The following is a 57,671-nucleotide window of genomic DNA, read 5'->3' as shown; positions in this document are numbered from 1 at the left end:
CCAACCAGGTGCCGATGTGAAGAACGTGTTCTCGCCAAACGGTGATGGAATCAACGAAACCTGGGTGATTGAAGACCTGCTGGACAATCCGTTCAACCAAGTAAAGATCTTTGCACAAGGAGGAAAACTCATCTACAGTAAAGTGAATTACACCAACGATTGGGCCGGAACATTCAAAGACAATCCGGTACCGGATGGTACCTACTATTACGAGATACTCATCTTTGAAAACGAGCAGTCTACAAGCCCGGCCAGAACCATTAAAGGCTTCTTAACCATCATTAGAAACAGATAAACATCAAAGTCATGCATAAGCAAATGAAAAACATCAGAAACAAATTCATCCTTGCCTTCACTATGGCTTTGATTGCAGTAGGGGCCAAGGCACAGCAAGTACCTTTGTACAATCAGTACTTCAATGCAGGCACATTGGCCTACCCTTCCGGGGCAGTCTTTCAGGAGCACCGTTACATAAGTTTAGTGTACCGCGACCAGTTTGGGGGGCTGGTCGGTGCTCCAAAAAACTTCGCCCTGGCCTATAACTCCACCTTTAGAAATAAACTGGCCTTTACCGGTAACCTGACCACAGCCGATATAGGCTTCACCAGCCAGGTAAAACTTTCAGGAGGAGTAGGTTATAAGCTGTTTGGCGAAGGAAACGATGGACTGAGCATAGGTAGCCAGATTGGTCTTTCCTTCTTCAGTCTGAACGAAGAAAGAGTGAACCCGGAAAACCCATCGGACAATGTGCTGGTAGACCTACTGGGCAATAACGGAAGCTCCTTGAGTGTAGACTTATCGGCCAGCTACAGACGTGGCAGATTAGGCGTAGACGTGGCCGTTCCGACCGTAATCAACCAAAGCCTTTCAGACGATGCCTATATCCGCATTAACGATGACAACGTGCCTGACTTTATAGGAGGCGTGCGTTACAGCTTTACCATTAATCCGGATCTGAGCCTCACACCCTATTTGGGCATGCGGATGAGAGAAACCATAGGTGCCGAACTAGACCTGATGGCCCAGGCCAATTTCAAGGAAAAATTCAGTGCCTCATTAGGCTATCGTGATAACTATGGCCCATCCATAGGCTTTGGTGCCCAGGTGTTGCCAAAACTGTTGTTTAACTACAACTATGACTTCGGACAGAAAGATGCCCCGTTCCTGGCCGATGGCTTCAATGAATTTGGTGTTCACTATCAACTCAATACCCCGGAAGAAAAGGCCAATGTCTGTGAAGAAGAAGGGCTTGCCGTAGTGAACAGAATCATAGACCAGCGCATTTTCGATGAGAACCTGGTGAATCCGGAAGACAAGGAAAAGGCCCTGTGCTACTTGAAGAGCCTGGAAGAAGGCAAAAAGAAAGAGAAGAACCAAAGAGCCGAAGAAGCCTACAAAGCACTGTTTGAGAAGATAGAGCAAGAAGAGCTGGCCAAGGTAGAAGCCGCACGACTAGAAGCCCTAAGAGCTGAAAAAGCAAGACAAGACTCTATCAAGAATGCAGAAGCTGAAAGAGAGAGAAAGCGTATTGAGGCTATAGAACTGGCAAGAATGAAAGAGTTGGAGAGACTGGCATTAGAAAGGGAGCAAGAAATAAAAAGAGCCCTGAGCCTGGCTACAGAATCAGTTGCCTTTAATTCCGGTAGCGCCAACCTGAAAGAAGAGTCGCACGATGCGCTCAATCAGGTGGCCGAGTTAATGACTGCCAACCCAGAGTTGAGACTCAAGCTATCGGGCTATACAGACAATAGCGGTAATGCCCAGTCTAATCTGGAACTGTCCAAACGCAGGGCAGAGGCAGTTAAGGCCTACCTGATGAGCAAGGGAATTGAGGCCGACAGGTTAGAGGCAGAAGGCTATGGCATAGCCAATCCAAGGGCTGATAACAATACTGCAGAAGGCCGGGCCCTTAACAGAAGGGTAGAAATGGAAATCATTAAAAAATAAGTTGATGGGCTATTGAAGGTTGAGGTTAATAGCCAAAATAAAAAGCCACCGTACGGGTGGCTTTTTATGGTTAGGTCAAAACGGATAATCTTAGTATTTTCACTGAATAATTAAAAACCCTATACAATGAAAAGAATATTCGCCTCTCTGTTTACGGTTTTTTTGTTGAGCTTTTTTGCAGGCCAGGTTATGGCACAAGACAAAGTAGATGACAAAAAAAACTACCTTATTGTGGTTGCCAATTCGGCCGATAAAGCGGCCAATGAGCAAGTATTGGAGCAAATGAAGAAGAAATTCAAAGATGCCGGTTTGCACTACGATGCCAAGGAGAAGAAGTATTATGTATACATCGAAAAGTATTACAGTAAGTCTGGTGCCGATTATGCCGTTTGGTGGCATAAAAAAGAAAATCCAGACCTACCCAAAGTGTGGGCCAAGGCAGTGCCGGTAGAAACCAGTAACTAACCTTAGAGACTGTCTGAAAATTCAGTCTAGCGTCATCGAGAACCTGTCGCTGTCTACAGCCGGTCTTGTTTCAGGAGCTTTAGGAATTTAATTTCAGTACTAAGGATTCTGACCCTGAGGCTTGGGAGTAGAAGGACGGGTTTTGTGGTTTTTGAGGCATCCTTCTTTACACCTAAAAACTATTTAATACCTTTTCTTCCTAAGAGATACTAACTTCGCCTAACTTCGTGTATTTATATCATTTTGTTGAGATTGTATCGTAAGTCAGTTATTCTTGTAAGTCTCTTTCTGGCCGTAGGGCTTACGGTTGGGCAGGGTTTTTTTGCCTATAAAACGGCTCATCTGCATGGCTTGGTTACTGACGGACAAGGTGAGACCATTCAATCGATTCATTCTCCTCTTTTTATCCCCGGATCCTTAGTAAAGTCTGTAGCAACCGGTTTTACTCAGTACTCCGGTGATCCAACGTCTTCCGACCTGCAGAAAGAGAATGCCAAAGCTATGAAGGCTCTTGATACAGCTCATAGGCTGGCATTTTTTGCGGAGAAACGGGTTTTCTACGAGGCTCTTATTTTAGAAAAACTCGTAGCCAGGCTCTATCCAAAGCATTTCTTTTTATAGCCCCTTTTTATAGGATAGCTTACTTAAGCCGTTAACATCAGACTTCTGTGGTTTGTCTCCATTGATGTCTTGGGAAAGGAGTGTTTCAGATGCTGTGAAAACACCACCTGAGACGGCTCTGCTGTACGGTTTAATGGCTAGTCTATTTTGAAGGTATTCCCTTCGTATCGTTCCAAACAGTTTAAGACAGAAGTCATTTCTGTTATCAATTAATTATTAATCAAATGGAGTTTAGAACAACACTATTTGGGCTGGCAATTTTAGCCCTATGCATATACATATTTGTTCTTTTAAAAAGAAGTAGAAAGAACAAAGAGAAAATACTAATCAATCAGTTACAGGTGCTTGCCACAGGCCAGGCTGCCCAAGTTGAGGCGCATGAGTTGGGACTTGATTTTGGGTTGGGTATCGATGAAACAAACCGATACCTCTTTTATACAAGAGATCAAAAGATTGGCTTTACGAATAAGGTCATAGACTTGGTTGCGGTGAAGAATTGTACGGTAGCAATCCAAAAAAGGCAAGTAGGAAAAGAAGCCTACATGGATAAGGTTTCACTGATTTTTCATCCAGAACCCGGTAAGGCACAAGAGAGGATAATTCTTTTCGATTCGGAGTCAACAGCCCTACCAAATGGAGAACCACTAATGGCCAAAAGGTGGGCCGAAAGAGTCAATGAGCTTTTGAAAGATGCAAAGTCCGGTTCTACTTTTCGGGTAGCAGGTTGATTATAATAAGAAGGCGATCTCAAAAGTCAACTATAATGGTCATGCTCAACTTTATTGGGAATGACATTCAGCTTTTGAGACCGCCTCTTTTTCTTTTGGAGAAGCACTTATTGTTTCAAGGCTTCTGTAATGGTCTTTTGGAAGGATTCGTTAAGTAGTCCGTAATCATAGAAGGCCATACCATTGGCTTTGGTGTCTTTTACAAGCTTTACGGCTTCTGCCACTTCCTTATCATTCTTGTCGGCCAGGTAGAAGGCTGTGTACAATGGTTTGCTTCCGTTTAAATCGTTCAGACCTTCTTCGGTTGCTCTTTTCATAAAGCCTATATCTTCGGCATAAAACTTATAGTAGACCATGGGGAACACAAAGTCGAGGTTCCATTTGTCCCAGTCTTGTCTTACCATTTTACGGGCGAGCGATGGGGTGGCAAATACGGAGGCTGATATTTGCTTTTTTCTTTGATGAACACCTTCGGCAATTTTATTTACCAAATGAGTGATGGAATCATATCTGAATTGTCTCCATTGGCTGTCAGTGCTTGGATCATCCAGGTCGAGCGGATCGTATCCTTGTTCAGCTTTGAACTTGTTTCGGCAATCTTCGCAATAACAAAAGTCGAACTCGGGCATTTCATGGTCTTGCACAAGATCATACTTTTCCCATAGTCCTCGGGGAAGAATTACATCGCAGTACCGCACATAGTCGAGCTGAATACCATCTAATCCTTCTATTTCACACACCTCCATCATGCCATTAAAGACAAACTCCTGAACCTCAGGTTTGGTAGGGCAAAGCCACTGGTAATAGTCTACATAAGGCCGTACATCAAAGCTGGAGTTGCCTTCTCGGCTTACTGCATACCATTCGGGGTGTTGCTGGGCGGTTGGGTCGCCCGGCCTGTTCATGGTCCATAGCCAGGCATGTATTTGCAGTCCGTGTTTTTTTGCGGCAGGAATAGCTTTTTCCAGTACGGGTTTTCCACCACCTACTAAAACACCATAGAAACCCAGGTTCTTAAGGCCTTCCAGCTCTTTATCCCAATCGGCTTCTGTTTTATTGCCTCCACCTGTCCAAATCCAGAGTTTAAAGTCGCTGATGGTGTCTTTAGGTTGGCATGAATGAAATAGCAGGGGGCTTCCCACTATGGCCGCTGTTCCAAGGCCTAGTTGTTTAATAAACTGTCTTTTATCCATTACTTAAATTCTTTCCATAGTCTTCCTGTTTCGTCTATATGCCACACGATGCCTGCATTGAATGGGTGTGGCATAATGGCATGGTAGCGGTATTTATCGGCCTGTAACTGCCATACAATAGGTTTGCCTACATGAAACGTTTTGGCTTCCAGCAATTGATCTTTTGCCGCAGTGTATGAGCCGGTTTTTTTCTTGCTCTGCTGTTGGTTTCGGTGTATATGAGCCAGCAGTTGTCTCACTTCTTCAGAGCCAAAATCAGATACATACTGGTCAGGTTGATCCACCGTTTTGGCCGAAAAGACTACCTGCCCCCAATACTCGGGTTCGTGCATGGCTATAATGCGCTGAGGAGACCACACCCAGTTATGTTCAACCGGTCGTTTGGCTTTGGGGTCAACCATCTTTTCATATCCACCATTTACAATTTTGGTATCCCACTGAACCCGGGAAAAGTTAACGCGCCAAACGTCTCGGGCTTTAGGTTTTTTTCCTTTAAAAGCCGCTTCTTCCAAAGCATTCCAGGGCATGGCTACTTCAACCGACCAGTATTTATCCGTGTCGGAGGGGTTGTTGAGGCTCCCTTCAATGTGAACAGCCGAACGAATTCCGTTAATATTCCAGTGATCTATGGCCTGGCCATTGTCTCTATAGGCTCTTGTAAGCATAAGATCCCAGATGGTGTTGAAGGCATTCACTTCATATTCATAATAATGGTGAGTGTCACCGTCAGGGTCTATGAATATTTCGAAGTCGTTGTCGTAAAAAATCACCGTATCGCGCTGTTTTAGTTTGGCCCATATGTGGGGTTCTTCCAATTCAGCATAGAAGTAAAAGTAGTTTTCGTCCCAGAGCATTTTTACCCTGGTACGCAAATGGGGCTTAGGTTTTTTATGCCCTTCAATATCTACAAAATCGTCCGTCCACTGAGCATTTTTCCATGATTGTTCGTCAGCTTTTCCGTCAATCATCAGTGGGTCTATGGGCTGCTTGCATATATAGGCCCGGGTTTCAATGAGGGGGTATTGTGCATAGGCTGATAGGCCTGTGAGTAACCCCAGAAGTAAAGTCAGTTTTAGTTTGAGCATAAAAAAATCCTCTCTTTTCAGGGAGAGGATTCAATATCTGAAATTCGTGTAAGCTTTAAAAAAGGTTTACGCCAAAGTATGTTTTTAACACTGTAATTATAAAGATAAATGCCAGAATGGTTGGTGCTAAATAGCTAATGGCAAAGTGTAAGTATTTCTGAACAAATGAGCCTTTATAGTTCGGAGATCCGTTGGCAAGTTCTTCGTCCAAATTGTGCTTCTTCCAAACATGAGCGGCAAAGAATACAATTAAACAGCCGCCCAGCGGAAGGAAGGAATCATTGGCCACATTGGCAATAAAGCTCAGGAAGTCAGTGGCACTTTCTGCACCGGGGTAGGTAATGAAATTAGAGAAGAAGTCTGAGTAGCCATTGCCAAGTAGTGATGGTATACCAATGAGGTAAATAAGCCCCGCCACCAGCCAAACAGCTCTTTTTCTTTTAACCTTTTTCTCGTCTACCACATAGGCTACCGGTACTTCTAGCAGAGATACGGTAGAGGTGAGGGCCGCAAAACACAGAAGTACAAAAAACACGGTGCCGGCTATGGCTCCTAAGGTACCGCCAATGGTACCAAAAATTTGAGGTAAGGTAACGAATATTAGGGCCGGGCCACTACCTACGCCTTCCATGGTACCGCCACTCATAAAGCCTATTAATGGAAAGATCATCATACCGGCAATCACGGCTATACCCACATCGGCCAGCGTAATGAAGGCCGCGGCAGAGACAATGTTTTCCTTTTTATTTACATAAGAGCCGTAAGTAATTAGTGCGCCCATTCCCAAAGAAAGAGAGAAGAAGGCCTGGCCAAGAGCGTTGGTTACTACTTCGGCATTTATTTCAGAAAAATCAGGTATAAGGTAGAATTTCAATCCTTCTACGGCATTAGGCAGGGTTAAGGAATATACCACAAGGGCTAGAATCATTACAATGAGTGTAGGCATCAGAAACTTAGCTGCCTTCTCTATTCCTCCTGAAACTCCTTTGGAAACCACATAGGCCGTAGTAGCCATAAAGAGCAGGCCATAGGCTCCAACTTTAAAAATATCTTTAACAAACTCTCCAAACTGCTCGGCTATACCAAAGTTGCCCGAAGCCATTTCGAAAATATAGCCAAAGGCCCAACCGGCAATTACATTGTAAAATGAAAGAATAAGAAAGCCACTGAGAATGCCGAGTTTTCCAACAAAACTCCATTTTTTAAAGCCCAGTGCATTGAAAGCACCTACCGGGTTTTTCTCCGTTTTACGACCTATGGCAATTTCGGTAACCATTACCGGATAGCAGAGTATAAAGCAGAAAATCAGGTACATTACCACAAAGGCTGCACCACCTCCTTGTCCAACTTCATAGGGAAAACCCCATATGTTTCCTAATCCAACTGCCGATCCTGCTGCGGCAGCAATAAATCCAAGTCTGCTTGAAAATCCTCCTCTATTAGCCATTGATAAAAATTTAAAATCCGAATATATGGGATTCTAAAGAGTATTTGGGTGCGAACCTTATAAAAATCTTAAATGAAGGATGAACGGTGCTTCAGAACAGGAGCCTTGAGGTTTTGACCATAAAAACAGCGGTTCAACTAATGAAAAATTCCTATACTTGGAGCCTAACCAAAAAAACAGCCATGCCGGTGTTTACCAACGATGCCATTGTTCTTGGACTACTCATAATGGTGGTAGCCTGTGTATTCTATACTTCAAGTTCGGGAAAGCCCTTTTGGAAGAAATTCTACACCATAGTGCCCAGTATTTTGCTCTGTTATTTTTTGCCCGCACTACTCAACTGGCCGCTGGGGCTTATAGACGGAGAACAGTCTAACTTATACTATGTGGCTTCGCGCTATTTATTGCCGGCTTCGTTGGTTTTACTTTGTTTGAGCATAGACCTCAAAGGGATAATGAACCTTGGGCCTAAGGCTATTATAATGTTTTTAGCTGCAACAGTAGGTATTGTCTTGGGCGGGCCCTTGGCTATATTACTTATTTCTTCTATTGCGCCCGGTGTGCTGGATGTAGGTGAGGGTCAGGAGGTTTGGCGCGGACTTTCTACAGTGGCCGGTAGCTGGATTGGTGGAGGTGCTAACCAAGCCTCTATGAAGGAAATTTTTAAAGTTGGCGAAGACCTTTTCGCTACCATGATTGTGGTTGATGTGATTTGTGCTAACATCTGGACCGGTTTTCTGCTTTATGGAGCCAATATTAGTAAAAAGGTAGACGCTTGGCTTAAGTCTGATACCAGTGCTATAGATGATTTAAAGAGAAGGGTGGAAGAATATCAGGCCGGTATAGCTAAGATTCCCACCCTGGCCGATACTTATATGATTCTGGCAATTGCATTTGGAGGAACTGCTCTTGCTCATTGGGGATCTGATTTGATTTCGCCAATGCTGGCTGCTCGTATGGAATGGCTCAAGCGTTTTTCGTTAGAGTCACTAGCTTCAGGTTTCTTCTGGATTGTGGTAATTGCTACCACAGTAGGTGTTGGGTTATCATTTACTCGCTTGCGGAAATATGAGGGAGCGGGTGCCTCGCGGTTGGGTAGCGTATTTATTTTCATTTTGGTAGCCACCATTGGTATGAAAATGAACATCCGTGAGGTGTTTGATAACTTGGGACTATTCTCCATAGGCATTACCTGGATGCTCTTTCATGTACTCATTATGGTGGTGGTAGCCAAGTTGATTAAAGCACCATTCTTCTTTGTGGCTGTGGGAAGCCAGGCCAATGTGGGAGGAGCGGCTTCTGCACCAGTTGTAGCTTCTGCTTTTAGCCCTGCATTAGCACCAGTGGGGGTTTTATTGGCTGTTTTAGGTTATGCTCTGGGCACTTATGGAGCACTTATTTGTGCTTTCCTGATGGAAAGAGCCTCAGCTTTTTGAGCGGTTCTCCAGTTCAAGCTGAATTTTGGTTTTGACACCTCCAAATGCCAGGTAAGGGTAACCTATTCCTACAATGAGAAAAATAGGAGCCATTTTGTATCCTTGTGGAGCATTCCTTAAATAAGAAACTATGACTATTACCACCGCTGCTAAAATTGCAGCAATGGTAATAGCTTTCTGAAGCCTTTTGAACTTGTTCAATTTAGCGTTAAGCTCCTCTTTGCTGTATTCGGAATATTCGTTGGTGCCATTCATGGAGATACAATCGTTATTTCAGACCAATTGTTTAATAGGTCTCTAAAATTTGAAACAGGGCATCTAGCTTTGGAGTGAGTATTATCTCAGTGCGTCTGTTCAAAGCTTTGTTTTCTGGAGTGTTATTAATGGCAATAGGGGAGTATTCGCCCCGGCCAGAGGCTGTAATCGTCTCAGGGTTTACTCCATTGTTTACAAGGATTCTGACAATGGATGTGGCACGCATCACACTCAGGTCCCAGTTATCATTCATATACTGAGATGTACGTGAGATAGGTACATTATCGGTGTGGCCTTCTACCATAATGTTGATCTCGTTATTTCCTTTGAGCGCATTGGCCAATTGTTTAAGTGCTTCAATCCCTTTGGCATCAACCTTGGTGCTTCCAGAACCAAAAAGCAGCTTTTCAGCCAAGGAAACGTACACTTTGCCATTTTTTACCTCAACCGTTAGTTCGCCTTCATCAAAGTTCAATAGTGCATCTGTAACTCGCTTTTTCAGTTGCTCAACGGCCTTTTCTTTATCTGCAATTAGTTTTTCCAATTCGGCCACACGCGCTTCTCTTTTGGCCAGGTCCTCGGCCAGTTCCTGGTTTTTCTTTCGTTCAATTTCGAGGTCATCTTCAATGGCCAGTAGCCGTTGTTGCTGTTGGGCCAGATCTGAATTTAATTGACTGCTGTTGCTTAGCAGGTTGTCATAAAGTTGTTTTACTCTGTCGTAATCGGCTTTTACGGTATTGTATTCTTTGGTAAGTAGTTCAAGGTCGCTTTGCAAGGCGGCAGTTTTGCCTTTGTACTCTTCCACCTGCACTTCCAGCCTGCTTATCTTTTCTTCAGCAATTTCCAACTGCTCTTTCAGGTTGGCATTTTCATTTTCGAGGCCTGTTTTTTCATTAAAGAGGGCATCGAATTCTTTTTTGGCCACGCAAGAACTTAAAACTGTGGTGGCTGCAACAAGGAGAATAAGGTGAGTTTTTAGACGGCTCATAGGTTTTTTGACTTATAGGCAAATATGCTCATTTCGTTCGAGATTTAATGAAATGACAGCCAATTTGAAATTTAGTTTTGGGTGTTCAAAATGTTATGCATGCAGAGAATTATTCGATAACTTAACAACGAACCTAAAAACGTAAGAGTTACTCATGAGAACAGATGGAATGTTAAAAGACGATGCACTAAAAGGTAAAGCCATAATTGTAACCGGTGGAGGCACAGGCCTTGGGAGGTCTATGGGTAAGTACTTTTTAGAGCTTGGGGCAAACCTTGTAATTACCAGCCGTAAGATGGAAGTGCTCGAAAAAACAGCCGCAGCACTTGAGGAAGAAACAGGTGGCAAGGTACTACCTATTGCTTGCGATGTAAGGGAATATGACCAGGTAGAAGCTGTTCTTAAACAAACTGAGGATCATTTTGGGGCTATTCACGGACTCTTAAACAATGCGGCAGGTAATTTTGTGAGCCCTACGGAGCGCTTGTCGCACCGGGCATTTAATACCATTATAGACATTGTTTTAAAAGGTACGACCAACTTTACCCTTGCCCTTGGGAAACGATGGATTGATAAGAAACAAGCAGGAACAGTGCTAAATATTGTAACCACTTATGCCTGGACAGGATCGGGCTATGTGGTGCCATCGGCTTGTGCCAAAGCGGGCGTTTTGGCTATGACACGTTCACTGGCGGTGGAATGGGCTAAATACAACATTCGTATGAATGCCATTGCACCAGGGCCATTTCCTACAGAAGGGGCCTGGAGTCGATTACTTCCAGGAGATTTGGTGAAGAAATTCGATCCGGCCAAGCTTGTGCCCGTAGGCAGAGTGGGGGAACACCAGGAACTTGCCAATCTTGCAGCATACCTCATGTCTGATTTTTCTTCATTTGTCAATGGAGAGGTAGTTACTATTGATGGAGGTGAATGGTTAATGGGAGCCGGAGAGTTTAGTCATCTGGAAAAAATACCTCAGGAAATGTGGGATATGCTTGAAGCTTCTCGCGGAAAAAAGGCATAAGCCCCAAATTACTTTGGGGCTACTGGAAGGCGAAGCGTAAGCTTAGGAATATTGAGTTATAGAGGAGTTTTTATCTATTGATATTCAGGATAGTTAACCGGTTTCGAAATGGAGATTTTTTTTTGTTTTAGCCTAAAAAAAACTCTTTTAAATCTTGTTCTTTCTATCAATATTCGCACAAAATTACCTATATGCGCAAGTGTATTTTTGTGTTTGGTTGGCTTTCAATCACTACTGTAAATCTCCTTTCACAGCAATACCAAAAGTTTTATGAATTACTAGTGCCATCGCTAAGTATAATAGCTATAAATCATGCCGATTTAGACAATGATGGATTCAAAGAAATTATTGTTAGTGGATTGGAGGATGGAGAAAGTCTTTCTGTAGTACTGAAGTACAACGGGAACACCTTTGAACGTCTAGATAATGTTTTTCCCAATGCCCCGATTGGTGAGGCTGTTTTTGTTCATATCGATGGTGATAATCTAATAGATGTTGTTTTCACTCAGGAAACAGATATCGGAAACAATGCGGCAGTTTATTTAAATCAGGGAGGGCTTGTGTTTTCCAGAATTAATGGGCTGGAAGAAAATGTTGTTCTAAGAGGTGTAAATGCGGTAGATATTGAAAATGACGGTGTGATCGAATTAATTGATCGGGGAGGGACTCTTTACACACTTGTACAGGCCAATGATGTTAAACGCTATATACCAACTAGTGATATAGCAACAGATATTCACCTCTACGAACAGAGCAACTGGGTTGAAGCAGACCTCAATGCGGATGGTTTTAAAGACTTAGTACTCTTTAGGCCATCTGGCAAGGAATTTAATACGGTATTTATAAATAAGTCTGGTTCGTTGGAGCCAAACAACTTTCAAAACGAGATAGTCAGTGGTATGCATTTTAATACCGCAGATATTGATGCCGATGGACTGCCCGAGATTGTTTATGTGGATTACATAGATAACAAAGCCACACTTAACTTCTTAAAGTGGATGGGTGGGGAAATTTCGCAGTTGGTCGACATGCAAATAACTCTGGTCAACGTGCCAAATGAATTAAAAATCGAAGACTACGACTTAGATGGTGATTTAGATATTCTGTTATTGAACTTATTTGAGAATGAGCAACTCATTAATAAAGTACTGATCAATAATAATGGTGTGTTCGATGAGTCAACCACCTTATTTATTGACAACAGTGTGGCCAAAACAGATTGGTTGGACTTTGATAATGATGGAGATTTGGATGTGGTGTTTTTTACTTACCCCAGTGTAGAAAACACCGGAATTGTTATTTCGAGAAACCAGTTAGTAGAAGGCTCCAGTCTTGTTAATCAAAGACCGACACCCCCCGTTCAGACTACGGCAGAGGTTTCTGAAACGGGTGTCAAGCTTAGCTGGACTAAGGCATCAGACAATGAGTCAGAACAAGCTGCTCTTTTATACAATGTAGTGGTTGAGCAGATGGATGGAACGGTAGTATTTCATTCAATGTCTTCTGATAATGATTTGAAAACCAACACCAGAGGGCAGACATCTTCCCTGAGTCTTCCTTTAACCTGTATGCCAAATGGTCAATACAAGTGGAAGGTACAGGCAGTAGATCAGACTCGTTTGGTTTCCCCATTTTCTGACTTTGGTACCTTTACAATCGACAGAAATGCTCCTACAGCTCCTTCAAGTCCTCAGGTAATAGAAGCTTCAAGTAATTCTGTTTCAATTCAATGGCTCGGAGGACAGCATGTTACGCAGTATAGGATTTTTAGAAAGCTTTCTTCTGAAAATGCATACCCTTTACTGCCGCTTGCTTCAGTGGATGCTGAGACTCTCGTTTTTACAGATAGTAACTTGGAGTCTAACCTGGAATATGACTATAAAATTGAGGGCTATAGCTGTGGTTTTGAAGCACCATATGTAGAGCTTTCTGTAACAACTTCTAAGCTCGATTTTAATTTGTTGCCTATTGAGGTTATTGGTAACATTGAAGACCTGTTTGCAGCGAATTTGGCCGATTTTAACAATGACGGCCGAGTCGATATTTTTATTTCTGCCCTACTTAAGAATGGACACGTAGTGTTTTCCATATACGAGCAGAAGTCAGATGGCAGTTATCTCGAGCATCAAATCACAAGAAATTCGCTAAGAGAAGAGGTTGTTGTGGTTGTAACAGACTACAATAACGATGGGCTTATGGATTTGGCTCAGCTTCAGGGTTCACTTGAGCTATTCTTGAACAAAGGAGACTTTAACCTTGAGCTTATGGAGGCAGAATCTATTGGCTTTCCCGGCTCCAACGGTATTGGATTCTTTGATATAAATAATGATTTAAAGCTGGAATATCCGACTCCGAAAGTATCTGAATGGAAATGGCTTTATTATGATATTCTCAAACCTCAATCAGAACCCATTTTCATTCAAAAGGTAATGGCCACTACCCAACAATTGAATAAACCAGCAGAGAATGTTGAGTTGATTGATGTTAACCGAGATGGTAAAAAGGATTTACTGTTCGTCTACTATGATCGATTGGTATTGCTCACAAATACGAATAGTGGTTATGATGAGAGTACGTATTTTAAAATAGGAGAGGGAGGTATTTTAGACGTTATAAGTGGCGACTTTAATTCAGGAAACGAATTTCAAATCTTGGTTCAGGGAACTAACGAATCGCAATTTAGCTTGGCGGTTTGCACCATGGCAGATGGGCAATTGAAAGAACAACTTGTCTTAACAGAGAATCTTGTAGGTAACCCTTTGGTGGCCGATTTTAATAATGATGGTTTAAGTGATATTGTGTATAACGAATACGTACTGAATGGAACTTCTATTGTAGGAAAAAGAACCATTATAGCCTACAGTGAAAAAGATTCGAATAGCTATACTTTTCAGAGGCTACCAGATTACGGAGTAGACCTCTTGGCTCTGGCCGACAAAGATAATGATGGCGACCTCGACATCTTGGTTTCTCAGTATCATTCCAGCCTTAGATATACTACAATGAATTGGTTGGATAACTATCTGGACGAGTTGGATATGACAAAGCTCAATAGTTCGCCCAGTAAAGTGAAGAATTTAACGCTAAGCCCTAATCATGCTTTAAATACCGTAAGAATACAGTGGGAGAGTGCCGAAGACAATGAATCGGAAAGTAATAAGCTGCACTACGAAATATCTATCAAAGACTCAGAAGGAAATTATCTAATTGCTCCTTGGTCTACAGCAAATGGATTGCGACTAACTACAGAGAGGAGGAATTTTGTTTCTACTCTTGAAACCACAATCAACTGTATTCCCAATGGTGTGTATACTGTATCTGTACAAGCTATTGACAATGGGTTCAGAGCATCGGAACTAGATTATACTGCAACATTCGAAATGAATGGTACTGCACCTGTTGCACCAATTGTGAGATATACTCATATTTCAGATACCAAAGTACTTCTGGAGTGGACTGATCGTTCAGTTTCTGAACAATCCTATAGGATTTATCCATTTGAATTAAATGGAGAGACACTCTTTTCGAACGAAATCCCTGCCAACTCTACATCATACCTTTTGGAAAACTTATTGGCCGATACCGAGTACTCGTTTAAGGTGGTACCCTATCATTGTGCGTTCGAAGAGGCGGCAACAATAGTTACTTTTAAAACCTATCCCTTACTTTATACAGAAACCAATGTTCTCGATGGATCTCCCTTTAATGACTTTAAAAGGGGAGATTTTGATAATGATGGTACAATGGAAATTGTTTACCTGTCTGGAGATGAAGGCAATGAGCTGAATATCTTAAAATATGTAGACGGAAATTGGGTTAGTTCGCGTGCTCAGGTAGACCAAAAAGGACCTGTAGCAGGTCTTCTCACAACCATCGATTTTGATGGAGATGGATTGCTGGATGTAGCGCACTTTGGAAATACTGAAGAGGGACCGAAACTGAGTGTCTTTTTAAATAAGGGGAATTTTCGTTTTGAGATAAAGAACCTCATATTGTCAATGGCAAGTGGCTTTGGAATAAGAGGTGCTCCAATTTGGGTAGACTTCGATCACGATGGTGATATAGATGTGGTATGTAACGTTACGAACCAAACAGGTTTTAAAGAAAGCACGGTCTTCTTAAGCAATGAAGGTGACTTTTTTAAAGAAAGACTTATGCTTGAAGGGTTCAGTATTGGCGGTGAAGCTTTTGTCGACCTGGATAATGATGGGGATAAAGATTTGTTTGGTCATTTATTACGTGAGCCAGTGCTTTTGTATAATGATGGCAAGGGGAACTTTAAGTTGTCTGAAGCAGTGCCTCTGGTGGGAGCACCAACTTTGAGATACTATGAGAGTCATTTCCAATCTGTGTGGAGCGATTTTGATCGTAATGGCTATTTGGACTTAATGTATGTAGGTGATTTAAGCTCAAACCCGAGTATCGTCTACTTTACTCAGGAGGATGGTCAGTTTAGTTTAAGGTCAGACTTTCAAGGCATTACTTTGGAGATAAACCATCTTAATGTAGCAGATATTGATCATGATGGTGATCTGGATGTGATATTGATGTCTTACTACCCCTTCTTCTATGTCAATTCAGGCGATGGTAGTTTTGAGAGAATGCGTAGGGGTGAATTTGTGAATTATGTTAAATATGGCATGGCTACCGCGTCTATTGTCGAGGATTTCAATGGCGATGGTTCTGTAGATATTTTTATGAAAAGAGGTAAAAGGCTAGATTATTACCTTTCCAGTGCCTCTACGGGTTGGGGAAGAACAAATAACCCACCAGCCAAACCCAATAATCTTTGGGCATATAATGTAACCAGCGGTGTACTAATTACTTGGGATGATGCGGTTGATGACCTCACTCCCAAAGAGAATATGCGATATCATGTTCACTTAAAGTATGAAGATGACGGCACAATTCTTAATCCAAGGTATGACAATAATCAACTGAATAAGACAAAGAACGATCTTCTTTTTACCAAGGACAATCAGCTTTTTATAAAGAGAGATATTTCGGGTAGAGTCATGTCTGCCTCTATTCAGGCAATCGATGCGAATGGTCTTGCTTCCGCTTTCTCCTACACTCTTCCTTTCGATTTGGTTACAGGACTTAATGAAGGTTCTAGTCAAGTAAAGATGAATATCTCACCTAACCCGACTAGCGAGATCATAAATATTACTTATGAAGGAGGCTATATCGGCAATGTGACGCTTGATATAGTGAATGTGGAAGGTAGGATAGTGAAGCAAGTTGAGACTCATAAGAGCAGTGCTATTTTCCAAGAATCGCTGAGGATAGAAAACCTTAAGCCAGGTATTTATACCTTGAGGGTTAGAGAAAAGAAAGAGACGAAAACAGCCAGATTTATTAAACTAGACTAAACCTTGCATTTTAAACTTCACACAAACTTTAAATTGCCTAACCCTTAAGCTAACATTCGGGCTGTAGCTTACCTGAGTGTTTCGGAAGGCTGTACTAGGATTAATTATTCTTGGGCAATCTGCGTTGATTTGGGCGCAGATTAGGAGCAATAATGTACTTATTTCTACCTCCTCCAATTCGGCCAATACACTCTCCGTGCAGCTTAGGTCATTGAATGGTCTGGGCAATTTTTATACCTCTACCGATCCGGATTCTGCCTTTTACTATGCCAAACGTGCATTGGATGAAGCGCTTGAATCAGGCAACCTTCACCAGCAGGCACAAGCGCAACGCACCATAGGGCAGGTCTTCTATCTACAAGGGGCTTATGACAATGCTATTGCCTACCTCACCGATGCACTCGCCAAGTTTAGTCAGCTAGAAATGAAACCCGAAACAGGCCAAACCCTGCTTTCTCTAGGCGCGGCTTATCAGTTTCATAACTTATGGGCCGAAGCGATTAAAGAGTATAAGAGGGCTCGTAGCATTTTTGAACAGCTGGCCGATTCTACAGGAATGGCAGAAACCTATGGCGTTATTGGGCATTATTTTGAAAAAACTGCCCAGGCCGATTCTGCTTTTTACTATCAATACAAAGCATTGCGGCTCTACGAGGCTTTAGACGACCCCAGAGGAAAAGCCATTATTTATGATAATATAGGTAGTGTTTATGAAGACCTGGGGCAGTTCGATAATGCATTCGAATACTTCTTACTATCGGCTCATTACGACTCCCTGTGTAATAACTTGCCTGCTTTGGTGAATACTCTCAATAATCTGGGAGATACCTTTAGAAAGCGAGGCAAAGTGGCCGAAGCTGTTGCCTATACCAACCTAGCGCTGCACTTGGCCGATTCGCTGCAACTCAACTACGAAGTTCTCAGTGCCTATCACGACATGGCCAAAGTTTACCGGTCGAACGGGCAGTTGAGTCTGGCACTTAGTTATTACGACAGTGCCTATGAGTTTTCGCAAGAGCTCTTCAACTCACAGATTGCCGGCCAAATAGCCAATTTTCAAACCCTCTATGAAACACAAGAAAAAGAGCAAGCCATAGCCCGCCTGGAGGCTGGGAAGAGAATTGATCGGCAGGCGAAAAATTCACTCGTAATAGGTGGTTTAGGACTGGTGTTTTTTACAGCACTCGTGGCCATACAAGAAAGAAAACGGAGAAACCAGGCTACTGAGGCTCTAAAGGCTCAAAAAGCATTGAGCGATGAGCGAATACGCAATATTGAGCTGGAGCAGCAGGCCCTTCAGGCACAACTGGAAAATAAACGACTCAAAGAGGAACAGTTCTATTTGGAATTGGAAGCCCGAAGCCAGGACCTTACGGCTAAGACATTGCACATTATTCAAAAAAACAGGCTGCTCAAAGATATCCGGGAGCAAATCGATCAGCTGGAAAAAGAGTCTAAAATGAAAGCCGAAGTGCTGGAAGGGCTAAGTAACAGCATCGATAAGGGCTTTCGGTTCGATACGGAGTGGGAACACTTTCAAGACACCTTCAATCAGGTACACGATGACTTTACCCTCCGCATTCGAAGCCAGTACCCAGAACTCACCGATTCTGATATTAGGCTGTGCTCACTAATCCGCATGGGTATAAGCTCAAAAGATATTTCAACCCTGCTGGGAATAAATACCGATAGTCTCAGAGTAGCTCGATATAGGCTAAAGAAGAAGCTTCATCTGAGGCATGGTCTCAAACTCAAAGAATTTCTAGCCGAGTATTAAGTAAAGCTTGTTAACATTTTATGTGTTTATAAGTTTTTGATTTTCAGTAGGTAATGGTTCTCTGTATATGTTTTGTTAACGTTTTTGAGTAGCAATTTATCACTTGCTTAACCTCCGGTTCATCAAGCCTTATTAGGTCATTTTCATATTTGACCCATTCAATTTCACGAACAAAAACAACTATGAAAAGACTATTACTAACCATTGCAATCATTGGCCTTATAGCCACCCCTGCGTTTAGCCAAGGGGTAGTTAAAGGCAGGGTGTTGGATGAGCTAGGCCTGCCTTTGCCTGGGGCAACTGTGCTGTTGCCGGGTTTAGAGAAAGGAATGCCAACCGATGCCAACGGCTACTATACTATAGTTGAAGTGCCGGCCGGTGAGCACAACATCACCGTTACTTTTGTAGGCTACAAAAAGATAGAGCAGCAAATAACCGTTTTAGACAACACCACTACCACACAAAACTTTTCTATGGAGCCCGGATACACCACAGGGGGCGAAGTGATAATAGTGGGCGATCGTTTGAAAGGGCAGGCCAAAGCGCTCAACCAACAACGAACCAACGCTAACATTACCAATGTGGTAGCTGCCGACCAGATAGGTAGGTTCCCCGATGCTAACATTGGCGATGCCCTAAAACGAATACCGGGTATTACCATCCAGAACGATCAGGGAGAAGCCAGAAACATTATTGTGAGAGGCTTGGCTCCGCAGCTCAATTCAGTAACGCTCAATGGTGAACGAATCCCCTCGGCAGAAGGAGATAATAGGAATATTCAACTAGATCTTATTCCGGCCGATCTGATTCAAACCATTCAGGTAAATAAAGCCGTTTTGCCCGATATGGATGCCGATGCCATTGGTGGTTCTGTGAATCTTGTAACCCGCTCGGCTCCTGCAGGAAGAAGGCTGTCCGGCACCCTTGCCTCAGGGTATAACTTCCTGTCCGAAAAGCCCATATGGACCGGTACACTCATTGCTTCCGATCGTTTTGCCAACGGCAAACTTGGAGCGGTCTTTTCGGCCAGCTACAATAATCATGACTTTGGCTCAGACAATGTGGAGGCCGTGTGGTATGAAGGAGACAATGGCGAAGCACTTATCGAAGAATTCGACATTAGAGAATACCAGGTGCAGCGGGTACGAAGAAGCTTTAACCTCGCTCTCGACTACGAAATCAATGCCAATCACAAACTCTATCTATCCGGAGTATATAACTGGCGAGACGATTGGGAAAATAGGTTTAGAATGCGCGTGTCACAGATTGATGATGCTTTTGATGATGGCGATGCCATTTCTACAGGCACGCGCACCTGGAATTTGCCGGCTAGGGTAGAATACCAAACCAAAGGCGGCCTTGACAGTGATAGAGTTAGAAAGAGAAGGCTGGAGGATCAGCGCAACAGAAATATTACCCTAAAAGGAGAACACTTGTTTAACAGCCTGAAAATGACCTGGTCTGCTACCTATGCCAAAGCATCTGAAGATCGCCCCAACGAGCGATATATCTCGTATCGCCAGAGTAACCAGAATGTGTTTGTAGACCTACGCGACCCGGGTTTCCCTTTGGCCAACCTCATTAACCCTGCCGACAACCTGAACATTGGCTTAAATGAGATTTCTGAAAACCATGACTACACAGAAGATGAGGATTTCAATGCAAGAGTAGACTTTCAGAAGCCATTGACCAGCAAGGCACTCCTTAAATTTGGAGGAAGAGTAAGAACCAAAAACAAACTAAGAGACAACTCTTTCTTCTCATACGAACCTGTCGATGAAGATGCCTTTGGCGCAAGGTTGGGCAATGTACCCAACAGCAGCTACACCAACCCTAACTATCTGGCCGGTAGCAAGTACAAAGTAGGTCGCTTTGCTACTCCGGGATTCTTAGGAGGATTAGACCTTAAGAATCCTGCCCTTTTTGACGAAACCGATGAGTTAGGCGAGTATGCGGCCAGCAACTATAGTGCAACGGAGAATATTTATGCCACATACGCCATGGCCGATATACAATTCAATGAAAAACTCTCAGGCATAGTAGGTCTACGCTATGAAGCCACATCCATTGATTATACCGGTAATATTTTCGATGTAGATAACGATGTGGTCACCGGAACTTCAGACGATCAGAACTATGGCAATTTTATGCCCGGACTACACCTCAATTATAACTTTAGCGATTATTCTATTTTACGCTTTGCCTGGACAAACACTATTGCCCGACCCAATTATTTCGATTTAGTGCCCTATGCAGAGTTTAGCCCGGACGATCAGGAGCTGGTACGTGGTAACCCTGCCCTGGAAGCCACAACCTCTATGAACTTCGATCTGATGTTCGAAAACTACTTTGAAAACATTGGTATCATTTCGGGCAGTGTGTTTTACAAAGATGTAGACCACTTTATTTATGAGCGGGTTATTGAAGGCTACAACGACCCTGAGTTTGGCAATGATTTGGAATATACCACCTTCGAAAACGGAGGTACGGCTGAAATATATGGAGTGGAAGTGGCTGTGCAGCGACAACTATGGAAAGGCCTTGGGCTTTACCTCAATTACACCTATACGCAATCTTCAACCACCGGTATTCAGGGCCGAGAAGAAGAAGATACTGAGTTGCCGGGAACAGCCAACAATATGTTCAATGCATCATTGAGCTACGAAACGCCCAAACTGGTGCTCAGAGCCTCGCTCAATTATGCCAGCGATTATATAGATGAATTGGGAGGCGATGCCTTTGAAGATCGTTTTTACGACAAACAGACCTTTATAGACCTGAATGGTTCTTACGCCTTTACACCACAATGGAGGTTTTTCTTTGAGGTGAATAACCTCACCAATCAGCCATTGCGCTATTATCAGGGAGTGAGCAGCCGCACCATGCAGGTAGAATACTACAACGTTAGGTTCAATGCCGGCTTAAAATTCGATTTGTTCAACGACTAGTTAGTTTACTATTAACAGATTTAAAGAAGGTGGCCTTAAGGCTACCTTCATTTTTGCTATGATAAAGAAAATTGATCTACTAATCCCTTTGGTTTGGCTTATGGCCATGGCTTGCAACAACCAACAGCCAACTATAAAACCTATACTGGTTACCGAAGCAGTAAAGCATGACTCTGACGATCCGGCCATTTGGATTAACCGCCAGGATCCTTCCAAAAGCCTTGTTATTGGCACGGATAAACACGAAGATGGGGCCTTGTATGTCTTCGATTTGCAGGGGAGAATTTTTCCGGAAAAAGTGGTGAGAGGACTAAAGCGCCCTAACAATGTAGACGTTGGTTATGATTTGGTACTAGGCAAAGACACAGTAGACTTTGCCGTAACCGGTGAAAGACTCACTTCCATGCTTCGGGTATACTCTGTCCCGGATATGAAGCCAATTGATGGAGGAGGTTTTCCTATGTTTGAGGGAGAAACGGCTCCGGAACATCGAGACCTTATGGGCATTGCCCTGTATCAACGCCCTGCCGATAAGAAGACCTTTGTAATTATGGGGCGAAAAACCGGGCCAAGCCAAGGCTATTTGTGGCAATACGCGTTAGAGGCAGACTCGCTGGGCCAACTGCAGGCCCGGTTGGTAAGAAAGTTTGGCAAGTTTAGCGGGGTAAAGGAAATTGAAGCTATTGTAGTAGACCATGAACTGGGGTATGTCTATTATTCCGATGAAAATGTGGGCATTCGAAAGTATTATGCCGATCCTGAGAAAGGTAATGAAGAGCTTGCTCTTTTTGGTACTGAAGGCTTTGCAGATGACCACGAGGGAATTTCAATCTATACTACAGAAAATGGACGGGGCTTTATTCTGGTTTCCGATCAGCAAGCTAATAGCTTCAGAATTTTTCCCAGAGAAGGAGAAGCACAAGACCCTCATTCACACCAGTTGTTAAAGGTGGTCAGGCTATCGACTAAAGAGAGTGATGGTTCTGAAATAACCAGCTTGCCATTGAACGATATGTTTAAAAAAGGGCTCTTTGTAGCCATGTCAGACGATCGCACCTTTCAATACTACCGCCCGGAAGACCTGCTCGATAGCCTTTTAAAGAAGTAGCAGCTTACCTTTCGGGCAAGTACTGTAAACTAGAAAACCATAGTTCTTTTCTAGGCAGGCCTGAGGGAAACAAATTCCTCAGGCCTGTCTTCCACAAACAGCTCTGCCAATTTTGTTCTTTGCATGGTTCGTGGCTTTCTCTTAGTTTAGGAGTTCTTCATTCCGATTGTATGAAAAAGACCTCTCTATTCGCGCTGGGAGTTTTGGTCGCTATGGGCTGTAGCCCTACTTCTCAGAACTCGATTTTCGATGAACTCCTTTCTTCCACAGAATACATTGATGGCACTACTGAATACCTGGCCTCGCCTTATGTAACGGCAGGAGACCGGTTATACATGGTGGGGCATCAGGACGGAACTTTTCCGGACCTTGGCTGGCATGTGACTGGTGAAATGGGGGGTATTTGGGATCACCCCATAAAGTTAATGGATGGCTTTAGCATCTCACTCAATAGCAATGGGCAGAGCGTTTGCCTGGAAGAGGCTGAAAAGTTCAGAAATTACCCTTTTGCCAATAAGCACTTCTATAAACTCAACCAGTTGGGCCTGGAGGCCGAGCGAACTCAGTTTGTGCCTGACGGTGAAGAGGCTGTATATGTGGAGCTCAAGTTGAAAAACCTGGGTGGTGAAACAAAAACTGTCGACCTGACCTTCTCTGGTATGGTCGATTTGAGGCCTGTTTGGCTGGGCGAACGAACCCAGATGAATGATGGACAGGACAAAGCCCAATATGAAAAAGCAATAGATGGAATAGTGGGCAAAGATGCCGATAACGAATGGTATGTGGCTTTTGCCTCCAATACGCCTTCAGCCGGCAACTCTGTGGGTATGGTGCCTTGCGATTATGAGCGAAAAGGAAAAGGAGTAAATGCTTCGCTGACGTATGCGTTGAAGGTGAAACCCGGAAAAACGGAGACCATTGCTTTCGTAATTGCGGGCTCCCATCAATCCAGAGAAAAAGCTTTGAACACACTCAGTCGGGTGAGGGAAGAGGCCATAGATATGCTACAAACTAAGGCCAAAAGGTACCAAACCATTGCCCAAACGGCCGAGTTGCATATTCCTGACCAACGCCTTGAGCAAGCCTTTCGCTGGGTAAAATATAATACAGACTGGCTGGTGCGCGATGTAGAAGGCCTTGGAAGAGGCATTACTGCCGGAATTCCTGACTATCCGTGGTACTTTGGAGCCGATAGTGAATATGCCCTGCAAGGGGCGGTAGCCATAGGCATGCAAGATGTCTCTGAAAAGACCATTGCCCTTATCGACAGTGTATCAAACGCTATTAATAAGGGTAGTGGTAAAATTATCCATGAAATGTCTACCAATGGTGCGGTCTTTAATCCCGGCAATCTCAACGAAACTCCTCAATATACCAGCCTTATATGGGAGGTGTTCAAGTGGACAGGCGATATGGATTTTCTTAAAAAGCACTATGCTACGGCTATAGCCGGTTTAGATTGGCTCTTAAAAGAGCATGATGAAGATGGTAATTTGTTGGCCGATGGTTATGGCATGATGGAAATTCATGGACTGGAGTCTGAGATGATCGATGTGGCAGCGTATACCTATAAAGCCTTCATTGATGCTGCTCAGATGGCCCGGGTATTGGGTGAAGAAGAGCGGGCTGCCGACTTTAGTGCTAAGGCCGAGCAACTGGCAAATACAATTAATACCGATTTCTGGGTTGAAGAGTTTGACTCCTATGCCGATTTTATTGGCACGGCTAAAGAGGCCTTGCATTTAATTGATGGAGCCATCGTAAGGGCCGATACTCTGAATAAGCCCTGGGCTGTTTTGGAACTTAAGAATACTCAAAAGAAAATAAGGAGCTATGCTCCAAATAAAAAACAAGGCTTTGTGTTATACCACAACTGGGTGGTAAACACACCCATGGAGGTGGGGGTGGCCAAAGAGCAGTATGCCCTCAGGGCCCTGAAAACAGGTAGTAAATATGTGAATCCGTTTGGCGTATTCGTAACAGGCATCGACAGGGACGAATCGGCCGGAACAGATGATGGTGGCTTTGCCAAGAAGATGAAGATTTTTAGCTATACCGGTGCTGTTATGACTTTACCGACCGGAGTTCAGGCTATTGCAGAAAATAATTATGGCAGACCGGATGAAGCATTGGATTACTTGCAGCGAATGACCAACTCATTTAGCTATGCCCTGCCGGGGTCTATGTATGAAGTGAGTCCCGATTTTGGGATGATTGTTCAGGCCTGGAATATTTATTCCTACGCTTTCCCTATTGTACGTCAGTTTTTTGGAATAAACCCTATGGCTCATCGCTCGGAAGTAATGATTAGCCCTTTAATGCCTTCGACCTGGAATGAGGCCGCTATAAACAACCTAAAGGTAGGGGAGCATTTGCTTTCGGTGGCGTACAAGCGTTTGGATAATGGAGAAGAGCTAACTATAAGCCAGCCTGATGATGCCCTGAGTATGGTGTTCGATGAAGAGCGTTATGAAGTAACTGTGGTTAGGGGTGAGCAGCTAAGAAACAACGGCCCCCAAATAAGACTAAAAGGAAAAGAAATTGTAGTGATTCTCCGACCAAGATAGTTTGAATGGCTTTGGAGAAAGTTTCTTTCTCCTGGTCGCATAAGAAAAAAGGAGAAGTTCTGTCAAAGAAACCGGTTTGGTCTTTGATAGTACTCAAAACTTCTCCTTTAGGTTCTATACTTCAGTGGCACCTGGGCCTTTCCTAAACATTTTCTTTACGGCCTGCTCCAGTTCTTCAGCCGCTTTTCTTAAGTGGAATTTAGCCTCTTCGAACTTAGGCCCATTTTTGGTTTTAAAGTCCTGTAGCTTGTCTTCCAGCTTATCGCGTTGTTTCTTCAGGTCTTCTATCACATCTTCCATTTCTTCGCGAGCCTCGGCTCCGGCCTCTTTGGCCTTTTCTACCAGCTCATCTATTTTCTCTCTGATTTCTTTCAGTAACTTCTCTGTGTCCATTAGTTTGTAGGTCTTGTTTTAATGGTGGTTGAAACATTAATCCAGCAGCCCACTTTAATAGGATCTCCCTCATTTTTGTTGGCTGTGAATACATCAGAAACTGTGGGAAACTGTGCTCTGGCCTGGGCCATTCCTTCCTTATTACCCGCTTTCTGGTATAAATCGTATGCTGCCATATAAATGGCTCTATCATCGATTTGGCTTTGTTGCTTAGCACATTCGTTGAAGCTATTCATGTACATATTAGCTACCAAAGTAAGTGCCTGGGCTTCATAAGACTTGTGTGTTTCTGCAGCCTGGAAGGCTATTTTTCGGGCCTCTTGCTTGTTGCCCTGGGCTATGTATACCGAAGTGAGCCCCAGTAAAAGATCTGCCTTTTTCTCAGGGTCTTTAGACAAGCTCACAGCTTGCTGATAGAATTTTACTGCCTTATCATATTCTTTAGTGGAATAGGCTCTTTGAGCAATTACTTTGGCCATTCCTTCAGTAGGTTCCAGTTTTTGAATAATCTCGGCCGATTTCAGGAAGTATGTACTTTCGGTACAGCCCTGATTGAGTAGCAATCCGAAAATCTTTTTGGCCAGCTTTAGGTCGTTGGTATTGTTATTCAGGGGAGGGGCCAGATTGGTATTAATGAAGTCACAATTGAGGTCATCACCAATAATCTGTGTGAGCAAACCATTTACAGCCGCACGGTACCGGTCTAGTTTGTCAGAATCTTCACCTTGTTGTTCTTTGCGGTCAATAACATCCAGCACTTTGCCATAAACATCCAAAACCTGATCGTTCGAAATGGAGTTGCCATAGGCCTTGTAGCGTCTCACCACATCCATGTAAGAAACAATGTTGTTGTTAATAACCTCTTCTGGTTTTTTGTAGGCTTCGTGGTATGCCTCTAGTGCTTCACCTATTTTTTCACGATTCGATTTCCAGTATTTATAGTAGCGATAGGCCTTATTGTTTACTTCCAGGTCGCTTAGACCAAAGTATTTCTCTTTTAAGTTGAAGGCAATAAACATCGAGTCGAGCAACACATTCTGTTTGGTCTCGTCCGTTTCGGCTTCTGCCAGGTTTTCGTAAGCTTTATATGCGTTTATGTACAGACCATCGTACAAATCAGGGGCATTTTTCATGAGCCAGCTAAGCGAATTGGCCGCTTGTCTATACCTATCGATAGACATGGCATCAACCGATAGAGCAAATCTTCTTTTTGCTTCTTCGGCAAGTACCGGATCATCAGGCAATTTTAGCTGACTTTCCTGGCTCATTCCCACTTGAGCAATACATAAGGTAAGTAGTACAAAGAATATCCTTTTCATAACAATGAGTTTTCTAACCAATCATTTAATCAAACATTTAGCCAAAAAGCTAAGGCCACGCGAAACTAACAGGTCTTAGAAAGTATGAATAAATGCATGGATTATCAAATTGTTGTTTTTAGCTCAAATATAACGGTCAATTGCTTACTCTTGTTCTCAATTTAGTGCTTAGCTGTATCCAGCAGTCTACGTCAATTTGGTCTCCATCGAACAAGTTATTTTCGAAAGCTTCTTCCCGCGTTGGGAATCTTTTAGCAGCTTCTTCCATACCCTTCTTGTCACCTGCTTTTTCGAAAGCGTCATAGGCTACCAGGTAAACGGCCTTGTCCTGAACCCGATCATGGCGTTCGGCACAATCGTTATAGCTGGAAAGATAAAGATTGCCAATGAACGAGTAGGCCACAGAGGTTTGGCCGGGGTCTGCTGCCACAGCCTCCAAGGCACTGGCTCTTGCCTTGGTTTTATCATTGTTTAAAAAATATATTTCGGCCAGACTCAGATATATCGCTGCGCGCTTATCGGCTACAGGTTCCAGCTCAATGGCTTTCACATAGTGGGTTGTGGCTAGGGCGTAATTCCCTTCTGCTGCAGCGTATTGAGCCAGTATTTTATGAAGTCCCGGACTTGGCTCGCTTCTGGAAAGTATATTGAGGGCTTTTAGGTAATGTTCCGATTTTCCACATTTAGAATCGAGGGTGAGCGATACAATTTTCTTGGCTAAATACACGCTGTCCGGGGCAGTCATGTGGGTAGCTATTTGCTTAATTGCCTGACAATGTTCATTGACATTCAGTGTTTTAAAAACCTGATCATCGGCATATTTGCTGTAGGTTTCGTACAGCTTGAGGTTTTTTGAGAAGTACCTTGAGGCAATTTGCCTGCTGGCCAGTTCATAGTTGGCCAATATTTCTGCCGTTGACAAAGGCTTTACCAGCTCATGGTATTTGTTGGTTATATACATAAAAGCTACCAGGTTGTTGTTTATTACCTCATCGGGACTTTCAAAGAGTTCATGGAAAAGAGGGTAGGCTTCTGCTACTTTTTCCTTGTTGTTCAGAAAATAATCGAAGTACCGAAAGGCCAGTTTGTTCTTTTCAATATCTGTCAGGCCAAAGTGCTTTTCTTTTAGGCGGAAGGCAATAATTAGCGAATCGAGAAGTACATTTTTCTTGGTTGTGTCTTCCACTTTACCGGCTGTTTCTTCCAGCGCTTTGAATGCCATGCTGTAGACACTGGAAGATGCCTTGGGAGCATTCTGAAGCAGCCAGTGAATAGATGGCAGAGCCTTCTCATAATAACCAAAGTGCATGTTGTCTCCGGCCAGCACTAATTTTTCATTAATCGCATGCTTAGAAGGAGTGTCTTGAGCATAGGTTAAACCCACCGTGAACACGGTGAGAAGCAGGAAAGTAAGTACTCTCATTTTGTTTAAGGTTTATTGAACCTAGAAGGTAGTGGAATAAATCCTTAAATCAAACTAACTTATTAGTTCAATTTCTAAACAAGTTGGTAAACGAGAAGCTTTCCCCATCGAACAGGCCTTTGTCGCTAAGTTTAAGTTTGGGAATCACAAGTAAGGCCATAAAGGAGAGGGTCATGAACGGAGAATTGAGTTTGCTACCGAGCTTCTTGGCCATGGCATCAATAGCCGTATATTTTTGAGCGACCACATACCCGTCTTCGGCCGACATGATTCCTGCTACAGGCAATGGTAAAACCATTTCGTTGTCAGAACCCACGGCACTTACTCCACCCTGCGATTCAATAATGAGGTTGATTGCTCTTGCCAAATCCTCATCGTTGGTGCCAACAGCTATAATGTTGTGGGAATCGTGCCCCACACAAGAGGCAATGGCACCTTCTTTTAGCTGAAAGTTTTTAATAAAGGCTATTGCCGGCCGGGCCTTATGATACCGATTTACCACCACCATTTTAAGAATGTCTTTCCGGGGATCCGAAACAGCCATTCCCTCAGCATTGATTGGGCAGGGAAGCCATAGGCTGTTTGTAATGAGCTGCCCATCCATGGCCTCAATTACCTGTACTTCCCGGCCGGTAGCTTTAAGAGCTATTTGCTTCGCTGATACAGGGGCACAATCGAAGCGATTAATTATTTCGTTGTCAACTCTCGGAATAAGGGTTTTGCCTCTTTCGGCAACAGCTTTGCCATTAATATAAGTGGCCAATACATTAAACTCCTGTAAGTTGTTAACTACAATAAAGTCAGCCAAATCGCCTGTTTGCAGGGTGCCCACGTCTAAGGAGTAGTGGTCTACAGGGGTAATACAGGCTGCAGTTAATACATCGAACAAATTGAAGCCTTTGGCGAGTGTACGTTTTACCAGTTGATCAATGTGCCCTTCCACAAGGTTATCAGGGTGTTTATCGTCAGAGCAGAACATGAGCATTTCTGGAGCTTCACCAAACAGCTCCACAAGGGCATCAAAGTTTTTGGCCGCAGAGCCTTCGCGAATGGCTATTTTCATACCATGCTTTAATTTATCTCGGGCTTCATCGGCAGTAAAACACTCGTGGTCAGTACTCATTCCCGCCTTCACATACTTTTCAGCTTGTTCTCCTCTAAGGCCCGGTGCATGGCCATCTATAGGTTTTCCGGCTTTTTGAGCACTTTCTATTTTCTGCCGTACCGTCTCATCGCCATACAATACTCCCGGCCAGTTCATCATTTCTGCCAGATACTTTACCTCAGGCTTTTGCAACAAATAGTCAACTTCTGCAGCACTAATTTCGGCCCCGGCTGTTTCAAAAGTAGTTGCTGGTACGCATGATGGAGCCCCAAAGTAAAACTTGAAATTTACCTTACGTCCGTTTTCAATCATGTATTCCACACCCTTAACTCCGAGCACGTTGCCTATTTCGTGCGGGTCGGAAACCGTGGCTACTGTGCCATGTACCACTGCCAACCGTGCAAATTCAGAGGGTACAAGCATGGAGCTCTCCACGTGCACATGAGCATCGACAAATCCGGGTAGTATGTATTGGTCGGCAACCTGGTTGGTTTCTTGTATTGAAACTATTTTGTTGCCCTCCATACGGATTTCACCATCAAATATCCTCCGGTTTCTGACATCGACAATATGGCCTGATATTTTCATGCTACAATGTTAAAGAATTGCCCCATGGAATTCCAGCCGGTGGAGAGCCTTACAGCGAAAAGTAGCTATAGTTTAGGCTAAGTATAGGAGGCTTAGTGCCTGGCTTGTGGGTTTCTTTATTAAAAAATGGAAGATAAGCCTTTGAATCCTACCTTTGCGCAAACTTCTGAAATGACCAAGATTAATATTGCCATAGACGGACTCTCGGGCTGTGGAAAGAGCAGCACGGCCAAAGCCGTAGCCAAGGCACTGGGCTATAAATTCATAGACACCGGAGCCATGTACAGGGCTGTAACCTTATATATGTTAGACAAACAAGTGGATATTAATAACCCTGATGCGGTTGAAGAGGCATTGGCCAATATTCGGATAGATTTTCGTTTTGATTCTGAAACACAGAAAAACGAAACCTTTTTGAATGAACAGAACGTTGAAACAGCGATACGTTCAATGAGGGTGGCAGGCCAGGTAAGTCAGGTGGCTGCCATTAAGGCCGTAAGAAAAGCAATGGTTGCTCAACAGCAGGCCATGGGTAAAGACAAAGGAGTGGTAATGGACGGGCGCGATATTGGTTCTGTCGTTTTTCCTGACGCGGAACTAAAGGTTTATATGACCGCCACTACCGAAGTGAGAGCCAGGAGAAGGCAAATGGAGCTGGCTGAAAAAGGGGAGAAGGCAGACCTCGCTGAGATTATGGAAAACCTGGAAAAAAGAGACCAGATAGATTCTACCCGGAGCGAGAGTCCTTTAATAAAGGTAAAAGACGCTGTAGAGATAGATACTTCTCATTTGAAATTTGAAGAGCAAGTTCAAAAAGTGTTAGATTTGGCCAAGCAACGCATTGAGGCAGAATAGAATAAGTGTATGCAAGTTACCATAGATCAGAATTCAGGGTATTGTTTTGGAGTGGAGTTTGCCATTCAGATGGCCGAAGACGAAATGAAAGAAGGTTCGCTCTATTGTCTTGGCGACATTGTACACAACAGTATGGAGGTAAAACGCCTCAATGAAAAAGGGCTCAAGATTATCGATCGGGAAGACCTGAAAGACATTAAAGACTCCAAAGTGCTCATTCGGGCGCATGGAGAGCCGCCAGAAACCTACCAATTGGCGCTAAAAAACAATATAGAACTGGTGGATGCCTCTTGCCCTGTGGTGCTAAAGCTTCAAAACAGAGTAAAACTGGCCTATGACAAAATGAAAAGAGTAAACGGCCAGATTGTAATATATGGCAAGCTGGGTCATGCAGAGGTCATTGGCCTGTCGGGTCAAACCAACAACGAAGCCATAATAATCATGGAAGAGGCCGATTTGGAAAAGATTGACTTTAACCGTCCGGTTACCCTTTTTTCCCAAACTACCAAAAGCACAAAAGGCTTTTATCACATTCGCGAACTGATTGAGGAGCGCATAAAAGCGGCCAAAGGTGAGTTGGAAGAAATTGACTTTTCGGCCAACGACAGTATTTGCCGCCAGGTGTCTAACCGAGAGCCTCAACTACAAAAGTTTGCAGAAGAAGTAGATGTTATTGTGTTTGTGAGTGGCAAAAAGAGCTCCAATGGCAAAGCCCTTTACACGGTATGTAAACAGCAGAATGAAAGAAGCTACTTTGTAGAAAATGAGGACGAAGTCGATTTTAGCTGGATTCGCCCTTCAGACCATGTGGGCATTTGCGGAGCCACCTCAACTCCTATGTGGCTCATGCAAAATGTGGCACAACACATTGAAAATCATTTCACTAAAACCGTAGAAATATAATATTTCACCTAGCATTTCAATAGCAAGTTTTTTGAACTTAACTTGCGCACCGAAAAGGAAGGCCTAGCCTTTCATTTGAGAGCAAAAGTGTTATTTTTGCCTCGATTTTGATCAACCTTAGTGATTCGCAACTCAATACAGTATGTCTAAAATTGTAAAGCTTAAAAAAGGCTTTGACATCAACCTTGCCGGGAAGGCGCAAAAGAAAATCGCGAATACTCCCCCTTCGGAAACGTTTGCTATCAAACCCACTGACTTTGTAGGAATGAAGAGACCCAAGCTTTTAGTAGCTGAGGGTGACAACGTGAAGGCCGGAACTCCTGTTTTGTATGACAAAATGCAGGAAAACGTGATGATTTGCTCTCCCGTAAGTGGTGAAGTAGTCGAAGTGAAGAGGGGAGCCAAGAGAAAACTACTTGAGATTAAGATTTTGGCCGACAAGGAAGTTGAATATGAGCAATTCAAAACCTACAATGTTTCTGAGCTCAAGAGTCTCTCCAGAGAAGAGGCTACCGCTCAGATGACTAAAGGAGGAGTTTGGGCCAACATCATTCAAAGACCTTATGGCATTATCGCCAAAGAAGAAGATACCCCTAAGTCCATCTTTATTTCTGCCTTCGATACCCACCCATTGGCAGCCGACATTGCATTTACCCTAAAGGGTGATGAAGAGGCTTTCAAAACCGGTATTGAAGTGTTGAAGAAATTTACGGAAGGTCCTATTCATCTCAATCACGATCTAAATGGCGAGGTGTCTTCGGTATTTGCCAATGTAGAAGGTATTCAACACAACAAATTTAGCGGGCCTCACCCTGCGGGCAATGTGGGTGTTCAGATTCACCACATAGACCCAATAGCTAAGGGAGATATTGTTTGGACCATTTCACCTTATGGTGTGGCTCAAATAGGAAAGCTTTTCAGCAAAGGAATATACGATGCTTCTCGTTTGGTGGCAGTTGCCGGTTCAGAAGTTAAAGACCCGCAATACTACAAAACCTATACGGGAGCCTGTGTAAATAAAATGGTTGAGGGCAACCTCAAACAAGACCATGTACGCTTCATTAGCGGCAACGTACTAACCGGTGAGCGAGTAGAAAAAGACGGTTATCTGGGCTTTTACAGCAACTTGCTTTCTGTATTGCCAGAAGGAGACCATTCAGAGTTCCTCGGTTGGCTAAAGCCTAAGAAAGAAGTACTGAGTTTCCACAGAGCATGGGGCTTGTTCTCATTCCTGAATGGAAAAAATAAAGAATATGTACTGGATACCAACACCAATGGTGAGGTAAGAGCATTTGTTGAGACCGGGGTATTCGAGAAAGTGACCCCAATGGATATTTACCCAGTGTATCTACTGAAGGCTATTTTAGCTGAAGATTACGATAACATGGAGGCCCTTGGAATCTATGAAGTGATTGAAGAAGATTTGGCCTTGTGTGAATATGTGGATGTCTCTAAACATGATGTTCAACAAATTGTTAGAGATGGGCTTGAATTGATGCAAAACGGTTAATAGGAATGAAGTTTTTACACAAAATATTAGAAAAGCAGAAACCTATGTTCGAGAAGGGTGGTAAGTTGGAGAAATTCTACTACCTGTTCGAAGCTGGTGAAACGTTCCTGTTTTCTCCACCCATTACAGCCGGTAAGAAAGGCGTTCAGGTGAGAGATGCAGTAGATTTGAAGAGAATGATGATGACAGTGGTTATCGCCATGATACCCTGTCTGATCTGGGGAATATTCAATGTGGGCTATCAGCATCACATTGCAGTGGGAGAGACCACTTCATTCTTCTCGGTAGACAACCTGTTGTTTGGTGCCCGCTGGGTACTGCCAATCGTTTTGGTTTCCTATGCCGCAGGTGGTATAGTTGAAGCCATTTTTGCCGTAATAAGAAAACACCCCATCAACGAAGGATTCCTTGTAACAGGGATGCTCATTCCTTTAATAGTTCCTCCGACCATTCCTTTGTGGCAAGTAGCCTTGGCGACAGTTTTTGGAGTTTTGGTAGGTAAGGAAATTTTTGGAGGAACGGGTATGAACATACTCAACGTGGCTATGACAGCCAGAGCCTTCTTGTACTTTGCCTATCCGTCTCAAATTTCCGGTGAAGTGTGGACTCAATTGGCCGATAAAACGCCCGTAAACGGCTATTCTGGCGCAACAGCACTAGCAGTTGCTTATGAGTCTTCTACCACTGATACCAGTGTAATCTCGGGTTTAGCCGATACCAATAGTGTACTGGCTGCGCCTTTCGGAGGCGACTTCTTTAGCTTCCAAAACATGCTTATTGGTGGAATTCCCGGATCGATTGGTGAAACTTCTACACTAATGGCCCTGTTGGGAGCATTGATACTCATTGCTACCGGTGTGGGTAGCTGGAAAATTATTGTAAGTGTGTTTGCCGGAGCTTTTGCTATGGGTACCATCTTCAATTTGGTAGGAGCAAATACATTTATGGAATTACCAGCAGAATATCACCTTGTTATGGGTGGTTTAGCTTTCGGTGCTGTTTTCATGGCTACAGACCCGGTGTCTGCTTCTCAAACGGAAACAGGAAAATGGATTTATGGAGTGCTCATTGGAGTGCTTACTGTAATAATTAGAGTGGTGAACCCGGCCTATCCGGAAGGTATTATGCTTGCCGTACTGTTTATGAACGTGTTCGCCCCACTCATCGATTTCTATGTAGTACAAGCAAACAAGAAAAGGAGGTTGGCCCGTGCGACAGTCTAATGCTTACGTAATTATATTCTCTCTCATTCTCACAATAGTGTTGGGAGGATTGCTTTCAGGGGTTTCTCAGGTGTTAGGCCCCATTCAAAAAGAAGCCGTTGATTTAGATACCAAAAAACAAATTTTGGGAGCTATTCCTGCGGAGAAAGCGGCCTTGGCCGAAATGACCAAAGAACAGATTCTGACTAGATACAGCGAAGTAATTTCTTCCGAAGTGGCCGACTATCAGGGCAATGTGGTAACTACCAATGCCAAAGGAGAGCCCGTTGTTGCCGAAAATGTAGACATTGAGAAAAACTACAAAAAGCCAGTAGAAGAAAGACTCTTCCCGGTATTTAAGTACAGTGCCGAAGGTAAGGAAGCCTACATTATTCCAACGTATGGAGCCGGACTTTGGGATGCTATCTGGGGATTTGTCGCCTTGGCGCCAGATCTGGAAACTATTCAGGGTGTAAGTTTCGACCACCGTGGTGAAACCCCCGGCTTAGGAGCCAGAATTACTTCAGACGATGTTCAGCAGCGCTATCAGGGCAAACAACTCTATAACGATCAGGGAGAGTTTGTTTCTGTAGAAATGGTGAAAGGTGAAAAAACACCTGAGTCTGCTCTTGGACCAAATAGGGTAGACGGTATGGCCGGTGCTACCCTCACTGCCAATGGTGTGAACGCCATGCTGGAGAACTACCTGGGCTACTATCAGAACTATTTCGATAAGAATGTTCGGAACCAGGCAATGACCATGAATATTGACAATAACTAAACAGTAATTATAAATGAGTACTGAAACGTTAGAAGCCCCGGTAGTAAAAGAAAAAGAAGCCTTACTATCGAAGAGAAGAAAGAAATTCGTTACCGATCCACTGAGTGACGATAACCCAATTACCGTACAGGTATTGGGTATTTGTTCGGCCCTTGCGGTTACCACTCAAATGAAGCCTACGCTGGTAATGGCTCTCTCGGTAATATTTGTATTGATATTTTCTAACCTCATTATCTCTTTAATGAGGAATGCAATCCCCGGCAGGGTACGTATTATTGTGCAGTTGGCAGTAGTAGCCACCCTCGTTACTTTGGTAAATGAGGTACTCAAAGCCTATGCATTCGATATGTACAAAACCCTTTCGGTTTTCATTGGTCTAATCATTACCAACTGTATTGTAATGGGTAGGCTGGAAGCCTTTGCACTTGGAAACAAGCCATACGATTCTGTGTTGGACGGTCTTGGTTCGGGTTTAGGCTACTCATGGATTATTCTTACCGTGGCTTTCTTTAGAGAAATCTGGGGTTCCGGTAAAGTATTCGGATATCCTGTTTTTGAAGCCATTGGTATGGAAAACTTTGCGACCAACGGACTCATGGTTTCTCCTGTAGGAGCCTTTATTGTGCTTGGTTTCATCATATGGATACAGCGATCTAAAACAGGTTACGTAGAACACTAAAAAGTAAGCAATCATGGATTTATTGAATTTAGGTATTAAGTCGATCTTCATTGAGAACATGGTATTTGCCTACTTCTTAGGTATGTGTTCTTTCCTGGCAGTGTCTAAAAAGGTATCGACAGCCTTTGGTTTAGGACTTGCCGTAGTATTCGTTTTGGGTATGACAGTACCCATGAACTGGCTGCTCAATGAGTTTGTATTGAAAGAAGGAGCGTTAGCCTGGTTAGGGGCTGATTTCGCTACTATCGACCTGTCTTTTCTTCGTTTCATAATGTTCATTGCCATTATTGCGGCAATGGTGCAGTTGGTTGAAATGACTATTGAGAAATTTTCTCCATCGCTATATGGTTCGTTAGGTATCTTCTTGCCACTTATTGCAGTGAACTGTGCTATTCTGGGTTCTTCGCTCTTTATGGCACAAAGAGATTATTCTATTGGTGAGGCTACCGTATTTGGCTTTGGTTCAGGTATTGGTTTCTTCCTAGCCATTGTAGCTTTGGCGGCTATCAGAGAAAAACTAAAATATTCTAATGTACCCGATGGCCTTAAAGGATTGGGCGTAACAATGTTCATTACCGGTCTAATGGGTATTGCATTCATGAGCTTTATGGGTATTTCCATCTAAGGCTCTAAAAACTCTTAGAGAAGACTGTCTTCAAAGGAGCTTTCGTAAAGCAGGCTCGTTTTGAAGACAGTTTTTTTTATGCCTGTCTATTGTTGCGAATTACATTAACCACTGGTGTTCGCAAGCACAATCCCTTAGGTTTGAATCTCTATGCACAGGCTTTACCTTTTTATTTTTAGTGTGTTTGCCCCTGTTGTGGGACAGGCGCAAGACCTTAGTCAAAAACAGGCTGCCGAAGATCTGCTTTATCTAAAGAAAGAGCTGGAAGCCTATCACCCGGGAATGTATCGATACACCGGTAAAGACTCCATCGATTGGTACTTTCAAACTGCGCTGGATCAAATTCAGGAGACAGACCAAATCGGTTTTTTTGCCTCCGTAAGCTTTTTGGTAAATAAACTTCGCTGCGGGCATACCCAGGTGCTGTTGCCCGAAATGGATCAGCGCACATTTTTGGAGAACCAACTTTTTATTCCATTAGAAATAAGGGCAGTAAACGGTAAGTGGTTTGTTTTTAATGCCTCACTCACGGGTGACCAACTGAAATCCGGTGATGAGTTGGTGTCTGTTAATGGGCTTAAGATGGATGAAATAGTAAGGCGCATATTTGAGCACCAATCGGCCGATGGCTACATCACAACAGGTCGATTGAGGCTTACTGAGCAGTTCTTTCCTTATTTCTACCAACTGTTTGTGTCTAGGGGTACAACTTCCTTTCAGGTAGAGGTCAGCTCCAATACAGGTCTCAAAACTATTGTATTGCCCGGTGTTAGCTACACTAAAATACGCGCCATGCGAAGGCCCTTTCAGCAGCCGCCTCAGTTGGTGCTTAGGCATGAGGCTTCCTACAGCTACATGAAGATCAACACGTTTTCCAGTAGAGCCTTAAGCGATGCCGGTTTAAATTATGAACGATTCCTGGCTGAGAGCTTCAGGGAGTTAAAGCAAAAAGAAGCACAGACCTTGGTTATAGACCTTCGTGGTAATGGAGGTGGAGACGATAATTACGGAGCCGCCTTAGTGGCTTATTTGGCCAGAAACCCTTTTCGGTATTTCGAAAGAATTGAAGTAACAGAATCTTATAGTGGCTATGGAAACATTGTTCGGGAAAAGGGGCGAAGGCTAATGACTTCCCATAAAGGATTGGACGAGTGGAAGCCTGAAGCCCAAAGGTTTAGAGGAAAAGTATATGTGCTCATTGATGGTTGGAGTTTCTCCACCTGTGCCGATGTAGCCGCAGTTCTGCATCATAACGAGTGGGCCACCCTGGTAGGAGAAGAGTCAGGAGGAGGGTACGATGGCAATACGAGCGGTTCTACCCGAACTTTGATACTACCTCATAGTGGCCTCCGGGTAAACCTCCCCATGTGGATGTACACCACTGCCAATTCCGGTCATCCATATCATGGCAGGGGAGTTATACCTCATAATAGTGTATCTTACACCCTCCAGCAGCTAATGCGAGAAGAAGATGCGGTTATGGAGAAAGTAAAAAGCTTAATCAAATAGTCCCGTAGGAAAACCATCAATACTTACTTGATTTTTTTCTTTCCAGTAGTCCTTAATTCCCTCTTCTCCCTTACGTTCGGCCCAGTCGGTTAAAACCTTTCGGTCATCTTTATATTCCATAAGGGGAACCCCAAAGCCGCATGAGGTTTGTACGGAGTCGAGCGTAACCACAAAGATATTGCGTGCTCCAAAGGGCTCAGGAAACAGTTCAAGATATTCTGCCCATTCATCATTTTGTGGGTGAATGGTTTTTGCACTCCCAAAAAGCCTTAAAATCAATGGTTTGCCTTCAAAAGCGCAAAACATAATGGTAATTCGATTGAGCTGTTTTAGGTGAGCAGCCGTTTCGTTACCACTACCGGTTAGGTTAAGCCAAGCCACTTTATTTGGGCCTAAAACCCTGAAAGAGTCCATGCCTTTGGGTGATACATTGACCCTGCCATTTGGGGCTGCTGTACCGGTAAAAAAGACCTTCTGGTTTTTAATAAATTCAATAAGTTCGGGCGATAGCACATCGTAAAACTTAGCCATAATGATTCTTACTTTTTGGTGCCAATTCTAAAGGGTAGAGACTAATGGCCTGGACACGCGGCCAATCGCCTTAGTATGTAAAGAAAAGACCACTGATGAAAAGTTCCTAGCAAGTAGGCTTTGCAGTCAAATATTTTTTAACAGTTGTTCTTTAGGGGCTGATGATCAATTAAATACCCTTCTAATAGCTTTTTAAAGCGAGACAATCGATCAACATAAGGCATGTGGCACGGTATAACTTTGTGTTAAAAGATTGAAGTAAATTATTTTCAAAGATTCATCTTTCTTTAGTTTTGTGCCCGCTAAAATTAAATCTATGGCTTACGCTCCACTCATTGCTCAAGAATTAAACATAACGCCCAGACAGGTTGAAGCTACCATAAAGCTTTTGGAAGAAGGTGGTACGGTGCCCTTCATCGCCCGATATAGAAAAGAGGTTACCGGCAGTTTAGATGAAGTGCAGATTTCAGCAGTTAGGGATCGGTTGCAGCAGTTAAAAGATCTTGATAAAAGAAGGGATGCCATCCTGAAATCGGTGGAAGAACAGGGTAAGCTTACACCTGAGTTAGAGGAGAAGATCAGGGCTGCCCAAACCATGGCAGCGCTGGAAGATATTTATTTACCCTATAAGCCTAAGCGTAAGACCAGAGCCTCTATGGCCCGCGAAAAAGGTCTGGAGCCATTGGCTAACTTGTTGCTCAAGCAGCAGCCCGTAGATGTGGAAACTGAAGCAGCGGCCTATGTCAATGAAGAGAAAGGCGTAAAAGATATTGATGAAGCCCTGCAGGGAGCCAGAGACATTATTGCCGAGACCATCAATGAAAATGCTGAGGCTCGCGAAAAGATGAGAAAGTATTTTCAGCAAAATGCCATTATCAGATCCAGAGTGTATACCGGAAAAGAGGAAGAAGGCCAAAAGTATAAAGATTACTTTGAGTGGGAAGAGCCTCTTAAAGAGGCGCCATCTCACAGAGTTTTAGCCATGAGAAGGGGCGAGGCTGAACTCTTTTTAATGTTAGATATTTTACCGCCTGAAGAAGAGGCTATAACCATACTCGAAAAACAATTTATTGAGGCCAATAATAGCGCAGCAGAGCAAGTGAGGCTGGCTATAAAAGACTGCTACAAAAGACTACTGAGCCCCTCTATGGAAACAGAAATGCGCATGCTTTCTAAGAAAAAGGCCGATGAGGAAGCCATTGAGGTATTTGCAAAAAACCTTCATAAGTTGTTGATGGCCGCGCCATTAGGAAGCAAAAGAGTTTTGGCTATAGATCCGGGATTCAGAACTGGCTGTAAGGTGGTTTGTCTGGATGCTCAAGGCAAGCTCTTACATTATGAAGCCATTTTCCCCAATGAACCACAAAAAAGGGTGGCCGAATCGGGAGCGGTAATCAAACACCTTGTTGACCAGTTTGCCATTGAAGCCATTGCCATAGGCAACGGAACCGCCTCGCGCGAGACAGAAGACTTCGTGAAGTCGTTGGGACTACCAAAACATGTGTTGCAGGTTATGGTAAATGAAAGCGGTGCCTCCATTTACTCCGCGTCTGAAATTGCCAGAAATGAGTTCCCCGATCATGATGTAACAGTGAGGGGGGCAGTGTCTATCGGACGAAGGCTAATGGATCCGTTGGCAGAATTGGTAAAGATTGATCCTAAATCAATAGGTGTAGGTCAATACCAGCACGATGTAGACCAGACTGCCTTAAAGAAATCGCTCGATGATGTGGTGATGAGCTGTGTAAATGCTGTGGGAGTAGAGGTAAACACCGCCTCAGAACAACTGCTAACCTATGTGGCCGGTCTAGGGCCTCAACTGGCCAGGAATATTGTGGAGTATAGAAACCAGAATGGGCCATTTAAGAATCGTGAAGCCATAAAAAATGTGCAGCGTCTTGGAGAAAAGGCCTTTGAACAAGCGGCAGGTTTCTTGCGCATAAAAGGAGCCGCAAACCCGCTGGACGATAGTGCAGTGCACCCCGAGGCTTACACCATAGTGAGCCAAATGGCCCGCGATTTAAATTGTGAGCTAACAGACCTTATTAAAGAGGCATCGCTTAGGCAGAAGGTAGACCTCAAAAAGTATGTATCTGATACCGTGGGGCTGCCTACTTTAAAAGACATTATGGCTGAGCTCGCCAAACCGGGCCGGGACCCGAGAGAGCAGTTCGAGGTATTCAGTTTTGCCGATGGCGTGAACCATATCGAAGACCTAAAGGTAGGGATGAGAATTCCCGGAATAGTGACCAACGTAACCAACTTTGGAGCCTTTGTAGATGTTGGTGTCCATCAGGATGGTCTGGTGCATATCAGCCAATTGGCCGACCAATATGTGAGCAATCCGGCCGATGTGGTAGCTGTACAGCAAAAAGTAATGGTTACTGTAACAGAGGTAGATGTAGCCAGAAAACGAATATCCCTCTCGATGAAAGGCGATGGCGCGGCAAAAGGCGGTGGGGCAAAGAAAAGATCATCGGGGAGGAAGCAGAACATTCCGGAAACAGATATGGCTGCTAAATTGGCCGCATTGAAAGGCAAGTTTGGAAAGTAGTGCCCGGGGCTAACCCCATTTACCTAGTCTTGGCTTACAAGCCTAAACGGCTTGTAGCACCTGAAACCATTGGTTGGAATAAAGCAGGCAAGGGTTTATATTAAACCTTTTAAGCTCGGTTTTATACATTCCTAAAAATCCAATGAAAGAAGTTAGCACGGCATGCTGTCAATCTTGCGGGCAACCGCTGATGGGTAAATATTGCCATGTGTGCGGAGAAAAAGTACTTGTACAGAGCGACAAGGCCTTAGGGGTATGGGTAAAGGATTTGCTTTCGAATGTTTGGCAGTTAGAAGGAAGGCTTATTAGGTCAATCAAGCTACTGTTGTTTAAACCCGGTAAATATGCTAGCGACTACGCCAGAGGGGCTCGGGTGAAGTATATCAAGCCACTTAATATTTTCCTGATAGTCAACCTAATGTATTTTTTGTTGCCCACCTATGACACATTTCAAACAACTCTGAACAACCAAGTTACGGCCATGCCTTACAGTGCGTGGGCTAGGACAGTTGTACATAATCATGCGGCAAACGAATCATTAAGCATTGAGGAGTTTGAAAAAGCCTATAACGCCAAAACTTCAGAAATAAGTAAGCTCATAATTATTGCGCTGGCACTTATGCTAGGGGTTATAATTTTTTTGTGTTTAAAGCAACAAGGGCTTTATTTAACGGATGGATTCAATCTGGCTTTGCAGTTTTTGTCCTTTTATCTACTTATTATGTTGCTACTCTTGCCCGGCATTAACAGCCAGTTGGAAATATGGACGGATCTCGATTTACTAAGGTCAGACCTCCAGTATTCCTTACTTGCTTTGATCACTTCAGGGGTTTATCTGGCCTTTGAATTAAGGCCATGGAGAGGCACCAAGACTTACCTTTTTCTGACTAAAGTTTTAATCATTATGGTGTCTTTTTATCCGGTAGTTACCCTATATCGTCTTTTACTGTTTGGGGCTACCGTTATAGCTCTATAGGCTACAAAGTACTCTTACCATTCTCATACCATTCAGTGCCGGGCAGGGGCATGGCATAGACAATTTTGTTTCTATAAACCCAGGCATGCAAGGGAGCAGAGGCTTTACCATAAAACTTCCACTCATTGCCTTTGTAGTTAGGTTTGCCCAGAAGGGCATTTGCGTCAATCTCCATGTCGGCAGCGTCTTTGTAGTTTACTATTATTTCATAAAGAGGCTCATTTGAACTTTTACCAAAATAGAGAACTACTGTGCTGATCTTAGAGTCTTGAAGCTCCAGCCCGTAAACCCAACGGAAACTCTCTTCTTTTAAAAGCACGAGTTTCGGATTAGCCGATAGAACATCGGTTCGCGGTTTCTCAAACTCAAAATGCCTTACCTCTTTAGGTAATAACTTTTTGAGTTTAGGTGTGCCTTCGAACGAATAGTAATAGAGTGCACAAAAAATAATTACCTGGCTTGCCAGTACTATGTGTGTGAATTGTTTAACAGTCTGATTAAACATAATTCACAGGTTTTGAGGTAGTTAAATCTAACCAAAAAAAATAATAAGTAGAATACACCTTATTGACGGAGCCGATAGAGTGCTACCCTAAGGCAGAGGACAACAAGGACCAAAGCAACATTCCAAAGCCTCGCGGCTTGCTTATTCTATACTGTGATTAGTTCGATTGTGGTGTTGAAAGAAAGAGAGGATGTCTCTAAAAAAAAATGTGATTGTCTCTTAAAGTACTGAATTAGAGACAATCACATTCGTATTATTCTATAATCGGTATTTTGACCAAACTATTGGTCGAAATCTGTTATTTTCTGATACCGGGAACTCCAGTAGGAGCAAAATCCTGCCACCAAAGTTTTGGAAGTGGCTTGTTTAGAGGATAAACCTGGTTAAGCGTGTCATCTTCGTAGAGGCGCCCATTAATCATCACATAACCAATGTCTTTGGAGTTTCTGATATCATCCAACGGATTGCTGTTTAGAATCACAAGATCGGCCAGCTTGCCTATCTCAATACTACCCAAATCATTGTCCAAGCCTATGGCTTCAGCCCCAAGTATAGTTGCTGCTCTTAAAGCGTCTAACTCAAGCATGCCTCCTGACTGAACAGACCATAATTCCCAATGATAGCCCAAGCCCTGTAGCTGACCGTGAGAACCTATGCCTACGCGTCCGCCTTCCTGCACAATGGCATTGGCCACAGCCGATTGCTCCTCAAAAACATGCTCCTCTTCCATAAACCAACCTGCGTTCCTTCTTCTCGATCGGCTATCCAGGTTGTGGTGTGGCATAAAGCGGTTTAGCTTGGGGTCGTCATGCGGTCTCTCCAGAGCATAGAAGTAGTTTTCTGCCCAAGGGCCACCATAAGCAACCAATAAGGTAGGGGTATAGGCCGATTTGGTAAAGGCCACTAAACCAACTACATCCTTGTACAACGGAAATACGGGCAGCGAATGCTCCTGTCCTGGATACCCGTCTATCATCTGGGTAAGATTATTCCTAAAATTAAGTCCACCTTCCGTGGTAGGCATTATATTTTGTTCTCTGGCAGCCTGAATAATCCACTGACGCTGTTGTCGGTTACCGGTGCCATACATTTTGATGGTTTTAGTGTCGTAATAGGCACTGTAGCGTTTCATTACCTTTCTGGCATGCTCAAGACTGCTAACATTCTCGCTGCTGAAAATTCCCGGGCCCGTTGAATAGATTCTAGGCCCAATGAGCTTACCCGCAACCACTAAATCGCCATAAGTGAGAACATCGGTGGTGGCCGTTTGAGGGTCTCTGGTGGTGGTTACTCCAAATGATAAGTTGGCCAGATAGGGCCAGAACTCACCTCTGTGAATGTTGACCGGGTGTCTGAAATGAGAATGAGTGTCTACAAAGCCCGGAACAATTGTTTTGCCGGACATGTCCATCACTTTTGTTTTTCGGTTGGCTTGAATGTTTTTACCGACTTGCTTAATGCGATTGTTCTCAATTAGAATATCGGTGTTTTCAAGAACTTGGTCACCATTCATGGTAATAACACGGGCATTTCTGAGTAATAATGAGCCCTCAGGAATGTCTCTTTGGGCCTTGACTATCACCCGATGCTCCGTGGGTTCATACTCTTTGGCTGCTTCTTTCTTATCTTCTTGCTCTTCTCCTTTGGTGCTGCTTGCCGATTCATTAAAAGCCTTTTCAGCCTTAAAATCCCAGGTTACATGCGCATTTCCAATAGCCCAATGTACTTTTTGAGCATCCCACGACCAGGCCGGAAACTGACCTCCAATATCGGTCAACTGTTTTGCCGGGAAAGCAGCATTTTTGGGGTTAGCCACCGAAATAGTAGGAGCTTCGCTGCCAACTTGCGGTACAGTAACCACAAACAAGTCGTTTACCACAGCGGCCAGGGCCTGATCTCCTTCAGGTGCCATTTTAATCCACGATGCTCTGGCTCCGCCACCGCCACCGGCAGGCGATTTTCCCGTTATACGCACATGGAACTGTTCATCGGTACCATCCCAGCGAATGGATGATAGCCCTCTAAAGCCCGATAAATATATACGGTTGGAGTTTTTAACGAAGTGGGGATTTTCCCGACCATTGGTATAAGCAATAAAGTTATTGGCCGAACCGTTGGCATCTACCCATATTAGGTCGCTCGTGCCTCTAAAGGCTGTGCGTTGCAAGGCATTTCTAAAATCTTCCGATTGTCCTTTTATAGCTACAATGCGGGTTCCGTCATTGTTCCAAACCGGGTTCTGAAACACCCCATCTTCTTTATTGAGTTGAGTGAGATTTCTACCATTGGGCCTCACTTTGTAGATTTTGCCCCCATCCGGTTGCCAGGTAACAAAAGCAATCCATTCACCATTGGGAGACCAGGCCGGCTCCGCTTGAGTTTCATTCAATTCAACGAGCTTTCTGGGAGTTCCATTTGGTAAATCCATTAAATAAACCTCATTCAGCGCTGTGAAGGCCAACGTTTTACCATCGGGTGATGGAGCTATGTCGCGTATTTGCGTTACCGTAAACTCCGGCTCGTCAGAGATGGGGTAGTCGAATTCAACCAGCGGGCCAATGTCAATACTCGATTGAACTCTGAAAGGGATTTCACGGACTGTTTTATTCAGTATGTTGATTTTCCAGATTTTTCCACCATACGAAATCACAATGTGTTGTTGGTCTGGCGTCCAGGAAAACCCCGGCAAGACATCGCCAGTGGCTCGCGATTCCTGATCATCGTGCTGAATGGGGTAGGCTAGCCATTCTTCTTCTCCTGTTGCAATTTTGCGAAGAATGAGGCCTGTCTGGTCATCATGCCTTGTGGCATAAACCAACCACTGGCCATCGGCACTGGGAGTTGGTCTAAAAGCCGATCCGTATCGAGAAGTTTCAGTAATCATCTCTCCGGTTTTGCGGTCATATCGTCCAATCTGATACTGCGGCATGGGAGCGTTGTAGGTCGAAGTGCCCTGGCGCTGCGAAAACCACACATGGCGAGGGTCAGCACTAAAAGCGCCTTCAATCATACGGAGGCTATTGGGTTCGTCTACCAAGGCAGTACCCGACCCTCCATCGACATGATATAGCCAAATTTTGTGTGCACCCCTCGATTGTTTTGAGGCAATCATGTATTTGCCGTCCGGTGTCCATTCAGGAGACTGATAGCTATTATGATTGCCTTTGGTGATTTGTTGCTTATTTTTTGAATCGAGTTCAATGGTCCATACATTTTCTCCACCTGACTCATCAGAGATATAAATAATTTTCTTGCCATCGGGGCTGAAACGCGGCTGAGTGTCAAACTGCATGCCGCTGGTCAACTGGCTCGCTGTACCACCGGCTATGGGTAAGGTATATAAGTCTCCCAGAAAATCGAACACAATAGTTTGGCCATCAGGGCTCACGTCAAGGGCCATCCATGAGCCTTCATTCAGGTCAAATTCAAAGCTTCTGCCGGGCTCGAGAGGCAGGTTCTTGTTTTTTTTCTTCTTTTCGGTTTGAGTAGTATCACCTTCGGTATCTTGGGCATAGACTGCGATGGATAGTCCCAAAACCAGTAGCGATAAGGTCAGGTTACGAAATATTCTCATAGTTAAAGACTTGTTGAATCAGGAAAGTACCGCTAATGCATTAAAGCCACCAATTAGTTTTTATAAGAGGTAGAACAATAGCCAGAGAGTGCGGCACAACTTCTGAATAGTGGAGAGCCTCTTTTGCAAAGGGTTCTTTGGCTTAGGGCTACTTACTTCAGTCGCTTGGTGTATGTGTCGATATTTTTCTACCATTTATGCTTTCACCAATGGAACTGATAAGGCGTTCTGAAGGCAAAGCCTGCGGCTCAAGTTGTCTGTCTACTGTCATGTGATCTGACTAAGTAAATCTGTTTTGCTTTTCATTTTCTCGGCTTTTGATCAAAAACAGATCAATATTCGATAATTTGACCTCCATGAAGGCGTATAAGGTGGCTATAGTTCAGGCGTCTCCGGTCATTTTCGATTTGGAGGCCACATTACACAAGGTGGCAGAATGGGCGAATAACTGTGCCAGGCAAGGGGCACGTTTAATTTTGTTTCCTGAAGCATTTGTTTCGGCCTATCCAAGAGGTTTGAGTTTTGGCACTGTAGTGGGGAGTAGAACACCTGAAGGCCGAGAGCTTTGGCAAAGATACTGGAACTCCTCCGTTGCGGAAGGTGACCCGGCTTGTCAGCGATTGGCTAGAATTGCCAAAGAAGCTCAGGCTTATCTGGCAATTGGGGTAAATGAAAAAGACACTACTTCGGGAACTCTCTATTGTAGCATGTTCTATTTTTCGCCTGCCGGAAAATTCTTGGGTAAACACCGTAAAATTAAGCCTACCGGGCAGGAACGTGTAATATGGGGTGAGGACGATGGCTCTACACTGACGACCTTAGACACTCCGCTGGGCAAAATAGGTGGCTTAATATGTTGGGAAAACTATATGCCTTTGGCTCGAATGGCCATGTATCAAAAAGGAGTTCAGCTCTACTTGGCTCCTACGGCCGATGCTCGAGACAGTTGGCAACATACCATGCGGCACATTGCGTTGGAAGGCCGGTGTTATGTTTTAGCGGGCAATCAATATGTGATCAAAAGCAATTACCCTGAAGACTTACAGGCTACTGATGAAATGAAAAAACAACCCGATAGTTTATGCCGGGGAGGTTCGGTGATTGTGGGGCCTTTAGGTGAATTGATAGCCGGGCCACTATGGGACAAAGAAGGAATACTAACCGCTGAAATTAATTTAGGCCGAGTTACAGAAGCAAAACTAGACTTTGACCCAATTGGCCATTATCATCGACCCGATTTGTTTAACTTAAGCGTCAGAAATCAACCCGAAACAATCAAAGTTGACGAGTGATAAACGACTGTTTTCGGTTAGTTCTCACCATTCTTACCTATTCACAACCAAATGCTATGAAATACAGAGGTTTCTTTATTGTTGTTTTACTTTTTGGTTTAGGCTTTTCGGCCAAGGCCCAAAGTGATTATTTCTTTCCCCCAAATGCCAGGTTCGACAAGAGTATTCCGACTCCTGAGGAGTACCTTGGATATCCTATTGGTACTTTGCACACAAGGCACGATGCCATTGTAGGCTACCTGCGTGAACTGGCCAGAAGATCGCCCCGGGCTCGATTGGATACCATAGGTGAGACCTATGAGCATAGGCAGCTCGTGGTACTTACAGTGAGCAGTTCAGCCAACCTCAATAATTTAGAAAATATTAGAAGAAAGCACCTTGAACTGGTAGATCCTACCAAAACCATTACTGATTTTTCGGATCAGAAATCTATTGTAATGTTGGGTTACAACGTACATGGCAATGAGCCGAGTAGCTCAGAGGCCGCCTTGCTTACGGCCTATTACTATGTGGCCGGATTGCATGCCGAGGTACGGCAAGCTCTGGACGAAGCCGTTCTCTTAATTGACCCGGCTTTTAACCCTGATGGCAGAGACAGGCACAGCACCTGGGCCAATGCCTATCAGGGGAACCCCCTGGTTTCTGATCCTGTAGATGCTGAACATAATGAAGCTTGGCCCGGAGGCCGCACCAACCACTACTGGTACGACTTAAATAGAGACTGGCTTCCTTTAGCTCATGTAGAGAGTCAGGCACGCATAGATTTTTATCATAAATGGTACCCCAATGTGGTAACCGACTTTCATGAAATGGGCACCAACTCTACTTACTTCTTTGAGCCAACAAAACCTTTCGGTTCGGAAAACCCTGTAGTACCAAGAGATAATTATGACGGGCTGAACAACCTTTTTGCTGGGTATTTTCATGAGGCTCTTGACGAGATAGGCTCTTTGTATTTCACCAAAGAGCAGTACGATAATAGCTACCCTGGTTATGGGTCTACTTACCCCGATATACATGGCGCTCTCGGTTTGGTTTTTGAACAGGCCAGTTCTCGAGGGCACTTGCAAGACTCGCGCATGGGTAAAGTGGCTTTTGCTTTTACTATCAAAAACCACCTTACCTCAAGTTTGGCTACGGTTCGTGCTTCCGTGGCAGAAAAAGCTACGCTTTTGGCTCATATGGAAAACTACTTTGACTCTGCTCAAAAAGAGGGAGAACAAGCCGGTGGAGGCTGGGTTTTTGGAGACCCTTATGATGACGGACGAAACCAGGCTTTTGTAGATCTTTTGTTGAGGCATAAAATCAAAACCATTGCCTTGAACGAAGATATTTCGCTAGGTGATAAAACATTCAAGAGGGGGAAGGCATTTTATGTACCCAATGCTCAAGGGCAGTATAGAATGGTAAGGACCATGTTTGAAAAGGTAACTACTTTTTACGATAGCATTTTTTACGATGCTTCGGCTTGGACAACCGCCTTGGCGTACAATATGCCTTATGAACAGTATAATGGAAGAAATGAACTGAGGGGAGCGGTTTTAAAACGAAGCGATTTGCAGGGAGAATATGCCAGTGTGCCCAGGGCGGAATATGCATACCTCATAGAGTGGAACGAATATTATGCTCCTAAGGCGCTAAACTACCTTTTAGACAAAGGGCTATATGTGAACTCTGCCTTTAAACCGTTCAGCATTGAAACGCATGAAGGTGTACGCGAATTTGGATACGGTACACTCATGATTCCTGTAGCAAGACAGGAAGCCAATAGCAATCTGGTGCACGCCTACATAGAGGAGGCCACTGAAATTGCGGGCGTTAAGGCCTATGCGGTATCTTCCGGTTACAGTGCATCCGGTATTGATTTAGGCAGTGGAAGTTTCGAAACTATTCAAAAGCCCCAGGTTCTTATGCTCATTGGGCCGGGAACAAGTAGTTATGAAGCCGGAGAGGTGTGGCATTTATTGGACTCCAAGGTGGGCTTACCCATTACAAAGGTATGGACAGATAATGTTGGACGTATTGATTGGAGCCAATACAACACGTTGGTACTGGTTTCAGGCAACTACTCTTCGCTGGGTGAAAACACCATAAATCGGATAAAGCAATGGGTAAGAGAAGGGGGCACGCTCATTACGTTGAGAAGTGCCACCAGTTGGGCAGTGGCCTCCGGTTTGGTAAACGAAAAATTTGCAGAAGGCCCAAAGAGAGAAACACCCGAACGAATGGATTATGCCACCGCCAGAGATTTTAGAGGTTCAAATGCTATTGGCGGTTCAATGTATATGGCTGATGTAGATATTACCCATCCTTTAGCTTTCGGGTACACCAGCAGAGAGCTCCCGGTATATAGAAACCATAGTATTTTTATGGCTCCAAGTGCCAACCCCTTTAGCACCGTGGTGAGGTATACAGAAAACCCTCTCTTAAGTGGCTATGTGCATAAAACCAATCTTGAAAAACTAGGAGGAACAGCTTCTCTTCTGGTGAATGGTATAGGCAGAGGTAATGTTATCCTTTTTGTAGATAATCCCAATTTTAGGGGAATGTGGTATGGCACAAATAAACTGTTCCTCAACGCCATATTTCTTGGCAATTTAGTAAGTAGGCCTTAGCAAAACAGTTTATTACTGATAATGCAAAAAGAGGCTGTCTCATAAGCTTGGCGAGCGTTACCCGAAACTTACTGCCTTTCGGTAGACAAGTTCAGAATGACGAGTTTTAGAGCTTTTGAGACAGCCTCTTTATATTTAGTTTATTTAAACTCTGTATTAAATCCGGTATCGGTAAGTTTATACTTCAGTGCCTATTTGGGCTTCTAATTTACCGGTCAATACGCTTTTTGGAACGGCTCCAATCACGTTGTCAACTACCTGGCCGTTTTTAAAGAATAAAAGAGCGGGAATAGATCTAATTCCGTATTTGATAGAAAGTTCCTGGTTAGCATCTACATCGAGTTTAGCTACAACAGCTTTATCGGCATACTCTCCTGCAATTTCCTCTACTACTGGTCCCACCATTCGGCATGGACCACACCATTCTGCCCAAAAATCAACTAAAACCGGCTTGTCCGATTTTAAAACTACTTCTTCGAAGTTCGACTCGTTAAGTTCTACTGCTTTTCCCATTTATGATTCGTTTTATTATTTGCTGTTGATACACGGATTTTACATCAAAAGTAAATAAAAAGTTCCTAACGCAAACCCGAAAATAATTAACCGGCCTTATACTGTGATGAGGCTAGCTCCTTCGCAATGTGTTTTTAAGGCTTTTATGAGCGTTTGATTCGCATCGATTTTAACCTTTCTGGAGATTAGCTCAACGCTTATATTTTCCTCTTTGTCTATGAGCTCAACCTTAAGCATCCGATCGCCCTCATTTTGCCTGGTGAGTTCCATAATGGTTTCAATAAGCTCCTGATCAACCAGTCGGGCATTTAATTTCACATAAACACCCTTGGTGTTTTTTTCCCTCAACTCACTGAGTAGTGAGATACTCTGTGTTTGAAGCTCCCAATCGTCAGGAGTAGGGTTAATGGCCGGGTTTTCCTGAATTTCCTTTTTCTTGCGCCAATTGAGTTCAACCCTTCCGCGTATGTATAGAAACTCTCCGGGACGTAAATAGGGAGCATTGCTAATGTATTTTTCGCCCATAAGAAACAGCTCCGTAGAACCATTATAGTCTTCTATACTCACCACTCCAAAGGGTTTCCCATTCTTGGTCTGGCCATTTCTTACAGAGTTTACAATGCCACCGATGGCAATGTCCTGATTGGGGTATTTATTAATGTCAGAAATGGGTTTACAAAACGAATCGAGCTCAATTTCGAACTGATCTAGTGGGTGCCCTGATACATAGAAGCCTATTACTTCCTTCTCCAGTTTGAGCTTTTGCATTTGGGAGAAAGGCTCAATTTCCGGAACCCGGGGTAGAGGAGTGGCTACTGCACTTTCGCCTCCAAAGAGCGACACTTGGGCCGCGTTTTTTTCGGCCTGCATGGCGTTGGCGTAGCGTATTACCTTTTCTATTAGCGATTGCTCACCATCAGGAGCTTCCAGATACTGTCGTCTGTGGTATTCTTCAAAACAGTCAAAGCCTCCGGCCTGGGCCAAGGCTTCAAAGTTCTTTTTATTAACAGCGCGCAGGTTTACTCGTTCGGCAAAGTCGAAAATGCTTTTGTAAGGGCCATTTTCTTTGCGCTCCTGAACAATCGACTCAATGGCGGCCTCACCAACTCCCTTAATGGCACCCATTCCAAAACGAATTTCACCCTTAGCATTTACAGTGAATTTGTAATTCGATTCATTGACATCTGGCCCAAGTACGGGCACTCCCATACGCTGGCACTCTTCCATAAAGAAGGTTACCTGCTTGATGTCGTTCATGTTGTTGCTGAGTACTGAGGCCATGTATTCAGCAGGGTAATGAGCCTTTAAATAAGCTGTTTGAAAAGCCACATAGGCATAACAGGTGGAGTGCGATTTGTTGAAGGCATAGGAGGCAAAAGCTTCCCAGTCTCTCCATATTTTCTCCAGCTTATCTTCCGGATGACCCTTGGCTTTGGCTTGTTCTACAAACTTGGGCTTCATTTTGTCAAGAACCGCCCTTTGTTTTTTACCCATGGCCTTTCGTAAAACATCGGCCTCACCTTTGGTAAATCCTGCAAGTTTTTGCGAAAGCAACATAACCTGTTCTTGGTAAACTGTAATACCATAGGTTTCTGCCAGGTATTCTTCCATATCTGGCAGGTCATAAGTTATGGGTTCATCGCCATGCTTTCTACGGATAAATGAGGGGATGTACTCCAACGGGCCGGGTCTGTAGAGTGCGTTCATGGCTATGAGGTCTGCAAACTCGGTAGGTTTGAGTTCCTTCATATACTTTTGCATTCCGGCCGATTCGTACTGGAATATGCCTACTGTTTCTCCTCGCTGAAAGAGTTCATACGTTTTTTTGTCATCTAACGGAAATTCGTCAGGCACCAAATCTACGCCATGCCTTTCTTTTACGTTTTTAACAGCGTCTTTGATCAGGGTTAGGGTTTTAAGCCCCAAAAAGTCCATTTTTAGCAGCCCGGCACTTTCTACCACGGAGTTGTCGAACTGGGTACACCACATGTCAGAGTCTTTGGCCGTTGCCACCGGGGCAAACTTGGTGATGTCGTCTGGTGTAATGATTACACCGCAGGCATGAATACCGGTGTTTCTTACAGAACCTTCAATAACTAAAGCCTGATTGACCGTTTTGGCCTCCAGATTATTGCCTTGAGCTACTTTTTTAAGTTCCTGAGCCAACAGAATTTGCTCCGACCTTAGCTTTTCTTTGAGTTCTCGCTCGCTAAGGCTAAACAGTTTCTGAAGTTTTATATCGGGTACGAGTTTGGCAATGCGGTCGGCATCAGGCAGCGGAAGTTCCAAAACTCTGGCTGTATCTCTAATGGAAGATTTGGCAGCCATGGTACCATAAGTAATTATTTGGGCTACCTGGTTTTTACCATACTTGTCTATAACGTAATCTATTACGCGTTGGCGTCCTTCATCGTCAAAGTCAATGTCAATATCGGGCAGTGAAACCCTGTCGGGGTTTAGAAAACGCTCAAAAAGGAGGTCATACTTAATAGGGTCTACGTTGGTAATGCCAATACAATAGGCTACGGCCGAACCTGCAGCCGAACCCCGCCCGGGGCCAACAGAAACGCCCAGTTCTTTGGCTTTATTGGTAAAGTCTTGAACAATAAGGAAGTAACCCGGATATCCCGTTCTTTCGATGGTGGCTAGTTCGAAGTCGAGACGCTCCTTGATTTCCTCGGTAATTTCTCCATAGCGTTTTTTTGCACCTTCATAGGTGAGGTGTCTTAGGTAAGCATTTTCACCGCGCTTTCCTCCGTCTAGGGCATCCTCTTCATGTTGAAATTCTGCCGGGATTTCGAATTTGGGAAGAAGCACGTCTCGGGCGAGTTCGTACGCTTCAACCTTTTCTACAATCTCATTGGTATTGGCTATGGCTTCGGGTATATCCGAAAAGAGCTTCTTCATCTCCTCGGGAGACTTTATGTAGAACTCATCGTTCGGGAAGCCATACCTGAATTCTCTACCGCGTTTGCCAATGTATTTTTTGGGTTTGTTTACAGACTCAGCATCTTTTACACAGAGCAAGACATCGTGGGCAGAAGCCTGGTCTTTTACGGTATAGTAAGTATTATTGGCAGCGACATATTTCACCTGATGCTTTGCACATAGCTCCAGAAGAATTTGGTTTACGTGATCTTCTTCAGGAATACCGTGGCGATTTATCTCGGCATAAAAATCTTCTCCAAAATGATCTTTCCACCATACAAAAGCCTCTTCGGCTTGAGTCTCACCCACATTCAGGATTTTGTATGGTACTTCACCCCAAAGTCCACCAGTGAGAACAATGAGATCGTCTTTGTATTGGAGTAAATCGTTTTTGTCAATCCTTGGAACATAATAGAAACCTTCAGTAAAAGCTATAGAAGATAGTTTTACCAGGTTGTGATAGCCATTTCGGTTTTTAGCCAGTACAACGGTTTGAAAGCCATTGTCCTGAACGCTTTTGTTGGAACGGTCGGCACAGATGTTGAACTCGCAACCAACTATGGGTTTAATTTCTGCGGCCAATGCGGCACTAACAAATTGAAAGGCTCCCATCATATTGCCATGATCGGTAAGGGCCACGGCTGGCATGCCCATTTCCTTTACTGCATTGACCAGGCTGTGAATGTCTGATACGGCCTGGAGAATAGAGAACTGTGAGTGCACATGGAGGTGAGAAAAGGGGACCTCTTTAAGTTCATTCAGGCCTTCTTTATCTACTTTGAGCCGCCCGGAATCAAGACTTTCCAGTTCTTCTTTTTTGGCAAAGTTGGCTTCGTCTAGCTGAGGAGCTTCGTAGATAATTTCATGTAGTTTAATTCCCTGTGCAGGAGGCACTACTCCCTCTTTGAGCAAGCCAAAGAAGCAGCGGGCAGTAGCATCCACATCATATGCAGCATCGTGTGCATCGTCAAACCCTTTGCCAAAGAGCTTCTGATGCAGTTCGGTAAGGGTAGGCCACTTGTATTGGCCACCACGACCTCCGGGAATTGCGCAAAAATCGGTAGAGACTAGTTTGGTGTCCAGAGGCTCCAGAGGCTCCAGGGCATTAGTTAAACCGGCTCTCAGAAATTCAGAACCTACTATGTTATAGTCGAACTCTATGTTGTGTCCTATACCGAAGCTGGCTTCTTTAATGTCTTCCTCGAACATGGCCAGCACTTCTTTAATGTCGAGCCCTTCTTCCAGTGCTCTTTCGGTGGTTATGCCGTGTATCTGAACGGAGTTGTAGGGTATGGTAAAGCCATCAGGTTTAATAATCAGGTTTCTATTCCTGATCAGGTTTCCACGCATGTCGTGCAATTGCCAGGCAATCTGAACCAGTCGTGGCCAGTTCTCAAAATCAGTGAGAGGAGCGTTATAGTTTTGAGGTAAACCGGTGGTTTCGGTATCAAATATCAGATACATAGAGACTTAGTTCGATGGGTTGTTTATACACTGAAACTAAAGAACTAAAGTAAGGAAAAAACATTTTTACAGTTCTGATAAGAACTGCCAACTTGACTGGATTTCTAATTTTCTTCAAAGAAATGAACACATTCCTAAAATATTCGAATACCTTGGAATCGCGTTTTTCTTTTATTCGAATGAACACTACCGTATTCGTGTTCATGTCAGAAAATGGTTAATGCTTCACGATTGTAATCATTGGCGACATTCAGCGCCCTGATCTTACGGTCATCTGAGAGTGCATCACCCATGAAGTCCATGCTCCATGTGTGGTTTGGCATGCTCGGAACGTTTAAACGCTCCTTAAAGCGATTAGGAAGGCGTTTCTTATGCTTCCTTATCATCTTCAGATTCATGAGCCTGTAGACTCGCAATACCTTGCTGCGGCTCCACTCATAGCCCTGCTGACGGATCCTGCCGTAGTAGGTATCAAACCCACGGGTAGGCAGTTGTTCAGCTAGTTCTGTGAGCTTATCGATAACCGGACGATCATCACGCGTACTCTTATAGTACCACATGGATCGAGCGAAACACAGCACCATACAGACCCTTCTTATGCTCTGTTGGTAGGTCTGGATCAGATGCTCACACATTTGCCGCTTGACAGCAGGGCTTACCACTTTTTTGATAGCACGTCTTTAAGCATCACGTTATCCAGGCTCAGCTCAGCGTACATCTTTTTCAGTCGCGCGTTCTCGTCTTCAAGCTCTTTTAATCGCTTCGATTGGCTGGCCCATACCTGAATACTTCTTTCTCCAATTGTAAAATGTACCCTTGTGAATACCCATTTCTCGGCAAATGTCCTCGGTCTTTCGACCTTGTTCATTCTCTTTTAGAGCCTTGATGATCTGGCTCTCTGTAAATTTTAACTTTTTTCATTTTGACAGTTTAACGGTACTAATTTGTTCTTTTTTAAACTGTTTGATTTTTAAGTAAGGCTACCTAACTGGTAAGGCTTCATCCGGCATTGTCGGAATGAAAAATTCGAAATCGAAGTTCATCATTAATTATTCGAATTCGAAAGGTTTTGCTACAACTTCTAATGTTGTGTCATGAAAAGGAAATACAAAATGTCGATATTCAGCAAAGAGTTCATCTTTATGGTATGGGTGAACTCTATTAACCGACTTAATTTTTTCAATAATTTCTGATTCACTCACTTCTACAAATTTTATAGGAGTTAGGCCGTATTCCGGATATCTGTGTCCCGAAATGGCCTCTTCATTTGGATATCCAAAAGTAAATTGAAGGACAGAATTGAAATTTAATGTTCCTTTATCTCAGAGTCCAATAAATAGAAAGAGACTTTCAGATTATGTTCGTCCGCGTTGATCTCTGGCATAGTTCCACCGGGATCAATATTCATTGGTATTTCAAGTTCAATTAACTTCATCCTCATTACACACAGCGACCAACTAAAATCCGTAGGTTTACACTTTCAAAATGCTCCGAGATATCTATGCCAGATACATCTCGCAAATGCCTCAGTAAGCCTACGGATTTTAGGGCCTGTTATATTCATGTTATTTGTTTTCTAGGGACTTGATTTTCTCCTTGAGTTCGTCAATTTCAGCGTTTCTTGATTCGAGTTGCTCTAGTCGTTCCATAAGTTCAATTTGATAAAGAGTAAGTTCCTCGATCTTCTTCAAAAGTCGCATATTCATATCACCAAGATCAATTCCGTTCTCACCAATTTCAGTAGCGGATGGAATTTCAGGAAGGTGTTTGTTTTCCATTATGTATTCCTTCGTTTCCTTGAGAGTTCGTAGTTTATAGTCAGGTTCAAAAACATAATCAGGAGCGGGTATGTTCAAATCTACTTTAACCTCTTTGGCGTGAATATTTCCGTTCACAGTCAATTCAGAATCTGGATTCTTTGTGCCGATTCCAACTTTTCCATCGTAAGTAAATCTTGTATTAAAAACTTGATTGCCTGTTAGGATATCAATGTGCTCGTGCCAAGCACTATCGTTAACAAAATCAATGGACTGATGTTTTGTTACATCAATTTTTGCCTGAAGTTTGAGTGTTGTGTTTTTCCAATCTGATTCGTTAGCGGTTCTAATCGAAACAAATTCAAGTTTCTGACGGCCGATATCGATTTTGGCTCCTAATTCATAATTGTTAAGAGTGTTTCCAACAGCAGGTGCATTGATATGAAGATTCCCATTTATTTGCTGGGTTCCAGTATTATGTAATACTTTAGTCCAAGTTCCAATCCCACTTACACCTGTGCTTCTAAAGTATAGAGTTGGAACGGTATTGTTATTCTTAATTGCTATCTGACCATTGTACCTATAATTAGAATTGTTACTACTGTGGTTCATGTTTATCCCCCAGAACCAACCTGAACCTTCAGGAGCATTGGCAGCTCCGTTACTTTGTATGAAGGCACTCTTCCAAAGTAGATTCCAGTCAGTAGTTGTAATTGGATCTTCAAACTCTTGGGCAAATGATGCTAAAGGAAATATACAAATGAGGAAAATTGCAATGTGTTTCATATTTTTTTGGTTTAAGGCAGTGCCCTGTCAATAAGCACTAATTGAATATAACGTTATGTATCAGTCATAAATATGACTTTTATTTTTCTATAATATAAGATTTATGACTTATAGCCACCAAATACAGCTGCTATAAGTCAATAGCATCATCTTTTAGGTTTAATATATCGAGCGGTGATATCACTTGATCTATTCCATTATTTGAAATGTGTGTATACGTCTCTGTCGTCTGGCTAGAGCTGTGTCGCAGGGCTCTTGTATATATCGTAAATTAACCTGAGTTCGATGTACGAAAAAAGCGTCATGCCGGAAAAACAGGCCTT

At 43.6% G+C, this 57,671-nt stretch carries 41 protein-coding genes (1 of these 41 running past the window's edge); 24 read left to right on the top strand and 17 right to left on the bottom strand.

The window, feature by feature from the left end; genetic code table 11:
* The 5 genes from B3O12_RS09605 to B3O12_RS09585 all read left to right on the top strand — a co-directional run.
* Positions 1–295: part of a gliding motility-associated C-terminal domain-containing protein coding region (locus tag B3O12_RS09605; RefSeq protein WP_286756139.1), annotated on the top strand (this coding region is incomplete at its 5' end). The annotated region extends 113 nt beyond the left edge of the window; the window shows 295 of its 408 annotated nt.
* An 11-nt stretch (positions 296–306) separates the two neighbouring features.
* Positions 307–1,947, top strand: coding sequence for a PorP/SprF family type IX secretion system membrane protein (locus tag B3O12_RS09600; protein WP_286756138.1), 1,641 nt, complete (start codon positions 307–309; stop codon positions 1,945–1,947).
* Between the two features lie 126 nt (positions 1,948–2,073).
* Complete coding sequence (locus tag B3O12_RS09595; RefSeq protein WP_189629782.1) at positions 2,074–2,412, top strand: hypothetical protein; 339 nt, start codon at positions 2,074–2,076, stop codon at positions 2,410–2,412.
* Between the two features lie 246 nt (positions 2,413–2,658).
* The gene (locus B3O12_RS09590) at positions 2,659–3,033 is read left to right on the top strand and encodes a hypothetical protein (RefSeq protein ID WP_286756137.1); all 375 of its coding nucleotides are present in this window, start codon (positions 2,659–2,661) and stop codon (positions 3,031–3,033) included.
* Between the two features lie 224 nt (positions 3,034–3,257).
* Complete coding sequence (locus tag B3O12_RS09585; RefSeq protein WP_286756136.1) at positions 3,258–3,761, top strand: hypothetical protein; 504 nt, start codon at positions 3,258–3,260, stop codon at positions 3,759–3,761.
* A gap of 107 nt (positions 3,762–3,868) precedes the next feature.
* Here B3O12_RS09585 and B3O12_RS09580 read toward each other — a convergent pair whose 3' ends face one another.
* From B3O12_RS09580 to B3O12_RS09570, 3 genes are read right to left on the bottom strand one after another with little or no spacing between them, the layout of a single operon-like run.
* Entirely contained in the window at positions 3,869–4,954 is a 1,086-nt protein-coding gene (locus tag B3O12_RS09580; protein ID WP_286743048.1) for a family 10 glycosylhydrolase, read from the bottom strand.
* Positions 4,954–6,039, bottom strand: a complete 1,086-nt coding sequence (locus tag B3O12_RS09575) for a carbohydrate-binding family 9-like protein (RefSeq protein ID WP_286756135.1) — start codon at positions 6,037–6,039, stop codon at positions 4,954–4,956. The genes B3O12_RS09580 and B3O12_RS09575 overlap by 1 nt, the downstream gene beginning before the upstream one ends.
* A 55-nt stretch (positions 6,040–6,094) precedes the next feature.
* Entirely contained in the window at positions 6,095–7,486 is a 1,392-nt protein-coding gene (locus tag B3O12_RS09570; RefSeq protein WP_189629787.1) for a sodium-dependent transporter, read from the bottom strand.
* Positions 7,487–7,626: 140 nt separating this feature from the next.
* On the opposite strand from B3O12_RS09570, the gene B3O12_RS09565 reads away from it, so the two are divergent.
* The gene (locus tag B3O12_RS09565) at positions 7,627–8,922 is read left to right on the top strand and encodes a DUF819 domain-containing protein (protein WP_286756134.1); all 1,296 of its coding nucleotides are present in this window, start codon (positions 7,627–7,629) and stop codon (positions 8,920–8,922) included.
* Here the strand turns inward: B3O12_RS09565 and B3O12_RS09560 are convergent.
* On the bottom strand, positions 8,911–9,177 hold the full coding sequence (locus B3O12_RS09560) for a hypothetical protein (protein ID WP_286756133.1): 267 nt from the start codon (positions 9,175–9,177) through the stop codon (positions 8,911–8,913). The two genes, B3O12_RS09565 and B3O12_RS09560, sit on opposite strands and share 12 nt — an antisense overlap.
* 31 nt (positions 9,178–9,208) lie before the next feature.
* The gene (locus B3O12_RS09555; RefSeq protein WP_286756132.1) at positions 9,209–10,165 is read right to left on the bottom strand and encodes an OmpA family protein; all 957 of its coding nucleotides are present in this window, start codon (positions 10,163–10,165) and stop codon (positions 9,209–9,211) included.
* Positions 10,166–10,319: 154 nt separating this feature from the next.
* On the opposite strand from B3O12_RS09555, the gene B3O12_RS09550 reads away from it, so the two are divergent.
* From B3O12_RS09550 to B3O12_RS09525, 6 genes are all read left to right on the top strand, one after another.
* Positions 10,320–11,189: an SDR family oxidoreductase gene (locus tag B3O12_RS09550; RefSeq protein ID WP_286756131.1), complete on the top strand. Its 870-nt coding sequence runs from the start codon at positions 10,320–10,322 to the stop codon at positions 11,187–11,189.
* A gap of 191 nt (positions 11,190–11,380) precedes the next feature.
* On the top strand, positions 11,381–16,561 hold the full coding sequence (locus tag B3O12_RS09545; protein WP_286756130.1) for an FG-GAP-like repeat-containing protein: 5,181 nt from the start codon (positions 11,381–11,383) through the stop codon (positions 16,559–16,561).
* A 124-nt stretch (positions 16,562–16,685) separates the two neighbouring features.
* Positions 16,686–18,338, top strand: a complete 1,653-nt coding sequence (locus B3O12_RS09540) for a tetratricopeptide repeat protein (RefSeq protein ID WP_286756129.1) — start codon at positions 16,686–16,688, stop codon at positions 18,336–18,338.
* Positions 18,339–18,520: 182 nt separating this feature from the next.
* Entirely contained in the window at positions 18,521–21,286 is a 2,766-nt protein-coding gene (locus B3O12_RS09535) for a TonB-dependent receptor (RefSeq protein ID WP_286756128.1), read from the top strand.
* 100 nt (positions 21,287–21,386) lie between these two features.
* Positions 21,387–22,394: a phytase gene (locus B3O12_RS09530; protein ID WP_286756141.1), complete on the top strand. Its 1,008-nt coding sequence runs from the start codon at positions 21,387–21,389 to the stop codon at positions 22,392–22,394.
* A gap of 170 nt (positions 22,395–22,564) precedes the next feature.
* A complete protein-coding gene (locus B3O12_RS09525) occupies positions 22,565–24,961 on the top strand; it encodes a trehalase family glycosidase (RefSeq protein WP_286756126.1) in 2,397 nt (798 codons plus the stop codon).
* Positions 24,962–25,075: 114 nt separating this feature from the next.
* Here the strand turns inward: B3O12_RS09525 and B3O12_RS09520 are convergent, their stop codons facing one another.
* From B3O12_RS09520 to ade, 4 genes are all read right to left on the bottom strand, one after another.
* A complete protein-coding gene (locus B3O12_RS09520; RefSeq protein WP_286756125.1) occupies positions 25,076–25,354 on the bottom strand; it encodes a hypothetical protein in 279 nt (92 codons plus the stop codon).
* The gene (locus B3O12_RS09515) at positions 25,354–26,673 is read right to left on the bottom strand and encodes a tetratricopeptide repeat protein (RefSeq protein ID WP_189629796.1); all 1,320 of its coding nucleotides are present in this window, start codon (positions 26,671–26,673) and stop codon (positions 25,354–25,356) included. Before B3O12_RS09515 ends, B3O12_RS09520 begins: the two co-directional genes overlap by 1 nt.
* Before the next feature lie 136 nt (positions 26,674–26,809).
* Positions 26,810–28,096 carry a hypothetical protein gene (locus tag B3O12_RS09510; protein WP_286756124.1) on the bottom strand — a complete coding sequence of 429 codons (1,287 nt, stop codon included), beginning with the start codon at positions 28,094–28,096 and terminating at the stop codon, positions 26,810–26,812.
* 67 nt (positions 28,097–28,163) lie between these two features.
* Positions 28,164–29,789: an adenine deaminase gene (gene ade, locus B3O12_RS09505; RefSeq protein ID WP_286756123.1), complete on the bottom strand. Its 1,626-nt coding sequence runs from the start codon at positions 29,787–29,789 to the stop codon at positions 28,164–28,166.
* A gap of 126 nt (positions 29,790–29,915) precedes the next feature.
* Between ade and cmk the strand changes: the two genes are divergently transcribed.
* The 8 genes from cmk to B3O12_RS09465 all read left to right on the top strand — a co-directional run bounded on the left by cmk (position 29,916) and on the right by B3O12_RS09465 (position 37,853).
* A complete protein-coding gene (cmk, locus tag B3O12_RS09500; protein WP_348655400.1) occupies positions 29,916–30,644 on the top strand; it encodes a (d)CMP kinase in 729 nt (242 codons plus the stop codon).
* Between the two features lie 9 nt (positions 30,645–30,653).
* Positions 30,654–31,547, top strand: coding sequence for a 4-hydroxy-3-methylbut-2-enyl diphosphate reductase (locus B3O12_RS09495; RefSeq protein ID WP_286756122.1), 894 nt, complete (start codon positions 30,654–30,656; stop codon positions 31,545–31,547).
* A 142-nt stretch (positions 31,548–31,689) separates the two neighbouring features.
* Positions 31,690–33,057 (top strand): Na(+)-translocating NADH-quinone reductase subunit A, encoded by a 1,368-nt coding sequence (locus tag B3O12_RS09490; protein ID WP_286756121.1) that lies wholly within the window; start codon positions 31,690–31,692, stop codon positions 33,055–33,057.
* A 5-nt stretch (positions 33,058–33,062) separates the two neighbouring features.
* On the top strand, positions 33,063–34,280 hold the full coding sequence (locus B3O12_RS09485; protein ID WP_286756120.1) for an NADH:ubiquinone reductase (Na(+)-transporting) subunit B: 1,218 nt from the start codon (positions 33,063–33,065) through the stop codon (positions 34,278–34,280).
* Positions 34,267–35,040: an NADH:ubiquinone reductase (Na(+)-transporting) subunit C gene (nqrC, locus tag B3O12_RS09480; protein WP_189629802.1), complete on the top strand. Its 774-nt coding sequence runs from the start codon at positions 34,267–34,269 to the stop codon at positions 35,038–35,040. The genes B3O12_RS09485 and nqrC overlap by 14 nt, the downstream gene beginning before the upstream one ends.
* Before the next feature lie 13 nt (positions 35,041–35,053).
* Positions 35,054–35,719: an NADH:ubiquinone reductase (Na(+)-transporting) subunit D gene (locus B3O12_RS09475; RefSeq protein WP_189629803.1), complete on the top strand. Its 666-nt coding sequence runs from the start codon at positions 35,054–35,056 to the stop codon at positions 35,717–35,719.
* A gap of 10 nt (positions 35,720–35,729) precedes the next feature.
* Complete coding sequence (nqrE, locus tag B3O12_RS09470) at positions 35,730–36,344, top strand: NADH:ubiquinone reductase (Na(+)-transporting) subunit E (protein ID WP_422662581.1); 615 nt, start codon at positions 35,730–35,732, stop codon at positions 36,342–36,344.
* 150 nt (positions 36,345–36,494) lie between these two features.
* Positions 36,495–37,853 carry a S41 family peptidase gene (locus tag B3O12_RS09465; protein ID WP_286756119.1) on the top strand — a complete coding sequence of 453 codons (1,359 nt, stop codon included), beginning with the start codon at positions 36,495–36,497 and terminating at the stop codon, positions 37,851–37,853.
* Here the strand turns inward: B3O12_RS09465 and B3O12_RS09460 are convergent.
* Positions 37,842–38,384 (bottom strand): pyridoxamine 5'-phosphate oxidase family protein, encoded by a 543-nt coding sequence (locus B3O12_RS09460; RefSeq protein ID WP_286744872.1) that lies wholly within the window; start codon positions 38,382–38,384, stop codon positions 37,842–37,844. The two genes, B3O12_RS09465 and B3O12_RS09460, sit on opposite strands and share 12 nt — an antisense overlap.
* 316 nt (positions 38,385–38,700) lie before the next feature.
* Here B3O12_RS09460 and B3O12_RS09455 point away from each other — a divergent pair, with 316 nt between their 5' ends.
* Together B3O12_RS09455 and B3O12_RS09450 are read left to right on the top strand one after the other, a co-directional pair.
* Complete coding sequence (locus B3O12_RS09455; protein ID WP_286756118.1) at positions 38,701–40,938, top strand: Tex family protein; 2,238 nt, start codon at positions 38,701–38,703, stop codon at positions 40,936–40,938.
* Positions 40,939–41,080: 142 nt separating this feature from the next.
* Positions 41,081–41,914, top strand: coding sequence for a DUF3667 domain-containing protein (locus B3O12_RS09450; protein WP_286756117.1), 834 nt, complete (start codon positions 41,081–41,083; stop codon positions 41,912–41,914).
* A gap of 1 nt (position 41,915) precedes the next feature.
* Here B3O12_RS09450 and B3O12_RS09445 read toward each other — a convergent pair whose 3' ends face one another.
* Together B3O12_RS09445 and B3O12_RS09440 are read right to left on the bottom strand one after the other, a co-directional pair.
* Positions 41,916–42,419, bottom strand: coding sequence for a hypothetical protein (locus tag B3O12_RS09445; protein ID WP_286756116.1), 504 nt, complete (start codon positions 42,417–42,419; stop codon positions 41,916–41,918).
* Between the two features lie 298 nt (positions 42,420–42,717).
* On the bottom strand, positions 42,718–45,993 hold the full coding sequence (locus B3O12_RS09440; RefSeq protein WP_286756115.1) for an amidohydrolase family protein: 3,276 nt from the start codon (positions 45,991–45,993) through the stop codon (positions 42,718–42,720).
* Positions 45,994–46,349: 356 nt separating this feature from the next.
* Between B3O12_RS09440 and B3O12_RS09435 the strand changes: the two genes are divergently transcribed.
* The gene (locus tag B3O12_RS09435; protein ID WP_189629811.1) at positions 46,350–47,285 is read left to right on the top strand and encodes a carbon-nitrogen hydrolase family protein; all 936 of its coding nucleotides are present in this window, start codon (positions 46,350–46,352) and stop codon (positions 47,283–47,285) included.
* Positions 47,286–47,341: 56 nt separating this feature from the next.
* Positions 47,342–49,900: a M14 family zinc carboxypeptidase gene (locus tag B3O12_RS09430; protein ID WP_286756114.1), complete on the top strand. Its 2,559-nt coding sequence runs from the start codon at positions 47,342–47,344 to the stop codon at positions 49,898–49,900.
* A gap of 177 nt (positions 49,901–50,077) precedes the next feature.
* Here the strand turns inward: B3O12_RS09430 and trxA are convergent, their stop codons facing one another.
* From trxA to B3O12_RS09405, 5 genes are all read right to left on the bottom strand, one after another.
* Complete coding sequence (gene trxA, locus B3O12_RS09425; RefSeq protein ID WP_189629813.1) at positions 50,078–50,413, bottom strand: thioredoxin; 336 nt, start codon at positions 50,411–50,413, stop codon at positions 50,078–50,080.
* 96 nt (positions 50,414–50,509) lie between these two features.
* Positions 50,510–54,805, bottom strand: coding sequence for a DNA polymerase III subunit alpha (gene dnaE, locus B3O12_RS09420; RefSeq protein WP_286756113.1), 4,296 nt, complete (start codon positions 54,803–54,805; stop codon positions 50,510–50,512).
* 206 nt (positions 54,806–55,011) lie between these two features.
* Positions 55,012–55,365, bottom strand: coding sequence for a hypothetical protein (locus B3O12_RS09415; protein ID WP_286756112.1), 354 nt, complete (start codon positions 55,363–55,365; stop codon positions 55,012–55,014).
* 183 nt (positions 55,366–55,548) lie between these two features.
* On the bottom strand, positions 55,549–55,692 hold the full coding sequence (locus B3O12_RS18785) for a transposase (protein ID WP_414706593.1): 144 nt from the start codon (positions 55,690–55,692) through the stop codon (positions 55,549–55,551).
* 678 nt (positions 55,693–56,370) lie between these two features.
* A complete protein-coding gene (locus B3O12_RS09405; protein WP_286756110.1) occupies positions 56,371–57,348 on the bottom strand; it encodes a hypothetical protein in 978 nt (325 codons plus the stop codon).
* Positions 57,349–57,671: the final 323 nt, after the last annotated feature.

This window comes from Roseivirga sp. UBA838, assembly GCF_002296035.1.
GTDB classification, from domain to species: Bacteria; Bacteroidota; Bacteroidia; order Cytophagales; family Cyclobacteriaceae; genus Roseivirga; species Roseivirga thermotolerans.
Note: the sequence above shows the minus strand (reverse complement) of the source record. Positions and strands in the feature narration are given on the sequence as shown.

Coding starts and splice junctions, on each gene's coding strand:
- ade (WP_286756123.1), bottom strand. CDS start 29,789: ATGAAAATATCAGGCCATATTGTCGATGTCAGAAACCGGAGGATATTT.
- B3O12_RS09575 (WP_286756135.1), bottom strand. CDS start 6,039: ATGCTCAAACTAAAACTGACTTTACTTCTGGGGTTACTCACAGGCCTA.
- B3O12_RS09430 (WP_286756114.1), top strand. CDS start 47,342: ATGAAATACAGAGGTTTCTTTATTGTTGTTTTACTTTTTGGTTTAGGC.
- B3O12_RS09555 (WP_286756132.1), bottom strand. CDS start 10,165: ATGAGCCGTCTAAAAACTCACCTTATTCTCCTTGTTGCAGCCACCACA.
- B3O12_RS09450 (WP_286756117.1), top strand. CDS start 41,081: ATGAAAGAAGTTAGCACGGCATGCTGTCAATCTTGCGGGCAACCGCTG.
- B3O12_RS09435 (WP_189629811.1), top strand. CDS start 46,350: ATGAAGGCGTATAAGGTGGCTATAGTTCAGGCGTCTCCGGTCATTTTC.
- dnaE (WP_286756113.1), bottom strand. CDS start 54,805: ATGTATCTGATATTTGATACCGAAACCACCGGTTTACCTCAAAACTAT.
- B3O12_RS09475 (WP_189629803.1), top strand. CDS start 35,054: ATGAGTACTGAAACGTTAGAAGCCCCGGTAGTAAAAGAAAAAGAAGCC.
- B3O12_RS09510 (WP_286756124.1), bottom strand. CDS start 28,096: ATGAGAGTACTTACTTTCCTGCTTCTCACCGTGTTCACGGTGGGTTTA.
- B3O12_RS09495 (WP_286756122.1), top strand. CDS start 30,654: ATGCAAGTTACCATAGATCAGAATTCAGGGTATTGTTTTGGAGTGGAG.
- B3O12_RS09415 (WP_286756112.1), bottom strand. CDS start 55,365: ATGTGGTACTATAAGAGTACGCGTGATGATCGTCCGGTTATCGATAAG.
- B3O12_RS09580 (WP_286743048.1), bottom strand. CDS start 4,954: ATGGATAAAAGACAGTTTATTAAACAACTAGGCCTTGGAACAGCGGCC.
- cmk (WP_348655400.1), top strand. CDS start 29,916: ATGGAAGATAAGCCTTTGAATCCTACCTTTGCGCAAACTTCTGAAATG.
- B3O12_RS09550 (WP_286756131.1), top strand. CDS start 10,320: ATGAGAACAGATGGAATGTTAAAAGACGATGCACTAAAAGGTAAAGCC.
- B3O12_RS09570 (WP_189629787.1), bottom strand. CDS start 7,486: ATGGCTAATAGAGGAGGATTTTCAAGCAGACTTGGATTTATTGCTGCC.
- B3O12_RS09515 (WP_189629796.1), bottom strand. CDS start 26,673: ATGAAAAGGATATTCTTTGTACTACTTACCTTATGTATTGCTCAAGTG.
- B3O12_RS09565 (WP_286756134.1), top strand. CDS start 7,627: ATGAAAAATTCCTATACTTGGAGCCTAACCAAAAAAACAGCCATGCCG.
- B3O12_RS09465 (WP_286756119.1), top strand. CDS start 36,495: ATGCACAGGCTTTACCTTTTTATTTTTAGTGTGTTTGCCCCTGTTGTG.
- B3O12_RS09585 (WP_286756136.1), top strand. CDS start 3,258: ATGGAGTTTAGAACAACACTATTTGGGCTGGCAATTTTAGCCCTATGC.
- B3O12_RS09460 (WP_286744872.1), bottom strand. CDS start 38,384: ATGGCTAAGTTTTACGATGTGCTATCGCCCGAACTTATTGAATTTATT.
- B3O12_RS09455 (WP_286756118.1), top strand. CDS start 38,701: ATGGCTTACGCTCCACTCATTGCTCAAGAATTAAACATAACGCCCAGA.
- B3O12_RS09520 (WP_286756125.1), bottom strand. CDS start 25,354: ATGGACACAGAGAAGTTACTGAAAGAAATCAGAGAGAAAATAGATGAG.
- B3O12_RS09595 (WP_189629782.1), top strand. CDS start 2,074: ATGAAAAGAATATTCGCCTCTCTGTTTACGGTTTTTTTGTTGAGCTTT.
- B3O12_RS09530 (WP_286756141.1), top strand. CDS start 21,387: ATGGCCATGGCTTGCAACAACCAACAGCCAACTATAAAACCTATACTG.
- trxA (WP_189629813.1), bottom strand. CDS start 50,413: ATGGGAAAAGCAGTAGAACTTAACGAGTCGAACTTCGAAGAAGTAGTT.
- B3O12_RS09600 (WP_286756138.1), top strand. CDS start 307: ATGCATAAGCAAATGAAAAACATCAGAAACAAATTCATCCTTGCCTTC.
- B3O12_RS09440 (WP_286756115.1), bottom strand. CDS start 45,993: ATGAGAATATTTCGTAACCTGACCTTATCGCTACTGGTTTTGGGACTA.
- B3O12_RS09535 (WP_286756128.1), top strand. CDS start 18,521: ATGAAAAGACTATTACTAACCATTGCAATCATTGGCCTTATAGCCACC.
- B3O12_RS09545 (WP_286756130.1), top strand. CDS start 11,381: ATGCGCAAGTGTATTTTTGTGTTTGGTTGGCTTTCAATCACTACTGTA.
- B3O12_RS09405 (WP_286756110.1), bottom strand. CDS start 57,348: ATGAAACACATTGCAATTTTCCTCATTTGTATATTTCCTTTAGCATCA.
- B3O12_RS09560 (WP_286756133.1), bottom strand. CDS start 9,177: ATGAATGGCACCAACGAATATTCCGAATACAGCAAAGAGGAGCTTAAC.
- B3O12_RS09445 (WP_286756116.1), bottom strand. CDS start 42,419: ATGTTTAATCAGACTGTTAAACAATTCACACACATAGTACTGGCAAGC.
- B3O12_RS09490 (WP_286756121.1), top strand. CDS start 31,690: ATGTCTAAAATTGTAAAGCTTAAAAAAGGCTTTGACATCAACCTTGCC.
- B3O12_RS09485 (WP_286756120.1), top strand. CDS start 33,063: ATGAAGTTTTTACACAAAATATTAGAAAAGCAGAAACCTATGTTCGAG.
- B3O12_RS09525 (WP_286756126.1), top strand. CDS start 22,565: ATGAAAAAGACCTCTCTATTCGCGCTGGGAGTTTTGGTCGCTATGGGC.